Genomic DNA, 57,671 nt, shown 5'->3' with positions numbered 1-57,671 from the left:
TCGCCGTGTATCGGCAGGTCAACTTTCTGCGGGAGCAAAACTTAGGCGTAAACATCGACCATACCCTGGTGGTGAAAGCTCCGGTGGGAAGTGATGCCCGGCAGGATTACGGAGCGTTTCGACAGATGCTGCTCGATCAGGCTCAGGTAAAAGCGGTATCCCTTTCCGGTACCGTACCTGGCTTGGGATCGACCCAAATGGCGTCAACGACGGGCATCAATCTGTCTGATGCCGCGAAGAAAACCTCGTATAATTACTACCTGACCCGGATAGACACGGCGTTTATTGACCTGATGGGCATCAAGCTGCTGGCGGGTAAAAACTTCGATGCTACCACCCGGCCGGGTTTTTCGGACACCACCAACCGGCAACTCATTGTCAATGAAGAAACCATCCGGCTCTGGGGTATTCCAACACCCGAAGAAGCCATTGGCAAGCGGGTAGATTTCTGGGGGCATCAGGCAACGATTCGGGGCGTTGTTAAAAACTACCACTACGAATCACCGAAGGCGGCCTACATTCCCATCGTCCATATGTACTCACCCAACTTCGATTCGTTCGCCAGTGTCAAGTTTGCGGGGGGCAACGCCAGTGACCAACTCGCCACGCTGAAAAAGGTGTATAAAGCTAATTTTCCGTATTCGCCGTTCAGCTATTTCTTCATGGATAGTGAGTACGACAAACAGTACAAAGCAGATGACCGCTTTCAGCAGGTGTTTGGGGCATTGACGGGCTTCGCCATTCTTATCTCCTGCCTGGGACTGTTCGGTTTAGCGACGTTTACCGTTTCCAAACGAACGAAGGAAATTGGGATTCGCAAAGTAATCGGGGCCAGCACCGCCAACCTGATGGTTTTACTCTCGACCGATTTTATCAAAACCGTTCTTATTGCGATAGGCATTGGCCTGCCAATCACCTACTTTTTAGTCAGCAACTGGCTGGCCAATTATGCAGTTCGCATCGAACTAAGCTGGTGGCTTTTCGCAGCACCTGCCCTATCGGTACTGTTTCTGGTACTAGTGTCCATTAGTAGTAAAACGATTACCACGGCGTTGATGAACCCGGTCAAGTCACTTCGTTCCGAATAGCGCAGCTAAGGGAATAGGGATACCCGCATCATGACCCACAATACTCTAAACACGTTACATCTATGTTAGCGAACTTTATCAAAATCGCCTGGCGAAATCTGCGCAAAGACAAGTTCTACAGCGCGATAAATATTCTGGGGCTGACCATCGGCGTTACCTGCGGCCTGCTGTTGCTGCTGTACGTAACGGATGAATTAAGCTACGACCGCTATCAGGCCAATGCTTCGCAGATTTATCGGATCGTTTCGCACATTAACGAGCCGGACAAAGTCAACCGGTGGAGCAGCACACAACCACCTTTGGCCAAAACACTGAAGCAGGATTATCCCTTCGTCAAAAACTACGTACGGTTCTTTCCCTACGGCCGGGTCATGTTCCGGCAGGGCGAGAAACGGTTTTACGAAGAAGATGTGTATTCTGCCGACTCTACCGTGTTCGATGTGTTCAGCTACAAATTCGTAGAAGGCGATTCGCGAACGGCCCTCGACCAGCCCGGCAGCGTGGTTCTGACCCAAAAAACGGCGCAGAAATTCTTCGGATCAGGCAGTGCCCTGGGGCAGTCGCTCCAAACGAACGACACCACGTTTTATGAAGTAACGGGCGTAATGGAGGATGTCCCCAAAAACTCGCACTTTACCTTCAATGCCCTGATTTCTACGGGCCAGAACGAGCGGAGGCAGGACACCAACTGGGGTGGTTTTTACATATACAGCTACCTGGTTCTGCCCGAAAACTTCGATACAAAGGTGCTCGTAAGCAAATTTCCGCAGGTGTACGACAAGTATATCGGGCCTATTTTTAAGAAAATGGGCATCAAGGTTACGTATGAGTTGCAACCACTCACCAGCATTCACCTCCATTCTAACCTGGAAGGAGAAAGTAATGGCAACATTGGCTATGTGTACACGTTCAGTGCCGTGGCGTTTTTGATGCTGCTCATTGCCAGTATCAACTACATGAACCTGGCTACGGCCCGCTCAGCCAAACGGGCCAGAGAAGTAGGCCTGCGTAAAGTGCTGGGGTCGGAACGCGGGCGATTGATGGGGCAGTTTCTGACCGAGTCGGTGCTCATGACGGCCCTGGCCCTGGCCGCCAGCCTGTTGCTGGTTCTGGCCCTGCTGCCATTCTTTAATACCGTTTCGGGCAAGGAGATTCAGTTTGTGGCGTTGTTGACGCCCCGGTTTCTGCTCATTACCTTCGCCATTGTTGTCTTCACAGGCTTTATCAGCGGCAGTTATCCGGCCTTTTATCTGTCGTCGTTTGAACCGGCGGTTGTGCTCAAAGGCTCGTTCAATAGCAAAGGTGGGAGTTTCTTCCGGAAAACGCTGGTGGTGGGTCAGTTTTCCATTTCTCTGATCATGCTCATCTGCACCTGGGTGGTGTACAAACAACTGGCATTTATGCGTAATCATGATCTGGGCTACGACCGGGAGCAGGTCATGACCATCAACTACCAGGATAGTCAGCCCCGTGCCCGGTATGGAGCACTCCGATCATCGCTGCTGGCCAACCCCAACATCCGGCGAGTAGCCACGGCTTCTTCGCCAGCGAGCGACATTGGCGGGCGGGTCATTTTTGCGGTAGAAACCAACGCCGGGCTGAAGGAGATGGGGTTCAAGCCAATGGGTATCGATCAGGATTATCTGAAAACAATGGGTATGAAGGTGACGAGCGGGCGTGATTTTTCTGCCGATATCCCCGCCGATACTAGCAACGGGGTCATTATCAATCAGGCCGCTGTGGAGCGGCTGAACTGGAAAGAACCACTGGGCAAAAAAGTGCTTCTCGGTGGCCTGCCTCAGGCAGGACGCCCCTCTCCGCCTGAGGCCAAAGTAGTGGGCGTGGTAAAAGACTTTCACCAGCAGTCGCTTTACAGCCCCATTGAACCGATGATTATTCTGTACCGGCCCTACAATTCGGTTATTCACATTAAGATACAGCCGAAAGACGTGGAGAAAACGGTCGCGTTCATCGGTCAGAAATGGCGCGAAACCTATCCCGACCGGCTGTTTGAATACCGCTTTCTCGATCAGGATTTTGAGTCGGCTTACCGGGCAGATGAACGGCGGGGACGGATTTTTACGGCGTTCTCCGCCCTGACCATTCTGATTGCCTGCCTGGGGCTTTTCGGCCTGGCTACGTTCACCATCGAGCAACGGGTAAAAGAGATTGGGGTTCGCAAAGTGCTGGGAGCGAGTGTCGGCAGTGTTGTGCTGCTTCTTTCCAAAGACTTCACGAAACTGGTTTTGTTTTCCTTTCCCATCGCTATCCCGATTGCCTGGTTTTCGATGTACAAATGGTTACAGGATTTTCCGTATAAAACCGATATAGGTCCCTGGATTTTCATCGTAACCTGTCTGCTTACGCTGGTTATCTGCCTGGCCACCGTGAGTTTCCAGAGCATCAAAGCTGCCCTGATGAACCCGGTAAAATCACTTCGTTCCGAATAGGGCAGGGGCTGACTCAGCCCCAAACCCCAAACCCCAAACCCCCATGCTCACCAACTACCTCAAAATGGCCTGGCGAACGCTCCGTAAGCAGCAAGGCTTTACGTTTATCAATGTCTTCGGTCTGGCCGTTGGTCTGGCCTGCTGTATGATCATCATGCTCTACATTCTGGATGAACTGAGCTACGACCGATACAATACCAAAGCCGACCGGATTTACCGCGTCCAGTCCGACATCAAGTTCGGGGGTAACGACACGCACCTTGCCGTTTCGCCCGACCCCGTTGGCCCGACGCTCAAAAATGACTACCCACAGGTAGAGCAGTTCGTACGGCTACACGAACGCGGCACGTGGCTGGTAAAACGAACGGGCGAATCAATCAACCTGCGCGAAGATCATATCATCTTTGCCGATTCGACCCTGTTCGATGTGTTCACCCTGCCGCTGATTGCGGGAAATGCCAAACGGGCACTGGCCGAGCCCAATACCGCCGTTATCAGCGAGTCGGCGGCCAGGCGGCATTTTGGGAGCCAGAACCCAATGGGGCAGACGCTGGTGTTCGACAACAAGACGACCTATACCGTATCGGGCGTGATGCGCGATATGCCCACCAATGCCCATTTCCACACTGATTTTTTCCTGACGATGCTCAACGACGACTATGAGTGGGGAAGCTGGCTCAGCAACAACCACTATACGTACCTGTTGATGAAGCCGGGTATTGATGGTAAGGCGTTTGCCAAAAACTTTGATACCGTCATCGAAAAGTACGTTGGTCCGCAGGTGTTGCAGTTTACCGGTTCGTCGATGGGCGATTTCGAAAAAGCGGGCAATACGCTGTCTTACTGGCTCATTCCAATTACGGATATACACCTTCACTCCCGGCAACAGATCGAACTTGAACCCAACGGCGACATCCAGTACGTCTATATTTTTTCGGCGGTGGCCCTGTTTATTCTCCTCATTGCGTGCATCAACTTCATGAATCTGGCCACCGCCCGGTCGTCTAATCGGGCGAAAGAAGTTGGCGTCCGGAAAGTGCTGGGTTCCGAACGGCAGCAACTGATTGGGCAATTCATGACCGAATCCATCCTGACCACCAGTCTGGCTATGATGCTGGGCTTGTTGATCGTAGCCGTAGCGTTGCCCGGCTTCAATATCATTGCAGCCAAATCCCTGAGTCTGCGTCCTTTTTTCTCACCGGCTCTATTGCCAATGCTCCTGATTGTGCCCCTTATTGTGGGCTTACTCGCAGGGAGTTATCCGGCCTTTTTCCTGTCGTCTTTCCAGCCAATTGCCGTACTCAAAGGTGGTACGGCATTCCGGGGGGCAACCTCCCGAAAACTAACCATGAGTTTCCGAAGTGTGGGGTTACGGAGTGGTCTGGTAGTGTTTCAGTTCATGATGTCGATTGTACTTATCGTGGGAACGATCATCATCTACCGGCAAATCACGTACATCCAGACCAAAAACGTAGGCTTCGACCGGAATCAGGTGCTGATTGTCAATGATGTATATGCCATTGGGAAGCAGGCCGAAACCTTCCGGCAGGAGGTGCTGCGGTTGCCGGGCGTAGTGAGTGGCAGTATTTCGGGGTATTTGCCAATACCGTCCAGCCGGAGTGATAACGCATTTTTTCCCGAAGGCAAGGCCGATATCAACAAGGGGATCAACATGCAGAACTGGGGCGTCGATTATGACTACCTCAAAACGCTGGGTATTCAACTGGTACAGGGGCGGAATTTCTCCACGTCTTTCGGTGCCGACTCAACGGGTGTTATCCTGAACCAGGCGGCTGTTCGCGTATTGGGCTATAAAGACCCGATTGGCAGGCAAGTCTGGCGATACGATGATAATCAGGGTAAAATCCGGAAAATGTTCACGATTATCGGTGTCATCAAAGACTTCCATTTTGAGTCACTCCGGCGCAACATCGGTGCCTTATCGCTCACCCTCAGTGCTAATTCGGGCGCGGCTTCGTTCCGGCTCAGTGGGACAAATGTACCCGCATTAGTGAAGCAGATCGAAGCCAAATGGAAACAGATTGCCCCCGGCCAGCCGTTCAGTTACCGGTTTATGGACGATAGTTTCGAGGATATGTACCGGGCCGAGCAGCGTATTGGCACCATTGCGCTGACGTTTGCCGCCCTGGCTATTCTGATTGCCTGCCTGGGGCTGTTTGGCCTGGCCGCCTTCATGGCCGAACAGAGGACCAAAGAAATAGGCGTTCGCAAAGTATTGGGTGCCAGTATAACGAGCATTATCGGCCTGCTTTCCAAAGATTTTCTGCGCTTAGTGTTGATTTCCATCGTTATTGCCAGTCCGCTGGCCTGGTACGCCATGAGTCAATGGCTGAAAGATTTCGCCTACAAGATTGACATCGAGTGGTGGATGTTTGCCGGAGCGGGCTTGCTGGCCATCGTCATTGCTCTATTGACGGTGAGCTTTCAGAGTATCAAAGCCGCCCTGATGAACCCGGTGAAGTCACTACGGAGTGAGTAAGGGATTCATCCCTTTTTTCGGCCAGTTCATCCCATTTTCGCCATGCGTCTGATCATCTTCAATAGCTTTGGTCAAAAATCAGCGAAAGCGATGCGCAACAATTCTTTTATCCGGCGATACGAACCATGGTTCTTTGTTGGAGTGGCAATCCTGTACGTCGTCCAGCGATTAGTTATCGAAGTAGCGAGGCTGGATACTATGACCGAACGGGCTGGCTGGAACAGGGTTCCGTCAGCTGGTATCCAACAAAATCCGGGAGATTACAATTACCTGCTGAACAACAACGCACCACTCATTGCGGGCATGGGAATCTTCCTGACGTCCTGGTATGTTTTTCATAATCAGGCTTATCCGAAGCTTCAGGAACGGCCCGATAACCCAACGGGCTGGCTAGTAACCGGACTGACCGTTTTGCTGCTGCTGGCCGCGATGTTTGTGTATCATTACCTGAAACTATACCCGCGCTACCAGCACGATCAGGCGGGCAATGTTATCGGGCTGACAACCTATTCGCTTTACCGCAAGCGCACCATACTGGCCGATGCTGTTGGACTGGGTATCGTGCTGGGCGTGTATGAAGCAACCTTTCAGTATTATGCCTACCTGTCCCGAAAGATTGCGCAGGATTCGACGCGGCATTTCCGACTGGTCAGCTACCTGCTGTTGGGTGGCCTGGTGATGGGTGCACTTATGGCTGCGCTCAAAGCGGAGCCGCCCTTGTTCTTGTGGAATCAACGAGGCTCCCGCAACGTCCTGATGCTATCGGGACTCGGTCTTCAGATACTGGCGTTACAGGGCTATATCTATTCGTATATTCTGCCGCTGCTGAGAGGATCGCTGACGACGGAAACTATGAGAGCCGCTCGTACGGGTACTTACCTGTTTTTTGTTCTGCCCTTTCTACAGTCGTCGTCAGTGCCGGAAGTACTGCTGGCCAGGCGCGTAGCCACGTACCTGCTGACAATTTTTGTTACCACGCTGATTTTATGGGGAGCCACAACTGCGTTCCATTACGATAACCGCGACCCGCTTCTGCTCATGGCTATTGTCCTGATTGCATCCGTTTCAGTAGCCTACGGCAGGCAGGCGTTCACGCAGGAGAAAACGGTATTGCAAACGCAGGTGTCGACGGGGGCGGCCGAACTGGCGAGTCTGCGGGCGCAGATCAATCCGCACTTTCTGTTCAATGCCCTGAATAGTCTGTACGCTACGGCCCTGAAAGAGAACAGTGAAAAAACCGCCGATGGCATCCAGAAACTCGGCGATATGATGCGGTTCATGCTGCAGGAAAACAACCGCGACCGCATTCCGCTCGACAAGGAGATCGAGTACCTGCGCAACTACATCGGGATTCAGCGGATGCGCATCGACGAATCGCACAATATTGAGATCCGGGTCACCATTCAGGAGCCGAATCGCGTCCTCTACATCGCGCCCATGCTGCTGACACCCTTCGTAGAAAATGCCTTTAAGTATGGAATCAGTCTTCGGCATGCATCATGGATTTACATTACGCTGACGCTGGATGATTCCCGACTGTATTTTAAGGTGCACAACTCCCGGCATACCCGATCACCCGACATGAATGGTCATCACGACCCCGAAGCGGTTCAATCGGGTGTGGGACTGGACAATGTGCGCAAGCGGCTGGCATTGATCTATCCCGGCCGGCATCAGCTTGACATTCAGCAATCGGAGCAGGATTATTTCGTCTCGCTCTCGCTGGTGTACGGGTAAAGGGTCTGGTCACGCCGGTAGTGAGGGAGTACCCGGAAAAAAGCGGGCCGATACGGGTTCTCGTTTCTGTAGTGACGGTAGCTCGCCAGCAGCTGGTTTTCGCCATCGGTAATTTCGTAACCCAGGGTGTACAGAACCTTCCCGTTGATGGTTAACTCATCGATGACATCGATCAGGTTTTTGACCGTCGATTGTGGCGTGGGAGCGATCAGCACTACTGGGTATTGTTCCAGTTCCGTAAAGAGCAGTTGCGTACGCAGTCCATTGATCGAATAGTCGGTTTCAACATAGTCGGCGCTGGATTTATCGCGGATGAAGGATAGATAACCAATCCGGTCATTGCCTAACAGAAAGATGGTAGCAGAGAAATACAGCGGTTCACCACAAAATCGTCTCTCTAAAGGTGTTGAACTTTTTAGTACTACAGGTCGCTGAAGCTGCTTCATCCAGATAAAAAAAGTGATCAGTAACAGGGCAATACTAACGAACGGTGTCAGGTCGACACGCGGGAGCTGACGGCGTTGGCGATGTGCTTTCATGTTGATTCCTACTTTGGATATAGATGCCTAAAAACCCTTAAATCCACACAATAGCTCATACCTTACAATCACCCTTATACCTTTTACATCCATGAAATACACGTTCACTACTCTCCTCCTGCTGTGGCTGATCTCCGCTTCGTTCAGTCAGTCGGTATCACCCGAAGTAGCCAAAAAAATGAAGCAGGTAGAAACCAGTCTGATGCCTGCGGTTCAACTGGCCGACAAACCACCCGTTCGGTACACTATAGCCGAACGGATGCGCCAGTTTAAGGTGCCGGCCGTAAGTATTGCCGTGGTCAACAACGGTAAACTCGAATGGGCAAATGCCTACGGGTATCTGAGTATCGACAGCACCCGGAAAGCCGATACCGAAACGTTGTTTCAGGCCGCATCGATCAGCAAACCCGTTTCGGCACTGGGTGCCCTGAAACTGGTGGAGCAGGGAAAGCTGAGTCTGGATACCGACATTAACCAGTACCTGACAAGCTGGAAGATAAAACCGTCGCGCTTTACGGCGCAGAAACCCGTAACCCTGCGGGGTCTGCTCTCCCATACGGCCGGCCTGACGGTACACGGTTTTCCGGGCTACCCCAAAGGCAGACAACTGCCGACAACGGCGCAGATCCTGAACGGCGAAAAACCCGCGAACTCCCCGGCCGTAGTGTCGGATACCGTACCCGGTGCTCGCAACGAGTATTCGGGCGGTGGCTATGTAGTGATGCAGCAGGCTGTGGAGGACGTAACGGGAAAGCCGTTCGCCACCTTCATGCAGGAAACGGTGCTGTCGTCCCTCGGCATGCGTCACAGCACCTACGCGCAGCCGCTGCCCGAAGCGATGGGTAAAAACGTCAGCGTTGCGCACTGGAGTACCGGCAGAAAACTAGCGGGCGACTGGAATACCTACCCCGAAACGGCACCGGCCGGCCTGTGGACAACCCCGTCCGACCTGGCCCTGTACATACTGGAAGTTCAGCAGTCGATACGGGGGAATGCCAATCACGTGTTATCGGCGTCGATGACGAAAACTATGCTGACCCGGCAGCTCGGCAATCAGGGGCTTGGACCCGGTCTCAACGGCGAAAACAGCACGGCCAGTTTTGGACACGGCGGTGGCAATATGGGGTATCGGTGCTTTCTGTACGCCTTTTCAGAATCGGGACAGGGAGCGGTTATCATGACCAACTCGGATAATGGCATGGATGTGATCAACGATATCCTGCGCAGCATCGCGTATGTTTACAACTGGCCCGACTTCAAGTCCGTTACCAGAAAGGTAGCGACGGTGCAACCCGACCAACTGGATAAGCTGGTGGGTAGGTACGAAGGCTACGGCGACAAAAAACCGGTGCTGGAAATTACCCGCCAGGATGCAGGGCTACAGGTTCGGCAAACCTGGGACAACCACTCGTTCACCCTGCTGCCCGAATCGGATCTGAGCTTTTTCGTTAAAGACGAAGGTGGACCGTTTACGTTTGAAACCGCGGCCGACGGCACAATCAACACCCTGCTCGCTTTTGGCCACGACCGCTGGACCCGCGTAAAATGACCGCTAAACCCCTCACCGCTATTGCTATCGACGACGAACCACAGGCGCTGGAGGTCATAAAGCTTCATGCCGCCAAAGTGCCGTTTCTGGAAATAAAAGCACGTTTTACCGATGCTATCGAGGCTATTGCATGGCTCCAGACCAACCGTGTCGACCTGCTATTTCTAGATATAAAAATGCCGGATATTTTAGGTACGGAGGTTGTTAACTGCTTGCCCAAACCACCGATGGTGATCTTCACCACGGCCTATTCCGACTTCGCCGTACAGGGTTTCGAACTCGATGCCGTCGATTATCTGCTGAAGCCTTTCTCGCTGGCCCGTTTTCTTAAAGCCTGCACCAAAGCCCTCGACCTGCACACGCTCCGTTCCCCCGACGTACCAGATTTTCTCTTCGTAAAGACCGGCTATGAGGAAGAAAAAGTACGGTTCGACGATATCCTATACATTGAAGCCGAAGGGAATTACCTGTCGTTCGTCCTGCCTAACCGAAAACTGCTCAGTCGCCAGACCATGGCCGATCTGATTGAGCAGTTACCCCCCGACCGGTTCATTCGCGTACACCGGTCGTTTTGCGTGGCCATCCATAAAATCGATGTGCTGGGCCGACAGGAGATCACGCTGGGCAGCCACGTTATTCCAATCGGCGCATCGTACGAAGATGCCGTCACTACCATCCGTACCCGGTTGAATACGGCATAAAAATTTACGCCAGCCCTGATCCGGTCGTATGCTGGCGGTAGGCAGTTGGCGTTACGCCTTCCAGCATCTTGAACAGACGGGAGAAGTAGTGCAGGTTATTGAAGCCTGCCTGATAGCACACGTCACTAACCGTAGCCGCCGGATTCATTAATAGCCGTTTCGCCAGGTTAATCCGTTCCCGGATGACAAACTCCATTGGCGACAGCCCGAAGGCTTCTTTGAACGAGCGAAAAAAGCCGGACTTGCTCATGCACGCTTTCCGGCAAAGCGTGTCGATGCCAATCTTTTCGGTCAGGTGTTCTCTGATGTACTCGACCACCGTGGCAAACCGATTATTCGTTGGCAGGCCATCTTCTGCCAACGCCATGTTCTGGGTTTGAATCACCCGAATCAGTAATGATTTGAGCGTCAGATCGGCCAGGGCGTCCTTGGCCAGATCATCTTCCATACTGATGCTGATCAGCTTGTTCATGACGTTGGCCAGTTCCCGATTATTGTAAAAATGGTACTGATTGAAATTCAGCTTCCATTCGGCCGAACCATCCTGCCGAGGATAGGTTTCGTTCAGGAAATCCAGCATACTGGTCACTACGGGCCAGTTGAGGGCAATGGTAGCGCATTGAACCGGATGTCGTTCGTCGGCCTCCGGGAAGTCTACTTTCATGGATATGCCTTCGGGCAGGATGACGGTTTCGCCGGGCAGAAAGTCGAAACCAGGATTTTTGGATAGGTGCATCACCTTCCTTCCCCGCAACATACTGGTAATAACCAGCCCATCGTAGGATAACACCACATCGGAACACTGCCGGTACGTCTCAAAAATGTTTAACTCACAGTGGTTTAGAGTAAATACCCGCCGATGCTCGACCAGCGAGTCCAGTTCCCGCGTGTCGGATAAGTTGATACCCTGTAGAGGATAGCCGTTCGTCATTAATTTATCGCTTATTCTTTATAAAACGTAATCCAGCTACGTTAGTTACTGACCCATTCGGTAAAGTTGGACAATCGTAATATTTCTTAGTATTATTGTGCAAATACGGCCATCCTGCATCCCTTAGTTTTGTTCATAGACTCAACACAAGGGTCTGGTTTGACAAACAACTTACCAAAAAACGCATGAGCATTACATTAAAACAAGCCGAAACGGCTGTACAGGCGGCCAAAGCTAAAGCATCTGACATTGATACCCTGATGAATATTGCCATCGTTGATGCCGGTGCCAATCTGGTAGCTTTTGCCCGCATGGATGGCGCCTGGTTAGGTTCGCTCGATATTGCCCAGAAGAAGGCGCGTACAGCCCGCTACTTCGATATGCCAACGGGCGAAATCGGCAAGTTATCCCAACCCGGCGGTTCATTGTTCAACATCGAGCATTCCAACGGTGGGCTGATTACCTTTCCGGGTGGCATCCCCATCAAAAATGCGTCGGGCGAAATCATCGGCGCCATCGGCGTATCGGGCAGTTCCGTCGAAAATGACCACACCGTAGCCCAGGCGGGTGTGGATGCATTACAGTAGCGTTTATCCTGTGCCCGGCTCGTTTAAGGTCAATCAATGACCAAAAATGACGCCTGGTACAGGACAATCAATAACTTTCGCATTCGTCTAAACCCCTAAAACTATGTGTCATAATCATGGTGTTGCCTACATCAGCCCCGGCGTGGTTGAAGTACAGGAAATTGAGTACCCTAAACTGGCCCTTGGCGATCGTAAATGCGAGCATGGGGTTATTTTGCAAATCGTTTCGACCAACATTTGCGGCAGCGATCAGCACATGGTTCGGGGCCGGACAACAGCCCCCGCCGGGCTGGTGCTGGGCCACGAAATAACCGGATTGGTCATTGAAGCCGGGCGCGATGTGGAGTTTATCAAAGAAGGTGATCTGGTATCGGTACCGTTCAATATTGCCTGCGGACGATGCCGGAATTGTAAGGTTGGCCAGACCGGTATTTGCCTGAATGTTAACCCCGCCCGGCCCGGTGCCGCTTATGGCTACGTGGACATGGGCGGCTGGGTTGGTGGTCAGGCCGAGTACGTCATGGTCCCTTACGCTGATTTTAACCTGCTGAAATTCCCCGATAAAGATCAGGCGATGGCCAAAATCCGGGACCTGACGCTGCTATCCGATATTTTCCCGACGGGTTACCACGGAGCCGTTACGGCGGGTGTTGGTCCGGGTTCCATTGTGTACGTAGCGGGCGCGGGTCCGGTTGGGCTGGCCTGTGCCGTTTCCTGCCATTTGCTGGGTGCCGCCGTCGTTATCGTAGGCGACATGATTCCGGAGCGGCTGGAGCAGGCCAGGAGTTTTGGCTGTGAAACCGTCGACCTGCGTAAGGATACTCCACTAGCCGACCAGATTGCCGAAATTATTGGCGTGCCGGAGGTAGACTCCGCTGTCGATTGTGTTGGTTTCGAGGCTCACGGACACGGTTCCGATTCGGGTAAAGAACAACCGGCCACCGTGCTGAATGCAGCCATGACCGTAACGCGGGCGGGGGGTGCCATTGGCATTCCGGGCCTTTACGTAACTGGCGATCCGGGTGCTTCTACGGAGGACGCCAAGGAAGGGAATCTTTCTATTCGTATTGGTTTGGGCTGGGCCAAATCGCACTCATTCTACACCGGTCAGTGTCCGGTAATGAAATACCACCGGCAGTTGATGAATGCGATCCTGTACGACAAAGTACAGATTGCCAAAGCCGTAAACGTGGAAGTTATCAGCCTGGACAAAGCCCCCAAAGGCTACCAGGATTTCGACAAAGGAGCCGCCAAGAAATTCGTAATCGACCCACACGGCCTGATTCCGAATTGATTCCCTTTTTGGTATGACCTAGTCGGCACGAAACCACCAGTGATTTCGTGCCGATTTTTTGTGCCCTGACAGTGAAGCCAGGAAGTTGCCGAACGCCCGTTTTATTCCACCAGGGCATTGGCTTGTCAACGGGGATGATGTCTGCGTCGCCCGGCGTTACACACCAGACGAGGTTACCGGTAGCCCTTTTTCAGCGTGTGGAAATCGTCTTGCTGAAGCCCGCTAAATTGGTAAGAAAAGGGTAATCTCTTTCAGAAAGGGTGGTGTCAGGTGAATATACAGTGTCCATTTACTCATATACCTGTCCGCAACTGTACGCCTATTGTCCATTAGCGGACACCGTCAAAAATAATTCTTCTGCTTCTTGTTTGATAATGAACAGGTTGCCTTTTTGGTACAGCATTTGGAGAACGTTTTAAATTACGTTTATGAACGTTGTCTTATGCTACGAAACTACCTGCTTATCGCCATTCGGAATCTGCGTAAACACAAGACGTTCAGTTTCATCAATATTACGGGCGTGGCCGTTGGGCTGGCGTGTTTTCTGCTCATTGCACTTTATGTGGCTGATGAGCTGAGCTACGACCGCTACAACACCAACGCCGACCGGATTTACCGGGTGGCCCGAACGTTCCTCTCTACGGACGGGACACCGTCGCTGAAACTGGCGCAGGCGGCACCACCCTTTGGTCCGCTGATCAAGCAGGATTTCCCGGGAGTGGAGCAAATGGTGAGAACCCTCGATAACAATGGCCTGATACGCTATGGCGAGCACTCCTTTAATGAGGAGGATATATATTTTGCCGAAGCTAATTTGTTCAACGTATTTGATATTAAGCTCGTTAACGGGAATCCTGATCTGGCGTTGGTTAACCCGTTTGCTATTCTGTTCTCGCGACCAATGGCCGAAAAGTATTTTGGCACCGAATCACCCATCGGCAAAACCGTTCGGCTGAATAATCAATTTGATATGACCGTTACGGGGGTGTTTGAGCCGTTGCCCGCTCAGGCGCATTTTCACCCCACTTTTCTTATCTCGTTTTCAACCCTGAACGACCCGCGTGTGTATGGAGCCGAAGGCCTGCGAAGTAACTGGGGGAACAATTCCTTCAATACGTACCTGCTCCTGAAGGCGGGGCGGTCCGGCGATCCGCAGCGCCTGGAAGCGGCCTTTCCGGCCTTTCAGGATAGGCACGTTCCGGCCAATGATGGTAGGAAAGCTTCCTCCTTTTCGGTGCTGAACCTACAAAAATTAACGGATATCCACCTGCGTTCGCACACCGATTCGGAGTTGGAACCCGCCGGGGATATAAGCTACATTTATTTATTTTCGGCCATCGGTCTGTTCATTTTGCTGATTGCCTGTATCAACTACATGAACTTAGCCACAGCCCGTTCGGCGGGGCGGGCCAAAGAGGTTGGGATGCGTAAGGTTGTAGGGGCTTTACGCGCCCAGCTCATTGGTCAGTTCCTGAGCGAATCGCTGCTGCTGGTTCTGTTTGCGCTCGGTATTGCCATCCTGCTGGTTATGCTCTGCCTGCCGACACTGAATGAGTTTACGCACAAACAGGTATCGTTCAACCAACTGCTCAATCCGGTTTTCCTGAGTATTCTGGTGGGTGTTACGTTGCTGACCGCCCTGGTAGCGGGTAGCTACCCGGCGTTCTTTCTGACCTCTTTTCGGCCATTGGGCGTGCTGAAAGGGCAGATTGCTTCGGCCATGCGCACGGGTAAACTGCGGCAGGCGCTGGTTGTAACGCAGTTCGCCATTGCTATCGTGCTTATCATCAGTACAGTAGTGGTGTATAGCCAGATGAAGTATATTCAGGATTATCGGTTGGGCTACCAGAAAGAACAAATGCTGCTCCTGCCGGATGTAGGCGATTCGACCACGAATTATGAAACCCTCAGGCAGCAACTGGTACAGACCGGTATTGTCCGGGATATAGGACGGTCGTCGCGCATACCGTCCGGCCGATTGCTCGACTCGTACAATGCCCGTACCATGACGGGCGACAGTATGGCTCCCGTCAATATTAACCTGCGGGCACTGCGAATCGACCACGATTTCATCCCGACCTATCAGATTGCCATGGCGGCCGGCCGTAATTTCTCCCGCGCCTATCCAACCGATACGGCGATGGTGGTGCTGAACGAAACCGCCGTGCGGTTGCTGGGCTGGACACCCGAACAGGCCATTGGTAAACCGTTTCAGTATGGTCCTGCCAGCGGACAGGTTATTGGCGTGACGAAAGATTTTCACTTCGAGTCGCTGCATCAGCAGATGGCGGCACTGGCGATGATCCTGACTCCCCGCCAGCTCAACTGGCTGTCTGTTCCCCTCAAAGGCAATATTCCGGCGGGTGTGCAGCGGGTTGAGTCGGTCTGGAAACAGTTTTTCCCGGAGCAGCCTTTCAACTACCAGTTTCTGGATGAACGGTTCGACCGGCTGTATGCCCGCGAGCAGACGCAGCAAACCCTGTTCAGTATTTTTGCGGGCATTGCCATTCTTATTTCGTGCCTGGGTTTGTTTGGTTTATCCATGTTCATGGCCGAAGTACGCACCAAGGAGATTGGTATCCGCAAAGTACTGGGCGCGTCGGAAATGAGTTTGGTAACCCTGTTTTCCAAAGACTTTGTAAAGCTGGTGTTCGTGGCCCTGGTCATTGCCGCCCCCGTAGCCTGGTACGCCATGCACACCTGGCTGAATGATTTTGCCTACCGCACCGGTATTCACTGGTGGGTGTTCCTGCTGGCCGGTGGCCTGACGATGCTGATAGCCCTGCTAACGGTGAGTTTCCAGAGCGTGAAAGCGGCCCTGATGAATCCAGTTAAATCACTTCGTTCCGAATAAACCCCTGAAACCATGCTGAAAAGCTATTTCACAACGGCCCTACGCACCCTTCGGCGCAATTGGAATTATACGGTTATCAATGTAGTGGGCCTCACTTTTGGGCTGGCCTGCTGCCTGTTGCTGTTTCTGGCTATTCGCTACGAACTGAGCTATGACCGGCACAACACTCAAGCCGACCGCATTTACCGGTTGGTTACGGCTTATAAAAACGCCGAAAGTGACGGGCGGAACGTAGGTATTCCGTTGCCAGCCCTGGCGGCACTGCGCACCGATTTTCCGGCTATTAAACGGCAGGTGACGCTCGTTCATGAAGCCGAGGGCGTGGTGCGTACCGATGCTCAAAAGAAATTTGAGGAAGAAGAGGGCGTAATGGCGTTTGTCGAACCGGCCTATTTTCGCCTGTTCGACTTCAACTGGCAAGCGGGGAGCCCCGAAACGTCGCTCAGCAACCCGAATACGGTGGTACTGTCGGCGTCGATGGCTCGCAAATACTTCGGCAGTGCCAATCCGATGGGCAAACGGATTCGGGTGGAGAACAAAATGGATTTTGTCGTAACGGGCATCGTGCAGGACCCGCCCGTTACGAGCAGTATGCCGTTTGAGGTGCTGCTGTCATTTGCCTCCCTGAAACAGTTCGGGGCCAATACCTCGTGGGACGACTGGCAGTCGAACTCCAGTCAGGCCCAGATTTACCTGATGCTGCCCGAAGCCCAAACGCCACAGGCGATGGAGCGGCAACTCGTTGGGTTTGTGAACAAATACCAAAAGCCGGACGATGCCAAAAATATTCGCTACGAACTGCAACCCCTGACGCAAATTCACTTCGATACGCACTCGGCCAATTTTGCCAATCGTACCGTGAGTAAACAAACGATTTGGGTGATGGCGCTGATTGGCCTGTTTATCCTTGTTACAGCCTGTGTCAACTTCATTAATTTAGCCACTGCCCAGGCCATTCGGCGGGCTAAAGAAGTAGGTATCCGTAAAACGCTGGGTAGTTCGCAGGGGCAGTTGGTGCGGCAGTTTCTGGGCGAAACCGGCCTGCTGACGGGCTTGTCTGTCGTACTAGCCCTGTTTGTTGCGTATTGTGCCTTGCCTTATGTTGTTACGCTGCTCGATATAAAGCTGGAGCAGGTAGCTCTTTTCCATGCACCCATCCTCGGTTTTTTGCTGTTTCTAGCTGTATGTACCACTATACTGGCGGGTTTCTATCCAGCTTTGGTGCTTTCGGGTTATCAGCCCGTGCTGGCTCTGAAAGGGAAAATCAGGTCGGTAGGGAAAGGGCAGTTGACCTTACGCCGGAGTTTGATTGTGGGGCAGTTTGCCATTTCGCAGATGCTCATTATCGGCACCATCGTGGCCTATAGTCAGATGCAGCATTTCCGCTCCGCCGACCTCGGCTACACCAAAGAAGCCGTTGTTACTATTCCGCTGCCCGATGGAAAGAAACCGGGTCAGTTGGAATCGCTCTCGGCCAAACTACTGGGGCAACCCGCTATTCAGTCAATGAGTTATAGTTTGTCTACGCCTTCGGCAAAGGGCAACTGGTGGACCAGTTTCCGGTTTGAGAATGCGGATAAAGAAGCGGATTTTGCGGTGGTGATGCGCCCGGCCGACACGTCGTATTTTCAAACCTACGGGCTGAAACTAATAGCGGGTCGCAAACCCCTGCCCGCCGATACCATCCGCGAACTGGTTGTCAACGAATCGTTTGCTAAAAAAATAGGTATCCCCGACCCACAGAAACTACTGGGCAAAACGCTATCGGGGCTGAACGGGAGTAAAGTTAAAATTCCCATTGTGGGCGTTGTTCGCGACTTCAATACCTTCTCGCTGCATCAGCGCACGCAACCCTGCGTCATCACCACTGTTCGGGATACTTATCGCCTGATGAACATTAAGCTTACCCCACAGGCCACTAACGCTGCGGCTATCAGCGGGTTGTTGAAGACGGTTGAGAAAGTGTGGACCGCTGCTTTCCCCGATTTTGTGTTCAAGTATGAGTTTGTGGATAAAGCCGTCAATAATTTCTACCGAAACGAAGAACGGCTGTTCGCCCTGTTCCGATTGCTGGCGGGCATTGCTATTTTCATCGGCTGTTTAGGACTTTACGGTGTGGTGGCGTTTATGGCCGAAGCCCGCACCAAGGAGGTAGGCATTCGGAAAGTACTGGGCGCGTCGATGGCCAATATTTTCGGATTGTTTTCCTTCGACTTTATCAAGTTAGTCGCCATTGCCCTCGTCATTGCGTCGCCCGTAGCCTGGTATGTGATGAGCAACTGGCTGAAAGACATCGAATACAAAGTCGCTATCGAATGGTGGATGTTTGCGCTGGCCGGTTTACTGGCTGTGGGGATTGCCTTGTTGACGGTGAGTTTCCAGAGTGTAAAAGCCGCCCTGATGAACCCGGTAAAGAGTTTACGATCTGAATAAACGCGTATAATTATGCTCACCAACTATCTCAAAATCGCTTTCCGCAATTTGTGGAAGAACCGACTCTTCAGTTCGCTGAATATTGTGGGCATGGGCATTGGCATGACCGCCGTTGCTCTCATGGGCTTGTACATCGCGCACGAATTAAGCTACGACCGGTTCCACGCCAACGCCGACCGCATTGTACGGGTGGTGCAGTACGCAACGTGGCCCGGTGGCAACCTGCAACTGGCCCCTACCTCGGCCCCGTTTGCGGCTGCTCTCAAAAGCGATTACCCGGAGGTTGAAAAAACGGTCCGTTTCTCGACCGAAGGCGGTGGTATAATCACGTACCGTGATAAGAAGATTGAAGCCGGCGACATTTTCTTTACGGACAACACGGTATTCGATGTATTCACGTTTCCGTTCCTGTACGGCTCCCCAACTACCGCGCTGGCCCGGCCGGAGAGCATTGTGCTGACCGAAACGCTGGCCGAAAAACTGTTTGGTGATGCCCGCAAGGCAGTTGGTCAACCCATCGAGTTCAGCAATCATTTCGTCAATAGGGTAACCGGTGTTATCGCCGATGTGCCCGCCAACTCGCATTTGCAATTCAGTGCCCTGCGGTCGTTGCCCGCTAACTATACCGATGGCTGGCAAAACTTCAACCTCTACACCTATCTGCTACTGTCAAAAGGCAGTACCCCTAAAACGCTGGAGGGTAAACTCACTGGTTTTTACGCGAAATACCTCGAAAAAGAAACGAAAGGTGGTATGGACTACCGAATGGAACTTCAGCCCCTTACCTCCATTCACCTGCACTCGCACCTCGACTACGAGATCGGCCCGAACGGCGATGCTAAAACAGTGGCGGTTTTTGCCATCATTGCTGCGTTGGTGCTGTTTATGGCTGGTATCAACTACGTGAATCTGTACATTGCCCGGTCCGTCACCCGCACCCGTGAGGTAGGCGTTCGAAAAGCTATTGGCTCCCGGCGAGGGCAGCTTATTGGCCAGTTTATGACCGAATCATTGCTGATGGCATTATTCGCCGGGGTACTGGCGACGCTTCTGGCCAATGGTTTACTGCCGTGGTTCAATGAATTGGCGGGTCGGTCGTTGTCGCTCACGCAGTACGGCCCGATTGTGACGGTTGGCTTAGCCGTTTTGTTCGTAGGACTCCTGGGCGTGGGTAGCGGGTTGTATCCGGCCCTGGTCCTGTCCGGCTTTCGGCCAGTTGTGGCCCTCAAGGGGCAATTGGGCAATCAGCTGGGAAAGGTTCGTTTCCGGCAATCGCTGGTGGTGTTTCAGTTTGCAGCTGCCGTTGCCCTGATCGCCTGTTCGGCCATGATTTATCGGCAGATGAATTATGTGCAGCAGGAAAATCTGGGCTTCAACAAAGAGCAGGTGCTAACATTTCACCTCAATAACAACGAGTCGAGGCAACAGGTAAACGCCCTGAAAGATGAACTGAACAAGAGTCCGTTTATCGAAGCTACCTCGGCAGCTACTAACCCCATCGGCAACAACAATATTGGCAGCAATGGGCTGTTCTTCGAGCAGGATGGTGTTATGTCAACGGCTACGCAGGTTGTTCAACAGTTTTCTGTCGATGCCGATTTTCTGAGTACCATGCAGATTAAACTGCTTAGGGGACGTAATTTTTCCGAAGCCTTCCCTACTGATTCTACGAGTGCCGTCCTGGTAAATGAGGCATTGGTAAAGAAAATGGGCTGGCAGGACCCCATCGGTAAGCGCGTTAAGTATTTTGTGGGGAAAGACGAAACCGCCGAAGCGAGGGTGATTGGGGTAGTAGCCGATTTTCATACGTACTCGCTCCAGCACAAGATTGAGCCGCTCGTCATACAGATGCCCGCTCCCTTAGAAAAGGATAACCTCTACGTGCGTATACGCCCCGAAAAAACGACCGAAGCCCTGGCCACCATCAGTCAGGTTTACCATAAATTCGATGCGGCCGATACACCCACGTTCCATTTTCTGGACGAGAACTTTTCGCAACAGTACCAGGCCGAACAGAAACAGGGCTACATACTCCTTTCCTTCACCATTCTGGCCGTGCTGATTGCCTGCCTGGGTCTGTTTGGGCTGGCCGCTTTTGCCGCCGAAGCCCGAACGAAGGAAATCGGAATTCGCAAAGTGCTGGGCGCATCTATCGGCAGCGTAGTTACACTATTGTCCAAAGACTTTCTGAAATTAGTTGGTATAGCCATCATCATTGGCTTACCGCTGGCCTGGTACCTCACCGGGCAGTGGCTGCAAAACTTCGCCTACCATGTCGACATTGCCTGGTGGGTCTTTGCCGGAGCGGGTTTACTGGCCATTGGAATTGCCCTGCTGACGGTGAGTTTTCAGAGTATAAAAGCTGCGCTGATGAATCCGGTAAAGAGTTTACGAAGCGAATGATTCTGAGTCCTCCAAAATGACCGATCACCGTATATCCACTACGTCATTTAACGGTAAACATCTTACGAAAAAATGTTCTTCAAACTCAGTTCGACAGCTAATTTTTGGTCAGTTAGAACGACATCATCATGGAAAAACTTATAATGCGATGGGCTATCATACACCAATATCGCCCGAATATCGGGCAAAACAATCCAGCACGACGAGACACCAAAATCGAAATAAGCGTCTAGTTTATCAACCATCTCTTTGGTGCTTTGTGATGCAGATTGAATCTCAACTACCAGTAACGGAGCATCGGACCGACGGGATGGATCATGTTTAAAATCGAGCTCAGTTAGTGGATATAAAACCACGTCGGGTGTACTACCCACTGGCTTGGTATCAAGCAGTACCTCGCTGGCAATCCGAAACCGGTTAGGATAAGCGATCTTAAGTTCAAACCCAATATTAAATTGAATGGCACCGTGCAGTAGCGTTGGTATAGGTTTGTTTCGCTCTCGTTCGTAGGCCGATACGTCCTGGTCAATCATGGCTTCCATAGCAGATCGAGTTTTTCTTTAAAGATACCAAAATTTCAAAACGATGTTCGGTAACTACCTCAAAATCGCCCTCCGGAACCTGTGGAAAAGTAAGGTTTATTCGCTGGTTAATATCACAGGACTGGCACTGGGAATAACCTGTTGCACGGCCATCGGCCTATACGTGTTGGATGAGCTTCAATACGATAAGTTCCATACCAACTATGACCGGATTTACCGCGTGGTCGAACGGCAGAAACAACCCGGTGGTATCTTCAACGTGGCCGTTACGCCCGGTCCTTTAGCAGCTACGCTGACTAAAGACTTCCCCGAAGTGCAGCAGACAACCCGCGTTGGGCGGTGGTCGGGAACGCTGAGCCAAAAACAGAAAACCGTTGAGGCTCAGGATATGCTCATTGTCGATCCGTCGTTTTTTGACCTGTTCAATTTTCCATTGGTGGCTGGTAACATACAAAAAGCGTTGATTAGCCCTAACGATGTGGTCATTAGCGAAACGATGGCCGAACGGCTGTTTGGTGCTAACTGGGGGCGGCTGGGTATTATTGGCAAACCGCTGTCGTTCAACAACCAGCAACCCTTTACGCTGGTAGGCGTGGCCAAAAAACCACCCGTCCGGTCGCACATCCAGTTCGATGTACTGCTGCCGTATAAGTGGCTGGAGAAAACCGACGAATGGAGCCAGAAATGGAGTAGTAATAGCTACCATACGTACGTACTCCTGAAACCCGACCGGGCCGATTCTCCCATTGATATAGTCGCTTTTACCGCCAAACTGAGCGGGCAGATCAAACGCTACAATACTGAAAACGATGCTGTCCTTTACCTGCAACCCCTGAGCGATATTTACCTCAAGTCGAAATTCGATTTCGCCACCGACTGGGGCACCCGCAACGATATGCTGTATGTCCGCATTTTCCTGACCGTCGGGCTGATTGTGCTGCTCATTGCAGTCGTCAATTTCATCAACCTGGCCACCGCACGCGCGTCGCATCGAGCGCGTGAAGTGGGCGTTCGGAAAACGGTTGGGGCCAGCCGGTCCGGCTTGATTGGGCAGTTTCTGGGCGAATCATTGCTGATGACAAGCCTAGCGGTTTCGGTGTCGTTGTTGTTGCTACAAACCTTGCTGCCGCTTTTCAATGATCTGTCGGGCAAGACATTAGTCGTTCCTACTGGCGAACCTCTGTTCTGGCTGGCACTTACCTTACTGACGGGAGTTGTCGGTTTATTGGCAGGTCTATACCCGGCGTTTTTCCTCTCATCGTTCCGACCGGCGCAGGTACTGAAAGGAACGGTTAACTCGCTGGGGTTAGCGGTAAAATCAGGCCGCACGTTCCGGCAGTCGCTGGTGGTGGGGCAGTTCGCGCTGGCGGTAGTACTGACCATTGGCAGCGTGGTCATTTACCGGCAGTTAGCGTTCATGCAACACCGGAAGCTGGGTTTCGATCAGTCGCAGTTATTGTACATCCGGATGAAAGGCGACCTGCGGAATAATGCTCTTCGACTCAAACGCGATGTTCAGCAACTCCCCGGCGTAGCGGTTGCTTCGGCCACAACCGGTGCGCTGGTCGACATGATTAACTCCTCAACTATTGAGTGGGAAGGGCAACGGCCTGACAACCAGTTTTTGATTACGAACATGAACATCGACGCTGATTTCATGAATACGACCGGGATGCAACTGGCGGCCGGGCGGAATTTCTCATGGAAAATTCGATCCGATACATCCTCGATAATGGGTGCGTTCATGATTAACGAAACAGCGGCCAAACGGATGGGCTGGACCCCGGCGCAGGCCATTGGTAAGCGCGTAAAGTTCTGGGGACCATCGGGCCTTATCGTGGGTGTGTTGAAAGATTTTCACTTCCGCCCGCTGCGTGATGCTATCGAGCCGTTTATTTTCCGGTTTCGCCCCGACAATCCGTATTTCAACTTGCTGGTCAAAACTACCCCCGGTCAGGTGCCGCGTACCATTGCCGATATAGCATCGCTCTACAAAAAGTATGAACCAAACAACCCCATTAGTTATGGCTTCGTCGATCAGGAGCTGGATGCGCAGTACCGCGCCGAACAGCGCACGGGCCGCATCATTCTGTATTTCTCGATTCTGTCAATTTTTGTATCGTGTCTGGGTCTGTTCGGGCTGGTCACCTTCACGGCTGAGCAGCGAACAAAGGAAATCGGCATCCGAAAGGTGCTGGGTGCCAGTGTGAGTAGTATTGTTACCTTACTCTCCAAAGATTTCCTGCGGTTGGTACTCATCGCTATTGTTATCGCCAGTCCGCTGGCCTGGTATGCCATGAATCGCTGGTTGCAGGACTTCGCCTATAAAATTGACATCGAGTGGTGGATGTTTGCCGGTGCGGGTCTGTTGGCGGTGAGTATTGCCCTGCTGACGGTGAGTTTCCAGAGCGTGAGAGCTGCGATGATGAATCCGGTGAAGTCACTGCGGAGTGAGTGATCAAGGGTTTCTAGGCCCCCATCTGCCTGTCGTGGTGATTTTTGTGAGGTGAATCGAACAACGTAAAAAGGTTATGTTCTGGTGGCTTTAGCTTGCGGGTAAAACGATAATACGAAAAATCATGGACGAGATGAGAGCAACACTAAAAGATGCCTGGCCTTACCAGAAGGATAAAATGAAGCTACCCGTCGAGGATCTGGAAACGGCTATTCCTTTTTACGAAACGGTTATGGGCTTCCGGGTCGTGTCCCGAAGCGATGCGCCTTTTAAGTCAGCTACGATTGAGCGCAATGACATGCAGCTTGGACTGGCCGAAAACGGCGGTGATCCCACCCAGGACGGTTGTTTTTTTGAAGTCGATGATGTTGAAAAGGCATTTGCCGAACTGAAGACCAATGGCTTTGATAAAGAGAACCCCGACTTTGATTATCAAAAATACGGTGAGACAAAATGGAAGGTCTTTTTCGTCGTAGCACCCGATGGCCTTTGTTTCTGTTATGGCGAGCGGCAAAACTGATGCAAACATCAACCTCTGTCCATCACCCGTACCGGCTGTTCCTGGCAAAAGATACCTATTGATTTATAGATATAGCGCCATGGCTTCCTGCGTAGTGGTGTCTACGAGCAGAATACCTTCGTGGGTGTCGTTTAGCTGACCGGCCAGGGTGCCCGTATTGGTCCAGATGGCGGATTGACCGGCTCCCACAAAATTGTCGCACGGGCCGATGCAGTTGGTCATCAAAACAAGCATCGACTTCTGGCGGGCAATAGCCATCAGTTGTTCGTTGGCTTTCTTAACGCCTTCGCTGGATTTGGCTACGCTGGCCAGATATATTTCTGCGCCGTTTTTGCAGGCATTCGCCAGATGCTCAGGGACGGATAATTCGTAGCATATCGCCAGGGCAATGTTGGCTTCGGGGCCAATTAATCCCGAAAACCGCTGGGCGTTCACGAAAAATGCTTCTTCGTCCGGGTGCAGGTATTGCTTCGAGTAGGTTTGCCGGGCTTTGACTGGCTGGAAAATGATCAGGCTAATGCAGATACCGGTCTCACTTTTTGTGGGTGCGCCAATGCCTATCGTTAGGGAATGGGCATCGGCAAGCTGCTGGAACGTATCGAACCGACTATCGTTCTGCCCGGTCGCCAGTTGACTGGCCAGGTTCGGTTCGTACCCCGTGAGGGATAATTCCGGGAAAACAACCACATCAGCACCCTGCGTGATGGCCAGTGCCAGTAGCTTTCTATGCTGGTCGATGTTGCGCTGAACGGCACCCGATACGGGCTTTATTTGGGCTACACAAAGTTTCATTCCTTTTTCTGTTCAGACGGGTATCAACAAACCAGTTCATTCGAACGGGTCTGCTCACTCAGGCGGGCAATCTTTTTTTGTAGATAGGCCCGCACCTGATTGATCTCTGCCGCTGCCTCATCCATTTTTTTGAGCTGAGCCGTTAGAATACCTTGCTTTTCGGCTTCGGTCAGTTGATCCCAGTCGCTCAGTTTCTCCTGTATGTCTTTGAGCGTAAAGCCCATCGCTTTGGCAAACTTAATCTGTAGCAGCGCAGCAACGTGCGATTCGTCGTACTGCCGGTGACTTTGCCGCTGTTGTCGTACCCCCTGCACCAGCTTCATTTTTTCGTAAAACCGGATGGTGTCCGGGGTGAATCCGGTTCGGGCAGATAGTTCGCTGATAAACATGGTGTAAAAAGTTGGGGTAAAGGGAATTCTGGAGTCTACTCCAATTTGTTCCCTGTACGAATATCAACTCATTCCGACCAATGACCAAAACAATTTTTATTACCGGAGCATCGAGCGGTTTAGGCAAAGCGGCCGCCATTTTATTTGCCAACAAGGGCTGGAACGTAATCGCTACGATGCGGAAGCCTGAAAAGGAAACCGAATTAACCCATATTCCGAACGTCACGGTCATGCCGCTGGACGTTACCAGTCTGGAACAGATAGAGGCAACGGCCGGTCAGGTACTTGAATCGGGCGGTGTCGATGTGGTATTCAACAACGCAGGCTACGGCCTGGCCGGGCCACTGGAAGGGACAACCGACGAACAACTCATTGCCGAACTCGACACGAATCTGTTGGGCGTTATCCGGGTAACGAAAGCGTTTATTCCCCATTTTCGGGAGAAAAAATCGGGCTTGTTTATCAGCACTACGTCCATCGGAGGGCTGATAGCACTACCGTTCAACTCGGTTTACCACGCGACCAAATGGGCATTGGAAGGCTGGAGCGAAAGTATGGCGTTCGAACTGGCTAAATTTGGCATCGGTATAAAAACCGTTTCGCCGGGTGGGATAGCGACCGATTTTGCCAGTCGTTCGCTGGTGCTGACGCAACATGATGCGTATGATGAACTGGTTGGGAAGGTAATGAGTGTATTTGGGGACCCGGGCCGGGCCATCAATTACTCAACGGCAGAGCAAATTGCCGAAGTAGTATACGAAGCTGCCACCGATGGCAAAACCCAGCTACGGTATGTGGCCGGGGAAGATGCCAAAGCTATGTATGCCCGACGATTGGCGGTTGGCGATGAAACATTCAGGGCGGGGATAGATAATTTGTTTTTTAATTAGCCTGCATACTATCAATCAAATCAACAATCCGGCTGTTTACCGGTTGAACTAATAAACCACAACGAATAAGCACATGAAGTACAACCCACTTGGAAATACCGGCGTTTTAGTCTCTGAAATCTGCCTCGGCACCATGACCTTTGGTGGCAATGGCTACTGGAAAGCGATGGGCGAACTCCAGCAAAACGCGGTAAACGACATCCTGAAAACCGCCGTTGATAATGGGGTTAATTTTATCGATACTGCCAATGTTTATTCATTCGGTGAATCGGAACGATTACTGGGTCAGTCGATGAAATCGCTCGGTCTGACGCGGAGCGAACTGATTATCGCCACCAAAGTCCGTGGCCGTATGGGCGAAGGGAAAAATCAGGTTGGTCTGGGTCGGCTGCAAATTATGCAGCAGCTGGAAGACAGCCTGAAACGCCTGCAAATGGACCACGTTGACCTCTATCAGATTCACGGCTTCGATCCCATTACACCCCTCGAAGAGACTATGCGGGGCCTGGAAGACGTAGTCAGAAGCGGAAAAGTGCGCTACATTGGCTGCTCCAATCTGGCGGCCTGGCAGGTAATGAAAGCCAACGGTATTGCCGAGAAAAATGGCTGGACAAAATTCGTTTCGACCCAGAACTACTACTCCATTGCCGGGCGCGATCTCGAAAACGAGCTGGTGCCGATGGTGCAGGATCAGCAGATGGGTATTCTGCCCTGGAGTCCGCTGGCGGGTGGGTTTCTATCGGGGAAATACACCCGAAATAACCAGCCGGAAGGGGATTCCCGCCGTCTGAACTTCGACTTTCCGCCAGTCAATCAGGAAAGGGCATACGACATCATCGACGTGATGGAAACTATTGCCGAAGCGCATGGTGTATCGGTTGCCCGTATTGCACTGGCCTGGGTGCTGGCTAAACCCGGGGTAACCAGCATGATTATCGGGGCGAAAAACACGGATCAGTTGATGGATAATATTAAGGCCGTAGACCTTAGCCTGACAATGGAGCAACTGGAGCAACTGGACGAAGTGAGTGCTACTACGAAACCATATCCGCAGTGGATGATTCAGCGGCAAAGCAGCGACCGGCTGGGGACGTATAATTTTTCGCCGAATCAACCGGCAGCGGCCACAACATCCAAATAGGGCGGGGGCTCGGTTGAGCGACGTATTAAAGACAGCTCAACCGAGCGTACTGTTTGCAAATACGGTATCGTCTACCGTATTTTGTGCATATTCTAGTTAATCTCCTGCAATGAATTTCCCAACAGAACTAAGCTATACAGAAGACCACGAGTGGATTCGGGTAGAAGAAGATGGTACTGCGGTAGTGGGCATCACCGAATTTGCTCAGCATGAACTGGGTGATATTATTTTTATCGATGTCAACACCGTTGGGCAATCGCTGGGTAAAGGCGACGTGTTTGGCGCTGTTGAGGCCGTTAAAACCGTGTCGGATCTCTTTCTGCCGATAGAAGGTGAAGTGCTTGAACTGAATCCGGCTATTGAAAAAAAACCGGAACTGCTAAACAGTGACCCCTATGGTGAAGGCTGGATTGTTCGCCTGAAACCTGCCAGTAGCGGGCAACAGGATGGATTGCTGTCGGCCGATGCCTACCGCGAGCTGGTAGGTGCCTGATACAGTAACTCGATTAGTAAAAGGCTCCGAAAGGGGCCTTTTTTCAGATAACTACACTATCTGCAACCCTTCCAGTAAAAGAAGGGAGTTTTTTTATGCAATTTCTAATCCGTTCAGCCCATATTATTGATGCTGCCTCATCGTTTGATGGGCAGGTAGTGGACATCCTCGTCGAAAACGGGGTGATTCAGCAGATTGGTCAGGACCTGTCTGCTCCTGCCGATAGCCGGGTCATTGAATCAGCCAATCTGCATGTATCACCGGGTTGGGTCGACATGCGCGTACTGGCGCAGGACCCAGGGTATGAGCATAAGGAAGACATAAGCAGTGTTTGCCGGGCCGCTGCCGCCGGTGGATTTACGGATATTGCCCTATTACCCAATACGCTGCCCGTTGTAGACGATAAAGGAATACTTGGCTATGTACGGCGTATGGCCGAAGGGCAACCGGTAAGTGTTCATATTATTGCCGCTGTCACCAGGAAAGCGGTTGGTGAGGATTTTACGGAAATGCTCGACCTGCATCATGCCGGGGCCGTTGCTTTCTCCGACGGAACGCATCCGCTCCAGAATCCCGATTTACTGCTTAAAACCCTGCAGTACCTTCAGCCAATTAACGGGTTGCTTATGAACCGGCCCGAAGAGCAGTTACTGACCCGTTTCGGGCAGATGCACGAGGGAAGGCAAAGCACGTTACTCGGCCTGAAAGGAATACCGGCTCTGGCCGAAGAACTATTCATCGAGCGAGACATACGGCTACTGGATTATGTGCTGGGGGAGAGAACCGGGGCGGAGGGCCTTGAGTCTGGGGGGACTATTGATGCCCCAGGGTCATTGCTCCACTTCTCTACCATTTCTACCGCCCGTTCGGTTGAACTTATTCGGCAGGCGAAAGCCGCCGGTTTGCCGGTGAGTTGCGACGTGGCCGTTCATCAGCTTATTTTTGATGACTCGGCTCTGGCCGGTTTTGACACGAATCTGAAAGTCAATCCGCCGTTCCGGTCGCCTGATGATTTGGCTGCACTCTGGGCGGGCCTTGCCGACGATACGATTGATGCCATCGTATCGGATCATTCGCCCCAGGATGCGGAAAGTAAAAATCTGGAATTCGATCAGGCTGAGTTTGGCATGATAGGGCTGGAAACGGTCTTTGCAGCCAGCATTACCCATAACCGGATGTTGTCCTTATCGAAACTTATCGGGAAATTCACTGCCCGGCCCCGGCAAATTTTACGCCTTCCGGCTATTCGTATTGCCGAGGGACAGGCTGCTACCGTAACACTTTTTGATCCGACGGACGAGTGGACGTACGAACGAACCGTCTCGAAATCGAAAAACTCACCATTTTTGGGCCAAACATTCACAGGGCGCGTAGTGGGAATAATCCATCGCGGCTTATTTAACCCGACTACATGAAAAGTATCATTAATTATTTCAGTCATCCGTTGTTAAAAATCCCCCTGCTGGCTGGATTGGCAACGGGCGTCTTGTGCTTTCTTTACTTTCTGGCACTTTATGCCATTGGCGTACCGGCGCTGGGGAATATTCGGGTACTGGATTTTGGGATTCACATTATTGTTATGGTTGCTGCGGTATGGTATTATCGAAAATACATTGGACACGGTCATCTGCATTTGTGGGAGGGGTTAACCATTGGTTACGTTCTGAATACGATAGCGGCATTGGTAACGAGCTGGCTCGTATACCTGTTTGTGACGCAGGTTGATCCGGGCGTTTTTGCTGAGTATGTTGTTAACTCGAAGAAACTACTGCTGGAGGGCAAAGCACAGATTACGGATCAATTTGGGCCAGAAACCTTTGCCGAGCAGTGGAATAAAGTAAGTACTATGCAGCCCGGCGTGTTGCTTCCCGATGAGCTGACCAAAAAAACAGCGCTGGCAGTTTTGCCCGTGCTCGTTATTTCGCTTATCTTCCGCAAACAGGATTATAGTGTTTTGCGGTAATATTACGTGTTCAAACCACTTACTAGTATGGATAATCAGACGACTACCGCTCGTACGGCTCTGAAATGGGGACTCATAACCGGTATAGCCCTGGTTGTGTATTCAATCATTCTCTACACACTTGACCAGACAACGAACGGGGCATTGAGCCTGGTCATTTACGGCATCCTGATTGGAGGTCTGATAGTGGGCATGCGTGAGTACCGCACCAATAACGGTGGGTACATGACCTATGGTGAAGGAATGGGTTTAGGAGCATTGCTATCCGCCATTGCCGGATTATTATCATCAGCGTTCACTGTTTTCTATACCCAGATTATCGATCCCGGTTTTCAGGAACGTATCGTCGGGCAGGTTCGTGATCAAATGGAGCAACAGGGGAAGATGTCTGACGAACAGATTGACCAGGCAATTGAGTGGATGCAGAAATTCCAGTCGCCTGGCTTACAGTTTATGTTTGGCCTGCTCGGTACTATTCTGATTGGTGTAGTTCTCTCCCTGATTATTGCCGCTTTTATACGCCGGAACAAAACCAATCCGTTTGAATAGGCACCTGGTTTATAGTTTTTGGTCCAGGGTTTTTGGTTCTTACCATACAGGGGGACTAGGAAGCCTAAACCCAAAACTAAAAAAACCACCCCGATTACTATAAACTGCCTCCATGCTGGCCATTTTTCGCAAAGAAATCAATCAGTTCTTCTCGTCTCCCATTGCCTACATTATTATGGGGGTGTTTCTTACGGCCATGGGGCTGATGTTGTGGATATTCCCGGATACCAGCCTGCTCGAAAATGGGTACGCCGATATGGGGACTTTCTTTAACCTAACTCCTTATTTACTCCTGTTTCTGGTACCAGCCATCACGATGCGCTCTATTGCCGATGAAGTTCGCTCGGGAACGCTGGAGTGGCTGTTGAGCAAGCCCGTTAGTCGGTGGGGCATAGTAGGGGGGAAGTTTTTGGCAAGCTGGTTGCTGGTTATCATTACGCTACTGCCAACGCTCCTGTATTACGTTACGTTGTATCAGCTTGGCGCTCCCGTTGGCAACATCGACTCGGCGGGTGTGTTTGGCGCTTATATCGGCTTATTCCTGCTGGCGGGTGTATTTGTGGCCGTTGGCCTGTGGGCCTCTTCGTTTAACGACAATCAGGTAGTGGCCTTCGTACTGGGGGTATTTTGCTGTTTCCTATTGTATAATGGACTCAGCGCACTGGCGGGTCTAGCCGCGCTGGGCGGAATAGACTATTACCTGTCGTTGCTGGCATTGGATGAACAATACCGGGCATTGGGCCGGGGCGTAATCGACAGTCGGAATGTTATTTATTTACTTAGTTTAGCCGTTTTGTTTCTGATTTTAACCACCAACCGGTTGAAAGCAACTTTATGAGAATTTCCCATACCGTATGGCGCTTGCTGGCTATTGCCTGGACGATCATTATGCTGATTGGCTGCCTGACTCCTCACGACCAGATACCGAGTGAATTAAATACCTGGAACGACAAATCCCTGCATGTTCTCATATTCGCTCCGTTCACCCTACTGTGGATGCTGACGGGTTTACGGGCGGGTTATGCGCTGGTAGCCGGATTGCTTTTTGGGCTACTGATTGAAGTGTTACAGTATGCGTTACCCATTAACCGCAGTGCCGACTGGAAAGATGTAGTAGCCGACTGTGTTGGAGCGGCACTGGGTGTTGGGCTAGCCATTTTCTGGCAACGGCTGTTCCCGGAAAGCATCTCTTAGTTTCGTGCGAATAACCGCCCCAATCGGCTTTATCTAGTGCTCATAATTGCAACTGGCTACCCGTGTGGAAGTAAAGGTTGCAAACAGAGAAGGAAAGTTAAACAGTCACCGCCTTTAGAAAAATATATTTAGCTATATAGGGTAGTTGGTCAATCCAATTCATTTTTTTTCGTTAGTATTACACGAAGGTTCAGACAGTTTCGATTGTCAATAGTAAAATCGAAACTGTTTGAGCCTTTTTCTTTTTTTCTCAACCACCGTACACCTACATGAAGGTACTGAGCACAATCCAGGATCCCACGTTTACGGGGCGCGATTATAGCCGCCTTGACAAGTTTTTTCTCCAGTATATCAAAGACGAGCGTGATCTGCCCTTTATTTACCTTACCATCCAAATCAGTCTGACCGTTATACCACTCAGCGTCCTACTGTTTATGCCCTTCGTTGCGGGCTGGATTTGGTGGGCGGTGGCGGCTGTCCATCTCTTTATTACGAACTTCCGATTCAAAGGCCCTTTTGGGCTCATGCTTCATTGTACCAGTCACCGGCAGTTTTTTAAGTCGGAATATGATTGGATGAATAAGTACATACCCTGGATAGTAGCCCCATTTTTTGGCCACACGCCCGAAACCTACTACAGCCACCATATTGGGATGCACCACCCCGAAAACAATCTCGAAGATGACGATAGCAGTACTATGGCGTTCCAGCGTGATAGCTTTCGGAGTTTCCTGGCGTATTTCGGACGCTTTTTCGTCTTGGGTGTTCGGAATCTGCTGGATTATCTGCGGCTGAAAAATCGCCCTAAACTGGCGACTCGTGCGCTGGCCGGAGAAATCGTATTCGGGGTTGTTTGCGTCGGGTTATGGTTTATAAGCTGGCCTGCCACGGTAATGGTTTTTCTGTTACCACTCGTTATCTACCGCCTTATTGCCATGCTGGGCAACTGGACGCAGCACGCCTTTGTGGATGCCAATGATCCGGGCAATGCCTACAAAAACAGCATTACCTGTATTAATGTAAAGTACAACAAAAAGTGCTGGAATGATGGCTATCACATCAGTCACCACGTGCGGCCAGCGATGCACTGGACCGAACATCCCACTTTTTTTCTTAAAACTATCGATAAATACGCTCAGAATCGGGCGGTTATCTTCGACGGTCTGGACTTTCTGCAAATTTTCTTCCTGCTGATGCGCGGAAAATACGATGTACTGGCCCGACACATGGTCAATGTAAACGGCGCATTCGCCAACGATGCCGATGCAATAGAACTTCTGCGATATCGGACAAGACGTATTACTGCACCCAGCGAAGTAGTGCCGATGCCGGAACGCCGTGCTATGGCTGCGTAACGCTACGGATCAGCTATTCCCTCCGTCAATACGCATCTCAATAATGCGTTGTACGTCTACGGATAAATTAGACATAAAGTCATAGCCGGTTAGATTTTCTAATGCATCGACACTGGTTAGATACGCCCGCCAGGGTTTATCCGCGGCTAACTGGTCGTTGGGTATATTGATGGCAATAACCCGCGTGTTCTCATTGATCTGAAAGGTATTGTCACTACCGGCTGGCACGAGAATCATTATTTTCCAGAGCGTAGCTGGAACGGTTAATTTACCGTTGGCCAGTGAAGTAGCGTAGCCGTTTTGCCCGGTACCCCCTGAGCCACTTGCCCCCGCAATAATATAGACATCATTGCCGTTGGTCATCAGTTGCCGTTCGTACTCTTCCACAGATTTCCAGACTTCCCGGTTATGGCGCGGAGCTTGTGGCACGATGTTGGTTAGAAGAAACGTAGCAGCATTATCTTCCGGCGTTGCATCCCGGTCGTCGGAGGGGCAAAGGTGCCCCCGGTCAAAGCCTGTGTTGGTGTAGTCGGAAGTACGGGCCGCATACCAGCCGGAAGGGATTTCGGGATCGGGTCGGAAATTATCACTTCGTTTGGCATCGCCTTTCCAGGACGGACTGAGCCGCCAGCTAACCCAGTTGGCAATACCCCGGCTTCGATTGTAGGAAAGTACATACTGAGATCGACTGATGAGGTAATTATTTGGGTCGCTCGTTGAGGCTCCGCTTGGGTTGCCCAAGGCCAGGTTGTCGACCCGATTCAAATCAGGATAACGAACTGTTGTTGCCGCTGGACGAACGGTAACGCAACTATTGATAAGCAGTCCGAGTCCGGTTGCTAGAACAATTGTTTTCAGTTGAAAACGCATCTTAATTGATTTTACTGACATTCTTGTTGAACTTTACAATCAAACCATAAATGTAGTGATTCTCTGCATTGTCCATGTACTTGTGGAATCGAGAGTCAGCACATCTAAATCCAGTTGAGAACCTGCTGTTATGGCTAAAAAAAAGCAATCTCAGGGCTACGAGAACCCGCGCACGACACCGGCGAAGGTAGTAACATCCAAGCCTGCTCCTAGTACGTCTGGTGGCAGCCAGGCCCGTTCTGGTGCCAGTCGGACAGCCGACACGGCGCAGCGCCCGGTCACTCGCCCGGCGGCCGAAAAAACAACGCTTCCTGCCGCCCAATCCGACTTACCCATCGACAAACGGCCGGTTGAGTGGTGGCCACCGGCGGTGCTGGCCTTACTGGGCTTCGCGCTATATATCAACACATTCGGTCATCAATATGCGCTGGATGATATTGCCGCTGTTGGGCAGAATCTGTTCGTAAAAAAAGGCATTGCGGGCATTCCCGACCTGCTCCGGACAGAGTTCTGGCACTTTAGTAATATATCGCTGGGATACTACCGGCCCCTGTCGCTTATTACGTTTGCCATGGAGCAGGAGTACTTTAAGGACAATCCGAATATCAGCCACATGATAAACGCTGGTTTGTATGGGCTGACGGGGCTGGTCATTGGGGTACTACTTCAAAAATGGCTCACCGGTAATGCCATTCTGGCCTTCCTGATCGGGCTGGTCTTTATTGCACATCCCCTTCATACCGAAATTGTTGCCAACATTAAAGGGCGCGACGAAATACTGAGTTTCCTGTTTATTGCGCTGATGCTCCTTTCGTACTGGAAGCATCTGGAATCGGACGCCACCTACTGGTTTAAAGGTCCGCCTTCCGACTGGCCACTCGGTGGGATGCTGGGCCTATTTTCCCTGGTGGGGGGATGGGTAATCGGTAGCAGTCTGATGGGGAGTACGGTTGGTGGCGTAATAGGCGTACTCATCATGGGGGCGCTGTCGGGTAGCTGGCTTGGCCTCGCCTGTGCATCGCTCTACTTTGCTTTCCTGTCCAAGGAATCCTCCATCGTTAGTCTGGCGTTGATTCCGGCTATGCAGTACTGGTTTGCCCGTCGGAATGTCTGGCAATCACTGATTAGTTTATGGCCTTTCCTGATTGTTACGGCCCTGTTTTTCTACCAGAAACAAAAAATGATTGGTACGCTGAGCGGTACGCCACCAGTTGACTGGGCTAACTACCCCTATGCCATTGAAAAAACCCAGAAGTCGACGATGTTTAAATTTCTGGAGTACTACCTGCGGCTACTTATTTTACCCCACCCCCTTGTTTATGATTATTCATACAATGTTATTCCGTCGGGGGGCAAGGGAGATGTATTGACCTGGGCGGGCTTTTTTACGTTCATTGGACTAATCTGGCTGGCCTGGAAAGGATTTGTCAAGCGCACACTCTGGGGCTTCGGTATCTTCTGGTTCTTCGTAACGATGGCACCGGGTCTTGGCTTCATCTGGATTCGGGGCGGTATTTTTGCCGAACGTTTTACGTACGCTGCCGTGATGGGTTTTAGCTTTGTGCTGGTATGGGCATTGCAGAAATTGCTCGTTCGTGAGCCGGAAAGTTCGACAAAACCGTTGTTAGTCCGGTATGCTCCTTTGCTGGGCCTGATGGTGGTGGTCGCTGGTTTTTACTCGTTCAAAACCGTAGAACGTAACCAGGATTGGGAGAACAACTTTGTCCTTTTTAACTCGGCCCTGCCCTACGCACCCAATAGCTGCCAGGTACAACGGCACGTAGCGAATGAGTGGATCGAGAAAGGGTTGAAAGACCGCGCCAAAGCGGATTCAATAGCCAACGCTACAAACGCGATCAAGCCAAAACCATCGCTGGAGCAGGTAAAGAAGGCGCAGGTAGTGATTGATACCAATATTGCCCATGCCAACAAGCACGGCCGCTGGGCACTCGATCATTTACAGGAATCGACCCGGATTTATCCAAACTTTGGAGAGGCCTACTTCTCTATGGCTTACGTATTTCAGAAAATTACCCCTAACGTCGATTCGGCCAAGTACTACTATAAGCAAACAATCCGGGCCGCCAATGCGTATGCGCCAGCTTATAATAACCTTGGCGTTATTTATCAGGGAGAAGGACAGGCAGAGAATAACCGGCAAAAACTGGAACTGGCTTCGTACTATTACAACCGGTCTATGGTGGTGAACCCGGCCTATGTGGATGGCCAGAATAACCGCGCCAGTTTGCTCAAGGCGTATGGTATTGATGTGAAAATATTGCCCGATTCGATTGTCAATAAATATTAGATACGATACCAGGCTGGTCTTATAAGAAAAACCCGCCCCCAACTGGGGCGGGTTTTTTATTTGTACAAGTTACCATATATCAACAAGATTAACATGCCGCCTGTATTAAGTAAGCTTAAAACAGAATGGCATACTTATTGACATGTTTCCATTGTTCTGTTTTTATTACTTATTATCTGCTCTTTATTTACATATAGTATGGTATTTGACTACTCACTACCGAATTTTCCAGATAAACTATCTACTAGTAAACAAACGGGTATTAATAAATTGAGTAAACCGGTCCATCGCTCATTTTCGTCGATAGGTAATCCGTTTTACGTTGCTGTCGTTAGTCTGGTTACCCTGCTACAAACGATAACTTTCCAGGCAAAAAGCCAGACTCCATACCTAAGTTCGCTGACCCCCACCCCCCGAGCCAACTTCACCCCCACTCCTCCAGAACAGAAGGGATACTGGAATGCAGATGTAGTGGGTGATTTTTCTTTGCCTGCCAGCAAAACGATGACTTTTTGCGGAGCGGGCCGAAACCTGCATGCTAATCAGGACCGGGAGAAGTTATTCCGGCGTGGTTTCACTGCTATAGAAGCTAGCCGGATGACGATTGATGAGAAAATATCGGGACCCGAAAGTGCCAAACCACCGGGCTGGACGAGTCCGCTCAAGCAGAGTCAGCGGGCGTTGATTGTTTATCAGAACTACCTTTATTACCCACCCGACAATCCCTTCAACTTACTGTGGGCACGGCGGGATTCGTACGCACCCTATACGTATTTCAGGCGCCCGCCCGGCGACCCATACATTCTGAACAGCGTGGGGGCAGCCATGGATCATATGGCTTACGAATGTGCCGCTTTTGGGGATTGTCAAGGCGCACCGCTGAATACGTTTGGCCACATATTCATGGATATAGAAAACGACTATACCTATTTCGAGAACAGACAGCAGAACGTGAACCTGTATGCCTACATGATGTACACCTTACGCAAGGCTTGTAGTCCCGCAACTCAAATTGGATCAATTGGACCCGTTCCGCACAACAACTTCGGTTTTACCCGCTATGCTGATTATGACGCAGGCGTTGACTGGGGTTGGAGTATGCCGGCCCAGCATACAGATGCTGTACCCGATTTGGGAGTACTATCATCCAGGCAGCGGGGTATGCCCGACGCTATTGTGGGAAAATCCTTTTCCGATTATGTCGATTTTCAGATGCCCGGCGTTTATTACACCTCGATGGCATTCGATTATAGTTATCCGCACAATGGGGAGATGGATACGCACTGGCTGGCCAGCGTACTGGGCGAGCAGGAGATAAACAGCGCACTCTCGCCCAAGAAACGTATTGCGTGGCAGTGGATGTTCAATACCCAAAGCCCGGATTACCCTAACAGTCCAAATGCCGATTATCCCGTTCCGCCGGTTATGGCCGAAGGACATGCTATTTTCTACTGGCTCACAGGAGCGGACGGCGTATTATTCTGGGATGATGAGGTTAATTTGACGCCTAATCGCAATTCACTTCCTCCCGGTGATCCAAACAAAGGACTGGGCAGTGACCGGAATTATGCCTGCTATGAACACTATATCCATGGGACCTGGCGCTTGTTCAACCACCATAAAGATATGTTCAACGGTCGGGAGCGGTACCTGAATCAGGAAACTGAATGCTCATTCGATAAAGGGCTTACCTGGCATAAATACAACGCTGGTGATCTGAAACGGAAAAACCTGCCTTTTGCCCGGGCCATGGTAAACGGCAACCAGATTCTGATTGCGGCAACGGCTCCCTATGTGGCCGCCGATAAAAAGACGTCGTTGATGGTTCGGTACATCGACAATAACTACCAGTTTACGACGGAAATTAACCTGACGGGTGACGAGATTTATCTGGGTCGGGCCACTATGTCACTCCCGCCAAAGGTCAAAAATGTTAGCCTGTTGCTATGCCAGGACTGCGTCAAGTAGAACTAGGCAGCCAGTAATGTCTGTAAAATTTTCTGCGCGGCTATCGAGATCACGGTTCCGGGACCAAAAATGCCTTTCACCCCGGCATCGTACAGGAACTGATAGTCCTGCGCGGGAATGACGCCCCCGGCAATAACCAGAATATCGCTACGCCCTATGTTGGTTAGCTCCTCAATCAGTTGCGGTACCAGGGTTTTGTGGCCAGCTGCCAGACTCGATACGCCTACGATATGTACATCGTTTTCGGCTGCTTGCCGGGCTACTTCGGCCGGGGTTTGAAACAGTGGTCCCATATCGACATCGAAGCCTAAATCTGCAAAGCTTGTGGCAATCACTTTGGCACCCCGGTCGTGGCCATCCTGGCCCATCTTGGCAACTAGAATACGCGGCCTTCGTCCATCGAGTTCGGCAAAGCGATCGCTCATTTCGCGGGCCAGGCGGAAGTTTTCATCGTCCGATACTTCGGCCGAATAGATACCGGATACGGCCCGAATGGTGGCTTTGTGCCGACCGAATGCGTTCTCCATAGCGTCAGAAATTTCGCCCAGTGTGGCGCGGTGGCGGGCCGCTTCTATGGCCAGGGCAAGGAGGTTAGTAGCAGGGCGGTCCGATGTTTCGGTGGGGTTGATGGCCGCTTCCGTAATGGCTTTCAATGCCTGTTTTACTTTTTTCTCGTCGCGTTTTTCCCGTACCTGTTTCAAGCGGGCGAGCTGACTTTCCCGAACGGCCTGATTATCGATATCGAGTAGTTCTATGTCTGTCTCAGCATCAGGCTTGTACCGGTTCACGCCGACAATGACATCTTTCCCTGCGTCGATTCGGGCCTGTTTGCGTGCTGCTGCTTCTTCGATACGTAGTTTGGGCAATCCTGTTTCAATGGCTTTGGTCATGCCGCCCAACTGCTCTACTTCCTCAATGAGTAGCCAGGCTTTTTCAGCCAGTTCTTCCGTTAAAAACTCGACGTAGTAGGAGCCTCCCCAGGGGTCGACGGCGAGGGTTATGTCCGTTTCGTGTTGCAGATACAGTTGCGTATTCCGGGCAATCCGGGCCGAAAAATCGGTGGGGAGGGCAATAGCTTCGTCCAGTGAGTTGGTGTGCAGGCTCTGCGTTCCGCCCAGTACGGCGGCTAAGGCTTCTATTGTCGTACGGGCTACGTTGTTGAATGGGTCCTGTTCCGTGAGGCTGTAGCCGGAGGTTTGACAATGGGTCCGCAGCATCAGCGACTTAGTATTTTTCGGGGCAAACTGCTGCACGATTTTCGCCCATAGTAACCGCCCGGCCCGCAGTTTGGCAATTTCCATGAAGTGATTCATGCCGATACCCCAGAAAAACGATAAGCGCGGGGCAAAATCATCAATACCCATGCCCGCCCGCATACCCGTTCGGATGTACTCAAGCCCATCGGCCAGCGTATAAGCCAACTCCAGATGGGCCGGTGCGCCCGCTTCGTGCATGTGATAGCCGCTGATGCTGATAGAGTTGAACTTCGGCATGTGCTGGCTGGTGTAGGCGAAAATATCCCCTACAATCCGCATACTCGGCTCCGGCGGGTAGATATAGGTGTTCCGCACCATGAACTCCTTCAAAATATCGTTCTGAATCGTGCCCGACAGCTTTTCGGGGGATACGCCCTGTTCTTCGGCGGCTACAATATAAAAGGCCATAATGGGCAGGACGGCCCCGTTCATGGTCATGCTCACAGACATTTCGTCCAGCGGAATCTGGTCGAATAGAATCTTCATATCCTCTACCGTGTCGATGGCGACGCCTGCCTTGCCCACATCGCCCACTACGCGGGGATGGTCGGAATCGTACCCTCGGTGCGTAGCCAAATCAAACGCGACAGACAGCCCTTTCTGGCCGGCGGCCAGGTTACGCCGGTAAAACGCGTTGGATTCCTCCGCCGTTGAGAAACCCGCGTATTGCCGGATGGTCCAGGGCCGTTGCGTGTACATACTGGCATACGGCCCGCGCAGGTAAGGCGGAATGCCGGCCGCATAATCCAGGTGTTCGGCCCCTGCCACCTCGGCGATTGTAAAACGAGGTTTGAGTTTAATACCTTCCGACGTAGTAAACGACTTGCCGGCCGCAGGTAACCCCTGGTCGGATGTTTGTTGATTCTGTATGTTGGTGAAGTCAGGGCGCATGGTTAGGGAAGTCGTTGATGAAGTAGTTGAGTGGTTCGCGGAATTTCGTCTTTAAATCGGATGCACAATCATCTAGTCAAATTCTTCGGCCAATCGGCGATTGGGAAGTATGCCAGCATCGTTCTGTGTAGTTTCCTCCGGTTTGTTGATTCCATCATCCGACCGGTACTTCGTGACGCCAACCAGCACCTTCCCTTTTTTTACCGCTTCTACTTTGGCCTGATAGGACCGATCAATTTCGCGCTGAATGAATCCGTCGTTCAGTGCGGCTTTGTAACCTCCCTGTTTTTCGACAGCCAGAAACAATGCCCAGGTAGATTCTACTAGTTCATGCGTCAGGGTTTCAACGTAATAAGACCCGGCCGAAGGGTCGGCAACTTTGTCTAAATGACTTTCTTCCCGCAGCAGCACAGATATATTTCTGGCAATACGCTCACCGAAAGCCCGGTCCGGCATCCGGCCCGAAACGGCGTTGTATGGGTGGATAGTCAGCGCATCACAGCCACCCATCACAGACGTCATAGCTTCGGTTGTTGACCGCAACAGATTGGTGTACGGAGAGGCAACCGCATCGTAAAAGGTTGAGGTTTGGGCGTGGATCTGGAATAAAGGGGAAACAGGGGAAGAGTGAAAGGCGCTAACAAACCGCCGGGATAATACGCGCAGGGCGCGGAGTTTAGCAATTTCCATAAAGTAGCTCGTCCCGATGGAAACAGACAGCATCGTTTTGGCAACGAGTTGGTCTATCAATAAGCCATCATCCGTGAGACTGTCGTAAGCATCCGCCAGCATGGCCAGCGTAAAAGCCAGTTCCTGCGTAGCCGTAGCACCGGCATTGTGGAACGCGTGACTGCTGATACAAATAGTCCTGAATAGGGGAGAGTCTGCCGTTTGACGGGTAACGTCGGCAGTGTAGTCGTTGGCATCCGTTAGTAAGCCACCTTTGAGCTGATAGGGCGCAATAGTCTTTAGTGCCTGCACGAAGTCAACGATATTGATAGATTGCTGTCTGGTGTTGAAACGAAAAAAAACGGGCGTTTCGCTCAGTTTGATTCCATTCAACAAGAGGGATAAGTCAGGCTTAGTCGCCAGCGTAAGTACCAGTGCATCGGCTCCGCGGGTGAGTGCATCCCGAAGGGCTACGTTATCGGCTTTTTCGCTGGAGATCAGATACTCCGGTGCGTTGAGCCATCCTGGAACCTGTTTTTGGGCATCCTGTATGCTGGCAAGGGGCAGTTGGTTCAGGTCATCAACCGTATAATAAGGTTCCAGCGTAAAGGCTTTATCCGTTTGCCAGCGCATTCGTTCATGGGCATCTGCGTTCTTTGCTTCTTTCTGAACCTGGGTTATCCAGTCCAGCTTAGTGGAAGGGGGGAAGGTAGATGAGAAAAGTGGTTCCATCGGATACGGTTGAGATGATAGGGTGGTAAATGTACTCTTTTTCTCTTTTCGGGGGAAAAGTACGCTCATTACAACGCAGCTGCCGTCCCGATTGCATTATTCAAAGGGATTTAATTTGAGCCTTGACGTTCCGATGGAATGGCGTAATTTTAGCTTAACATTGGAAAGCAACATACGGGTTTTTACAAAAAACGTGATAATCCCGGTGTGGACGGGTCAAATATTATCCTCATATTTGTCTCCCTTTTTTGCGACCCCAACCGTGACAAAAATGTCTTCCCGTGAATATAACCTCTCAGATCGGCATGCAGCGTGAAATAACGACGGTGTGGAATCGCTGTCTGAACGTTATCCGGGAGATTGTACCCGAACAGAGTTTTAATACTTGGTTTGAGCCGATTGTGCCCCTCAAACTCAACGGCCATGTACTGACGATTCAGGTACCAAGTGAGTTTTTCTACGAGTGGCTGGAAGAAAACTTTGTTCATGCCCTCCGTAAAGCTCTCGATACGGCTATTGGTCCCAATGGGCAGTTAGAGTACTCGATTATTGTTGATAAAGGCAACGAAAAAAATCGTCCGCTCACGGTAAACATCCCGACTACCAAATCCACGCAAACATCCAAACCGGACAATGTTAGCCCCGATTTGGTTAAAAGCCCGTTTATTTTCAAAGACCTCGATTCGCTCACGCTCGATTCATACCTGAACCCGAGTTATACGTTCGACAATTACGTGGAGGGCGACTGTAACCGGCTGGCCCGGTCGGCGGGGTACGCCGTAGCGGAGCGGCCGGGTATTACCTCGTTCAACCCGCTTATGGTGTATGGGGGCGTTGGTCTGGGTAAAACGCACCTGGTGCAGGCCATTGGCAACTACATCAAAAATAATAATCAGAATAAATTCGTCCTCTACGTTACGTCTGAAAAGTTTACAAACCAGTTTCTCAACGCCGTTCGGTCAGACGGTATCCGCGACTTCACATCGTTTTATATGCAGGTAGATGTGCTGGTGATTGACGATGTACAGTTTTTGCAGAAGAAGGAAAAAACGCAGGAAATCTTCTTCCACATTTTCAACCACCTTCACCAGTCCGGGAAGCAGATTATCATGACGTCCGACCGCGCTCCCCGCGCGCTGGACGGGCTGGAAGACCGGCTCCTGTCGCGCTTTAAATGGGGGCTCTCGGCTGATTTGCAAACACCTGACCTCGAAACGCGGATTGCCATCATCCAGAAAAAATTACAGGCTGAAGGTATTTACATCGAGAACAACGTTATTGAATACCTCGCCCACAGTGTGAATACCAACGTTCGGGAACTGGAGGGGGTCATTGTATCATTGATGGCGCAGGCATCACTGAACCGGCGGGATATTGACCTCGAATTAGCCAAGCACACACTACGGAATATTGTGGTCGATTCGGAACGGGAAGTTACTATCGATACGGTGCAGGAAGCCGTAGCCGATTTCTTCAATGTAACGATTGCCGACCTGAAAGCGAAAAGCCGCAAACGGGAACTGGTGCATCCCCGGCAGATTGCTATGTACCTGGCCAAGGAAAAAACGGATTTATCCCTCAAATCAATTGGCTATCATTTTGGCGGACGCGACCACAGCACCGTTATTCATGCGGTGCAGACTGTCAGTGATTTAGTGGCTAAAAGTGCCGAAACCCGCGCGGCTGTCGATAAACTGAAAGCATTGTTCAAGTAGGCTTTATACCCAAAGTCCGGTGCCTGTTCCCCATCTTCCGGCCCTCCAATTTATTCCCCGTGCTCAACTGGACCTCAGGTTGTGGGATGCTTGCATAGCGGCTTCTGTCGAGCCAGTGCTATACGCCTATTCCTGGTATCTGGATGCGGTATTGCCCGCACCCATGTGGAAGTGGGTGGGTATTGTGTTGCTGGATGAAACCGGGCGGTATAGGGCAGTAATGCCCGTTCCGTTACGCCGGAAAACGGTGGTGGGGATACCCTACGCATGGGTTGTACACCAGCCGTTCTTCTGCCAGTTTCTGGGCGTTTTCAGCCGCGACAACCTGATCGACTCAGGTCCTTTTTTTCAGCAGGTACTGGAACAATTTCGGTACGGCTCCCAGCTTTGCGTATGGCAGAAACCTGATGAATGCCTCCCTTTCGATGTAGTTTATTCCAGTTCGACTCACACGCTCAACCTTTCTATTGGTTACCCAACCATCTATCAAGGCTATACCGGTGACCGCAAGGCCAATCTGCGCCGGGCCACCAGGGCGAACTGGACAATAGTAGAATCTGCCGATATAGAACCATTAGTGGCTTTATTCAGGAACAACCATGCCCAAACGATTGATGGGGGAGTGGCCGACTGGGCGTATGCTATTTTCAGGAATCTAACGGGCGAACTGGCAGAGCGGGGGCTGATAACGCTACGGTATGCGCTTCATAACGGCCAAATTGAAGCCGGGGCCTTATTTGTGCAACAGGGAAACCGAATCATCTACCTGTTCAACGCGGCATCGGAATCGGGCCGGCGCGGGAATGCCCGAACATTACTTATCGACCGGTTATTACAGGAAAAGGCCGGACAGCAACTCGTTCTTGATTTCGAAAGCCCGGCAAAACAATCTATCCGTGGTTTCTACCAGAGTTTTGGCGCTGTTGAAACCCCTCTCTGGACCATGCGCTGGAACCGGCTCAGCCTGGTAGAAAAAACACTCGTCAAGGTCAGAAACTGGCTGACTGGCTACAATCAGTAAAACTTCAGCGGCTGCTTTAATCCACCATTCTGTCTCAAATCCATCACCATAGCCCCAACCCAGAAATCAACTTCTACTTTAACGGGGACTTTATTGACATCGTCGGAAACGAAAATACGGATGGATTCTTCCTCTTTAAAGAGTGCATTGCCCGGTGGCAAAACCGGGTTCAGCTTAATGACGTTAATCTTACCAAATTTAGTCTTGATAACGTCTTTACCCCGATACCGAACTTTCATGTTATAAATGGTATCGTCGTAAAAAGCGGGTACTTCAATGACCTGCCCATTACTTACGTGGCTAAAATCAATGGTTCTCAGAAAATAGTAGCCACTAATCAGGTCATGGACGTTATCAGGTACTTTAAAAACGTCTTTCTCCGTACGTTCTTCAGCCTTTACAGTATTCGTTGCGTGGTTGAACGTAACGTTCTCTTCTTTCCGGTACTTGTTTTCCTGAAGGCTGGTGTAAAATTTCTGCGGTAAAATAGCCGATGTATCGATGTAGGACCGCCAGGTGTCCCGAATCCGGGTAACGAGATCAAAAGCACCCAGCGTTCGGGCATCTACATTGACCCGGTAGCAGGGGCGTTCATTCACTTTATACAGCGAAGGGCTAACCTCCACAATGGCTTCGGCAGCATTGATAAAACCGTAGTGAACCCGGAATTCAAGGTGTTCTCCCGGCCCAAAACTATTATTGACCACACGCCGGTAACTGTTCAGAGCAACAAAGCCCGTACATAGAAAAAAAACAATACTGATGCCTGTTATAACCTTTTTCATAAGAACAACCGCCCGTCTGTCGGGCTTCGTTTATAGGGATGGATACGTTTCTTTCAGGTACGTCAGATACCGTCTAAAATTGCTTCCAAACCGGGTTTCAAATTCCTGCCGAAACCGATTCTGTTGCTTTCGGTAGGTAAGGTACCCAATAAAATACGCATTATTGGGTAGGTTTAGTTTGCTAAGCCGTCGTTTTTTTACTAGACGTACGGCTGATGTAATCCGCTGATCGGTTAGTGTATCCGACGAATCGACGATTTGCTGAATGGTTTTCCACTTCAACGAATCTTTGACAACCAGGGGCGTTTCAGGTTTAAACGAGTGATATAAACTATCCAGTAACCGGGTCCCGTGCAGGATATGTTCGTCGTATCGTTCGTAAAACGCTTTTGTGGCCAGATAGTTTTTGTACTGACCAGCGTTTGTACCGTACTTCCAGGCCAGAAACCGGAGTGCTCCATACTCACCTACGAAATCGGCCAGGTTTTCGTTGTACTCCAGATTATTTTTTATAAACAGCGTGCCATGCGTCAGTTCATGAATGATCAACTCGGCCAGACTCCCTTCTGACCGGTCAAGAAAACTGGACAGAATTGGATCATTCAAAAATCCTAATGTCGACCAGGCCGACACCTCCCCAATTCGGGTATCCAGTCCTTCCTTTTTCAACTCAGCTACCAGCGTATCGGCTCGGTCTTTCTCAAAAAAACCTTTGTATGAGAACGTACCGATTATAGGAAAATGCCATTTTCTGGCAATCAGTTGGTAAGGTTCGCAAGCCGTAATTACCCATAAAATTGGCTTCCCATGCTGGTCATAGAAGGATTCGTAACTTCCCGACGGTTCTAATCCAAGTGAATCTACAGAAAAACGCTTTATTTCACGGATTAGTTCTATTTTTTTCTTCAATGAATCTGGATAAGCCGGGTCAGCCAGTATTTCGTCAACAGGTTGGGTATTCCACAGAATGTGCAGTTGTCCCCGGGCCTGCATCCAGCCATAACTTACCAACTCCCGCTGCCAGATGGCTAGTGTCACCAGCATCACGACGATAATAAGACCTGTTTTTTTGAGCATGGGTTGGAATGACTTATCGAAAATTACCGCTGCGTTAGAACAGGGCGGATAAAGACAGAGATGAAAACGTGTGTTTTCAGAAGTGAACTTGCCGGTTATTTCAACGCCTGATACACCCCAATGCGGAACTTCCTGACAAAATCGCCGTAATATGCGTAGGGATGAACATTGGTGAAAATAAGCAGAATGAGTTCTTCTTTTGGGTCGATGGTAAATTCGGAGCAATACATGCCGCCCCAGGTGTAAGAACCGGGCGTTGCCAGATCGCCATAATGCGAATTCTCCGTAATCAACTGGAAACCAAGTCCGAATTTGTCTTTCCGGTCCCAGACTTCAGCCGTTCCAATCTGGTTACGAAGCATCATATCCACCGTTTTTCGACCAATAATCCGGTGGTTATTGAAGGTGCCGCCATTCAGCATCATCTGGCAAAACCGGGCGTAGTTTTCCGCCGAGCTAACCAACCCGGCCCCGCCCGAAAAGTACGTTCTGGCACCCGACGTGGCAAAGTTCCGATAGTCGTTGTTGGCATGCAGCGTCAGCGGTTTGTCCATGCTCTCCTTGCTGTATAGCTCAACCAGACGGCTGGCTTTCGTATCGGGCAGATAAAAATAGGTATCCGTCATACCCAGCGGTTCCAGCACCCGCTCCCGCATGGCCACATCGAAGGGTTTGCCGGACAAAATTTCAATCAATCGCCCAATAACGTCGATATTAAGTCCATAGGTGAAGCCTGTACCGGTTGAGTCCGTACCAGGATCGAGGAGGAGGGGGCGGGTGGCGAGTTTGTTTATGACATCTTCGAGTTTATCGGGCGCGGTGGAATTGAAGAAGGGGACTTTAAATTCGGGTCGCTGGTCGAGTGGATGTTCGTACGGGATGCCCGCGTTGTGGCTCAGGAGTTGGCGGATGGTGATTTCACTTCTGGCCGGGCGGGTTTCGTAACTACCACCGACAGGGTCTTTTTTGTTGTAGCGAACCAGCACTTTTGGGTTCCTAAATGCCGGTATATACTTCGAAATAGGCTCATCGAGCAGGAATTTCTCTTCTTCAAACAGCGTCATCAATGTAACCGTCGTGATCGCTTTCGACTGCGATGCAATCCGGTACAAATCATCCCGTTTTACCGGCGTTTTTTTTGCCATGTTGCTGTACCCAAACGCTTTGTAATGCACTATTTTGCCCCGGTGCGCCACAAACGTAACCGCATTGGGAGCAATATCTTTATCGATTAACCCCTGTAGCCAATTATCCAGGCGTTTCAACCGCTCGCCCGAAAAACCAGCCTCTTCGGGTGATTTAGTGGTCGTAAATGTTTGCGGAAGTGACTGAGCATGAATCGTGTATGTAACGAGCAGGAGAAGGAGTAAGCGCATTGGAATAAAATTTAGTGCATGAACGGAAATGTCGGAAACTTACACCATCAACTCCCGAATGGCTAGCCAGCTCATCAGGCCCGCGCCAGTTTCCAGGGCGGCTTCATCAATGTCGAAGGTAGGTGTGTGAACACCGGAAACGATGCCCCGTTCTTCATTGCGGGTACCTAATCTATAGAAACAGGAATCGACTACCTGCGAATAAAACGCAAAATCTTCGCCCGCCATCCACAGGTCCAGGTCAACCACATTATCGGCACCCATGTATTCAACGGCCTGCGCCCGTACGCGTCGGGTTAGTTCGGGGTGGTTTTTCAGGAATGGGTAACCATGTACAATGGTGAATTCGCAGGAGCCGCCCATGGCTTCGGCTATACCCTCGGCTAGTTTTACCATGCGCCGTTTGCCTTCGGCTCGCCACTCTTCATTCATGCACCGAAATGTGCCCTGAATGGTTACTTCATTCGGGATAACATTCGTTACACCATCCGCAATGAACCGCCCGAACGACAGCACCGATGGGCTGGCTGGGGGACGGTTGCGGCTAATAACCTGTTGCAAAGCCACGATGATGTGCGAGGCAATCAGGACTGGGTCAACCAGGTTATCGGGCATGGCGGCATGGCCCCCTTTGCCCCGAACGGTGAGGTATAATTCGTCTGTACTGGCCATGTACATGCCCTCGCGGAAGCCGATTTTGCCCACCGGAATATTAGGGGCTACATGCTGCCCAATCATGCTGGCGGGTGTCGGATTTTCCAGTACACCTTCCTTAATCATCAGGGAAGCACCACCGGGCGCTTTCTCCTCCCCTGGCTGAAAAACCAGCTTCACGGTGCCGTCGAATTGGTCGCGCAGTACGTGCAGAATACGCGCAACGCCGAGCAGACTGGCCGTGTGTGCGTCGTGCCCGCAGGCGTGCATAACGCCCTCAACGGTCGATTTGTACGGTACCTCATTCGCTTCGTGGATAGGCAGCGCGTCCATATCGGCCCGCAGTGCTATAACACGGCTAGCCGGATTTTTACCTTCAATAATCGCAGTCAGGCCCGTATCTGCTACACCTTCCCGGGGCGTTATGCCGATGGCTTTCAACTGGTCGGCCACGAAACGGGCGGTATTTCGTTCCTGAAATGACAATTCCGGGTGCGCGTGAAGGTGACGGCGGGTATTGACAATGTCGGCCGCGTATTGATGGGCGAGTGATTTAATGGAGTCGAGCATATAAATCGGGGGGCAACTTGGGCTGACCCGTTTAAACAGTGATATAGGATAGCAATGCCAGCGTTCTGCCGTTATTGCGACGTGATAAACTGATAGTCATTGATAACCGTTTGCAGAAACATTCGGTCATCAAGTGTACTGGTAACGCCCGTTACCGCCTTTATTTTGTCGGCAGTGCGTTGTAATGTATCGACACTATTTTGCTGAATAACCGCCCGGATAACCACCATATCGCGGTCGGAGAGCAACCGGACATCGGGGAATTGAACGGTATAATTTTCAACCTGCGGCTGGATGAGTACATCGTCCAGCGAAACAGCGGGTTTCAGCCGGACCACCGATGTGCCAGCCGCAAGGTCGCCCAGCCGCTGCCCTTTTCCGTTGGCGGCTACGGTAATGATTGGTACGATGCCACCCAGAAAAGCGACCGATTCGACAATACGAAACACCCACCGGAGCAAATAAGCTCCTAACTGTGGCGAGGAACCGTCGAGCATAACAACCCGTGTTTTCATGGCAATCTTACCCGCACTCTGCCCATTCAATAGCCACTCGCTGGCCAGGTCGTAAAAAAGCACCGGCAGCATGACCAGAATGGTGTAGAAGGTGTTAGGGCGGAATCCCAGCGAACTGGGAAGGGCCAGTACCAGAATAAACCAGCCAAACAGAACCAGATAGTCGAGCATAGCGCCCAGAATCCGTTCGCCCAGACTGGCGGGTTCGTATTCCAGCAGAACATTTTGGGAGGTGCGGATGGCAACGGACATGCAGTGTTGGTTACAGGCTATTCGCCGTAATTACTGAATTGAGATATTCGTCAAAAATAACACCCTTTCTTTGGTTCTTTATGCAGAAATGACCAATTTTCAGCATCCGGCTATCCGCCACTGATGCTAAATCGTTCCCGATGCGCGAAGCCCTTTTTGTAAAACGAAACGCCGACAAGTGGCGTGATATTGAACAGAATCCCAGCCGTGACCCCGACGAGTTGACAAATCGCTTCGTGGAACTGACGGATGATTTATCGTATGCCCGCACCTTTTACCCGGATTCCAGCGTAACGCGCTACCTGAACGGGCTGGCCGGCCAGATGCACCGGGGCCTGATGCAAAACCGGCGCGACGACCGGGGACGGGTGCGTACGTTCTGGCTCTACGAACTGCCCCTGCTGTTTAAACAGTCGCACCGGTTGCTGGCTCTTTCGGCCGGCATTTTTCTGGCTGCCTGCATTCTGGGATGGGTGTCGGCGGCTCACGATAACACCTTTGTTCAGTTGATTCTGGGCGATGGCTACGTGAACATGACGCTCGAAAACATCAAAAAAGGTGACCCGCTAGGCGTTTACAACAGCCGCGACCAGGCCACTATGTTCGTGCAGATTACCCTGAACAACATTTACGTTGCGTTCCGGACGTTCGTATTCGGGCTGTTTGCATCGTTCGGTACGATGGCGATGCTGTTTTACAACGGGGTGATGCTGGGCGCGTTTCAGTATTTCTTCCATGAGCGCGGCCTGTTGCTCGAATCGGTGCTGAAAATCTGGATTCACGGTACGCTCGAAATATCGGCTATCGTCATTGCCGGTTGCGCAGGCCTGACGGTGGGGAATAGTCTGCTGTTTCCCGGTACTTTCTCCCGGCTGGAGTCCTTCAAACGGGGTATGAAACAGGGCCTCAAAATTGCCATTGGGCTGGTGCCCATTTTTATTATGGCTGGTTTTCTGGAAAGCTTCATTACCCGCCTTACCCTGCCCCCCCTCATTAGCGGGTTGATTATCCTGCTATCAGCTACGTTCATCGGCTGGTATTTCGTTGTTTACCCTATTCAACTAAACCGAAAACTGCAACATGATTCAGCTTTTTCAACAACGTGATTTTGGCGACAAGATTAACGCTACCTTCCAGTACATCACCCAGAATTTTCGAAGTCTAAGTTTGTCGTTGCTGTACATTGTAGGGCCGGTAGCACTGGTGGCGGGTATCGCTTCGGGTATTATGCAGTCCAACTTATTCGATCTGGCCAAATTATCTGGCGATGCCGACTCCGGTTCAGACCCGACGGCTGTGTTTCGGATGATGCAGAATATAGTTTCACCTGCTTTTGGGCTTGCTGCCCTTTTTAGTTTGCTGGCTATACTGGTGGTTAGTCTGGCCACGTACGCTCACATGAAAGTGTACGGTCGAAAAACCGCGCAACGTATGGAAACTAGTCAGGAGCCGGTTCCAATCAGCGTTGCCGAAGTGTGGGAAGAGATGCAGGCCCATATTGGTCGGGCACTGGTTGTTAGTGTGCTCAGTTCCATTGTTACGGTGGTTGCCACCTTCTTTTTCGTTCTTCCGGGTATTTACGTCGGTATCGTCTTTTCGCTGGCAATAGCCGTTGTCGTTTTTGAAAGCACCGATTTTAGCCAGACCTGGAATCGCTGTTTTACACTTATCCGGGATAAATGGTGGTCTACCTTTGGCCTGCTCATCGTAATGGGTATCATATCAGGGTTGGTAGGCCTCGTTTTTACCCTGCCTGCCGGTGTTATCAGTTTTTTGATTGGCTCAAAACTATTGCCCGATGTGGGTGGATTCTGGGTGGTGGTGGGAAATGTGCTGGCTACGGTTGGGGGCACCCTGTTACGTTCCATCATTTATATTGCCCTGGGCTTCCAGTACACCAATCTGGTAGAGCGGCAGGAAGGGCGGGGACTCCTTTCCGCCATCGACTCTATCGGTACCAACCCAACCCAATCCCGGTCATCGAATGAAGAAACGTATTGATACCGGTTTTGCCTTTCATCGGGTGTGCTTCGTGCTGGGCCTGCTGTGGCTGGTAGCGACGTGGGTACCCGTTTCACGGGCGCAATCACCCCCGGCAAAAGCAGCTCCAGCCGTTAGCGACGACCGGACACCCATCCGCGTACGCTATCCGGAAACCGAACACCTGCACGATTTACAAACCGACCACGATTATCAGTATGGGCGCGATGCACCACCACCTGAGAATCCGGTGGCTCGTTTCTTTTCGTGGCTTTTCGGAAAATTAGGCCAGTTTCTGCGGAGTAAAGCATACGAAAATGTCTGGCAGTACGTGATTTTGGCCGCGGTTGCCGGATTTGCTATCTATCTGCTCGCCAGAGCGGAAGTGCTTGGATTTCTTTTCCCCAAAAAAGCGCAGGCAACCGGTATGGATTATGAAAACCTGGCCGAAGATATTCAGGAAATCGACTTTAATGCGGCCATCGACGAAGCTATTGCTGTACGAAACTTCCGGCTGACGGTTCGCCTTCTTTACCTGCAAACACTCAAGCAATTGACCAACGCGGGCCACATTGGGTACAAACCCGACAAAACCAATCGGCAGTATGTACAGGAATTAGCAAACACGGCGTTACAAGCCGATTTTGAGAAGCTGACGCGTTGGTTTGAGTTTGTCTGGTACGGCGATTTCCCGGTAGATGATTCCCAGTTTACCACCATACGAAACGAGTTCCGACAGTTCGGCGTCAGCGCAGAATCAATGGGTAAACCACATTCGTACAGCAATTAACACTAATATCCCGGCAAAAACCTTCGTCAGCACGACCGTGGGCAGTATCGTCGCTAATCGGGCACCAAAAAAGCCACCAATCAGAAAGCCAGCCGCAATCCAGATGGCAGCCCGGACATCAATATCGCCTTGGCGATAATAGGAGTAGGCCGCCAACAGGCCAACTGGCGGAATGAGCGTGGCAAGCGTAGTGCCCTGCGCCATTTGTTGGGAGAAGCCGAATAATAAGACTAATGCCGGTACGATGATAATGCCCCCACCAATACCAATTAGTCCGCTCAGAACACCGGCCAGCAGGCCGAGGAGAAGTAACAACAGAATCTGGTTCATATAACTCGCTATTTATTAACGTAACTCAAAAAATACCGTTTCGTTAGTTAACGGTTCATTAAAAATAGGTGGGGCCAATTCCAGTGGATAACTTGCCCAAATTCCCGGGAAGCAGGCTTTTTTTCGTTTGACCGAAACCCGTTTTTCGATAACTTGCCACTTACTATTCCACGAAGTCGATTTTGCCGAAGCCCAACAAATACCTTCTTGTTCTGCTGACAACGGTGGTGGCGTATATGCTCTTTGAGTACTACCGCCCGAAGCCCATCGACTGGCAGGCTACGTATAAGAACAGCGAAAAAATTCCATTTGGTACGCAGGCATTATTTGAGCTGCTTCCCGACGTAATGCCCAAATCGGCGATTGAGTCGGTGCGTTTACCAGCATATAATTTCCTGACCGAAACAAAATTGCCCAGTCGCAGCAACTACGTATTTATCAATCAGAGTTTTACCGCCGATGAAAACGATTTAAAACCACTGCTGACCTACGTCCGGCGGGGGAATAACGTTTTTATTTCGGCCTATTCCCTGCCCGATACGCTGGGAAAGGTGCTGGGTTTCAAGGCTGATGAAAAAGCATCTGATAAGGCAGACACCACCCTGCGTCAGAATTTCACCAATCCGCAGCTACGTTCTCCAAAAGGCTACAACTTTTTCCATGATGATGGACGGAATTATCTTAAAATAAAAGACGCGCGACACGTAACCGTGTTGGGACGTAATGCCCGGAAAGAGCCTGTTTTTATCCGGATTCAGTACGGGAAAGGGCAGTTTTTTGTGCATAATCTTCCCCTGGCGTTCACCAATTATTACGTGCTCGACACCAAGTCGTCGGACTATGCTTTTAAAGCCCTTTCGTACCTGCCCGCGTTGCCCACGTACTGGGATGAGTACCAGAAACAGGGGCGGTTTGATGAGGGCCAGCAATCTATTTTCCGCTATATACGCTCACAGCCGCCGTTGAACTGGGCGTATTATCTGGTTGTGTTCGGCTTAATTTTATACGCCATCTTTGCCGGAAAACGTACCCAGCGTATTATCCCCGTTTTGGAGCCTCCTAAAAACACTTCACTGGATTTCGTAAAGAACGTAGGTCGACTGTATTTTCAGCGGGGCGACCACGACAACATGGCCCGTAAGAAAATCCAGTACTTCCTGGCCGATATTCGCGAACGATACGGACTGGACACAACAGTGCTGGATAAAACGTTTGTCGAAACACTGGCCCGGAAAAGTGGGTCTTCTCCCGACGAAACAACCCAGTTGGTGCGACTCCTGCGCGATGCCCAGAAAAGCATTTCGCTCTCAGAATTTGATTTGCTCACCCTAAACCGGGCCATTGAAAATTTTAAACACGAAACGGTCTGAGTATCCCTATCCAGACGCCTTATATGGAAAATTTTGATACCCGATTAGACCTGACGTCGCTTACTGCTTCCGTCGATGCCATCCGGGCGGAGGTCGGTAAAGTTATTGTTGGCCAACAGCAAACCGTCGATTTATTGCTGACGGCACTTTTGGCCGATGGCCACGTGCTTATCGAGGGCGTGCCGGGAGTGGCCAAAACCCTCACGGCTAAACTGCTGGCTAAAACAATGTCGGTGGGCTTTAGTCGTATTCAGTTCACCCCCGACCTGATGCCTTCTGATGTGCTGGGAACATCAGTGTTTCAGCCCAAAACCGGCGATTTTGCCTTTCGGCAGGGACCGATTTTTTCCAACCTTGTCCTGATCGATGAGATTAACCGGGCACCGGCCAAAACGCAGGCTGCCTTGTTCGAGGTGATGGAAGAACGGCAGGTTACGAATGATGGCACAACCTATATGCTCGATGACCCCTTCATGGTGCTGGCTACCCAGAACCCCATCGAGCAGGAAGGCACGTACCGATTGCCCGAAGCTCAACTAGACCGTTTCCTGTTTAAAATAGTCATTGGTTACCCGGTTGGTGATGAAGAGATCGCTATTCTGCGCGGGCACCACCAGCGTCGAAACCTTGCCGATGCACTCGATGCGGTAACTGCTGTTTTAACTGCCGACCAGTTAATTGCCCTGCGCGGGCAGGTGCATCAGGTGCATGTAGAAGAAAATCTGTTTACCTACATAGCACAGATTGTGCAGGCTACCCGGGCTAATAAATCACTGTATCTGGGTGCATCGCCCCGGGCTTCGGTAGCGCTGCTGAACAGTGCCAAAGCGCTGGCCACGCTACGTGGCCGCGACTTCATCACCCCCGAAGATGTGCGGGAACTAGCCCCATCCGTACTGCGCCACCGTATCCTGTTAACACCCGAACGCGAAATGGAAGGCGGCACCGCTGATGAAGTTATCGCTCAACTGGTGCAGAAAGTTGAAGTGCCCCGATAGTAACATCCCGTTTAATGGTCCTGTAGTCAACAGGGAATTTTATCTGCTTAAAAACTAAAATCGTTGAAATTCCTACGTCCTCTTTTCGTAGCTACACGCCTGTGGTTGACCCTGGTAGGTATGGTGCTGCTCTTTGTGGCGGCATATGCCTTTCCTGTGTTGTTTCCGCTGGTGAGGATACTCTTTGTTGGGTTCGCTATCCTGATTGGGCTTGACGGCTGGTTGCTGTTTGGTATGGCCAGGCAGCAGCCCGGTCGGGCCTTTTTTGCCCGCCGGGAAGTACCCGACCGTTTATCTAACGGGGACGAAAATTCAATTACTATTTATCTGGAAAACCGGTATTCATTCCGGTCTGATGTTGAGGTCATCGACGAAATTCCTTTTCAGTTCCAGCGTCGGGACGTGCTGTTTCGCGCCCGGCTGAAACCCCGAGAAACGCAGGCTATACGGTACGACCTCCGCCCTACCAAACGGGGTGAGTACAACTTTGGTGCCGTTAACGTGTTTGTGCTTTCGCCATTGGGATTACTGAAACGCCGTTTTCAGTTTGAGCAGGGAAAAATGGTAGCTGTTTATCCATCATTTTTGCAGATGCGTCAGTACGAACTCCTGGCCGCTACCAATCGTCTGAACGAGGTGGGCGTGAAACGTATCCGGCGCCTTGGCCATAGCATGGAATTTGAGCAGGTGCGTCCCTATAACACGGGCGATGATGTGCGGACGATTAACTGGAAAGCTACCTCGCGCCGGGCTGATGCGCAGGGAGCATCCCTGATGATTAATGCGTATCAGGACGAACGCTCCCAGCCGGTTTATTGCCTGATTGATAAAGGTCGCGTAATGCAGTCGCCGTTTGATGGGTTAACGCTGCTCGATTATGCCATCAATGCCAGTTTAGTGCTTAGCAATATAGCCCTGTTAAAACAGGACCGGGCCGGTATCCTGACTTTCTCCGACCGCATTGGTCAATTGCTGCCCGCCGACCGTAGGGCTGGACATATGCTAAAGATTCTGGAGTTGCTATATCGACAGAAAACCCGCTTTCTGGAAACGGATTACGAAAGCCTGTATGTCAGTGTGAAAGCCCATATCCGTCAGCGGAGTTTACTGCTCCTGTTCACGAATTTTGAAACGGTTGGCGCTATGCAACGACAGTTGCCGTACCTGCGCCGTTTGGCGAAAGACCATCTGTTGCTGGTTATTTTCTTCGAGAACACCGAACTACGGAGCTTACTCGATAAACCCGCTACGGACACCGAGCAGATTTACCTGAAAACGATTGGCGAGAAATTTACTTTCGAGAAAAGGCAGATTGTGAAGGAGTTGGGCCTGTACGGTATTCAAACCATCCTGACTGCTCCGCAGAACCTGACCGCCGATACGGTAAACAAGTACCTTGAACTGAAAGCACGGGGTATGATTTAGTTGTCGCCCAGGTTGCCTTTTACAGATTCGTAATTGGATTTCAACTTTCCCATCTCTTTGGTTAGAAACGTCTGCAATTGACGATTGAATTCGGGCTTTTCCTCGTCTGGGAGAGCGGCATACAAATCTTTCAGTTCCTGATTGATGGCGGCCCGTTCGGCATCAGTAGCTGCGTTGATGGAACGGTAGTGGTAACTTCGGAAATCGTACTGGTTCATTAGTAATTACTCTTCTTCGGGTAGATTGGCAAAAATTTCGGTTAAGGCAATTGTGAAACCGTCTATGTTTACTGACTCATCCGGTTGGCTATACAGCGTCTCCGTCCAAATGTTGGGTCGTTCGGTACGACGGCAGGCGATAACTGCCCGGTCAAGCGGGTCAACAAAAATAATTTCCTGTACGGTACTCATCTCTTCGTATTTCCAGCGTTTAGCCCCCAAATCATAGTTGAATGTCGATTCAGAAAGTACTTCTACAACCAGATAGGGGTTGGTAATAATCGAGCGTGATTTACCCTGATATTCTGGTTTTCCTTTAATAACTGATGTTACGCAGCCTTGGCCAATAGAGTAGATTGACTTTTGAGGCTGTTGAGTTCCTGCAAAGCCAACTTAGTTGCATTTAGCGTCAGCAATTTCTTTAAAGCAAAATGATTTTTTGATGTGGACAGCCGTAAGGCTTCCCACTTAACAAAGGCCAGCATCACCAAAAACAAATGGTTGCTTTGACTACGAACCGTGTGCGCCGGGGATGCCCCGTAGCCCGTGTTC

General features: G+C 51.0%; 48 protein-coding genes and 1 pseudogene (1 of these 49 running past the window's edge). 32 read left to right on the top strand and 17 right to left on the bottom strand.

The annotated features are described in order from the left end of the window. The 4 genes from B157_RS0126420 to B157_RS0126405 form a co-directional block, all read left to right on the top strand. Nucleotides 1–1,088, top strand: the 3' end of a protein-coding gene (locus B157_RS0126420; RefSeq protein WP_020606325.1) for an ABC transporter permease. The gene continues 1,339 nt to the left of window position 1, outside the view; the window shows 1,088 of its 2,427 coding nt (coding positions 1,340–2,427); the start codon falls outside the window, past its left edge; its stop codon occupies nucleotides 1,086–1,088. A 62-nt stretch (nucleotides 1,089–1,150) separates the two neighbouring features. Beyond that, nucleotides 1,151–3,538: an ABC transporter permease gene (locus B157_RS0126415; RefSeq protein ID WP_020606324.1), complete on the top strand. Its 2,388-nt coding sequence runs from the start codon at nucleotides 1,151–1,153 to the stop codon at nucleotides 3,536–3,538. A gap of 43 nt (nucleotides 3,539–3,581) precedes the next feature. Beyond that, nucleotides 3,582–6,038 carry an ABC transporter permease gene (locus B157_RS0126410; RefSeq protein ID WP_020606323.1) on the top strand — a complete coding sequence of 819 codons (2,457 nt, stop codon included), beginning with the start codon at nucleotides 3,582–3,584 and terminating at the stop codon, nucleotides 6,036–6,038. A 42-nt stretch (nucleotides 6,039–6,080) separates the two neighbouring features. Next, nucleotides 6,081–7,775: a sensor histidine kinase gene (locus tag B157_RS0126405; protein ID WP_245565275.1), complete on the top strand. Its 1,695-nt coding sequence runs from the start codon at nucleotides 6,081–6,083 to the stop codon at nucleotides 7,773–7,775. Here the strand turns inward: B157_RS0126405 and B157_RS36045 are convergent. Then, on the bottom strand, nucleotides 7,742–8,314 hold the full coding sequence (locus B157_RS36045) for an ExbD/TolR family protein (protein ID WP_020606321.1): 573 nt from the start codon (nucleotides 8,312–8,314) through the stop codon (nucleotides 7,742–7,744). The genes B157_RS0126405 and B157_RS36045 overlap by 34 nt on opposite strands. Nucleotides 8,315–8,405: 91 nt before the next feature. On the opposite strand from B157_RS36045, the gene B157_RS0126395 reads away from it, so the two are divergent. Both B157_RS0126395 and B157_RS0126390 read left to right on the top strand, forming a co-directional pair. Continuing rightward, complete coding sequence (locus tag B157_RS0126395; RefSeq protein WP_020606320.1) at nucleotides 8,406–9,863, top strand: serine hydrolase; 1,458 nt, start codon at nucleotides 8,406–8,408, stop codon at nucleotides 9,861–9,863. Then, nucleotides 9,860–10,564, top strand: a complete 705-nt coding sequence (locus B157_RS0126390) for a LytR/AlgR family response regulator transcription factor (RefSeq protein ID WP_020606319.1) — start codon at nucleotides 9,860–9,862, stop codon at nucleotides 10,562–10,564. The genes B157_RS0126395 and B157_RS0126390 overlap by 4 nt, the downstream gene beginning before the upstream one ends. A 4-nt stretch (nucleotides 10,565–10,568) precedes the next feature. Here B157_RS0126390 and B157_RS0126385 read toward each other — a convergent pair whose 3' ends face one another. Continuing rightward, a complete protein-coding gene (locus B157_RS0126385) occupies nucleotides 10,569–11,495 on the bottom strand; it encodes a helix-turn-helix domain-containing protein (RefSeq protein ID WP_020606318.1) in 927 nt (308 codons plus the stop codon). Nucleotides 11,496–11,680: 185 nt separating this feature from the next. Between B157_RS0126385 and B157_RS0126380 the strand changes: the two genes are divergently transcribed. The 5 genes from B157_RS0126380 (at nucleotide 11,681) to B157_RS0126355 (ending at nucleotide 21,066) form a co-directional block, all read left to right on the top strand. Beyond that, nucleotides 11,681–12,082 (top strand): GlcG/HbpS family heme-binding protein, encoded by a 402-nt coding sequence (locus tag B157_RS0126380; RefSeq protein WP_020606317.1) that lies wholly within the window; start codon nucleotides 11,681–11,683, stop codon nucleotides 12,080–12,082. A gap of 103 nt (nucleotides 12,083–12,185) precedes the next feature. Beyond that, nucleotides 12,186–13,376, top strand: a complete 1,191-nt coding sequence (gene fdhA, locus B157_RS0126375) for a formaldehyde dehydrogenase, glutathione-independent (RefSeq protein ID WP_020606316.1) — start codon at nucleotides 12,186–12,188, stop codon at nucleotides 13,374–13,376. A 442-nt stretch (nucleotides 13,377–13,818) separates the two neighbouring features. After that, nucleotides 13,819–16,230: an ABC transporter permease gene (locus B157_RS0126365; RefSeq protein ID WP_026308981.1), complete on the top strand. Its 2,412-nt coding sequence runs from the start codon at nucleotides 13,819–13,821 to the stop codon at nucleotides 16,228–16,230. A 12-nt stretch (nucleotides 16,231–16,242) separates the two neighbouring features. Next, the gene (locus B157_RS0126360; protein WP_020606314.1) at nucleotides 16,243–18,663 is read left to right on the top strand and encodes an ABC transporter permease; all 2,421 of its coding nucleotides are present in this window, start codon (nucleotides 16,243–16,245) and stop codon (nucleotides 18,661–18,663) included. 12 nt (nucleotides 18,664–18,675) lie between these two features. Then, nucleotides 18,676–21,066 (top strand): ABC transporter permease, encoded by a 2,391-nt coding sequence (locus B157_RS0126355; RefSeq protein ID WP_020606313.1) that lies wholly within the window; start codon nucleotides 18,676–18,678, stop codon nucleotides 21,064–21,066. Between the two features lie 62 nt (nucleotides 21,067–21,128). Here B157_RS0126355 and B157_RS0126350 read toward each other — a convergent pair whose 3' ends face one another. Beyond that, nucleotides 21,129–21,608, bottom strand: coding sequence for a Uma2 family endonuclease (locus B157_RS0126350; protein ID WP_020606312.1), 480 nt, complete (start codon nucleotides 21,606–21,608; stop codon nucleotides 21,129–21,131). 43 nt (nucleotides 21,609–21,651) lie between these two features. Between B157_RS0126350 and B157_RS0126345 the strand changes: the two genes are divergently transcribed. After that, nucleotides 21,652–24,066, top strand: a complete 2,415-nt coding sequence (locus B157_RS0126345; protein WP_020606311.1) for an ABC transporter permease — start codon at nucleotides 21,652–21,654, stop codon at nucleotides 24,064–24,066. A 130-nt stretch (nucleotides 24,067–24,196) separates the two neighbouring features. Beyond that, on the top strand, nucleotides 24,197–24,583 hold the full coding sequence (locus B157_RS0126340; protein ID WP_020606310.1) for a VOC family protein: 387 nt from the start codon (nucleotides 24,197–24,199) through the stop codon (nucleotides 24,581–24,583). Nucleotides 24,584–24,646: 63 nt separating this feature from the next. On the opposite strand, the gene B157_RS0126335 is transcribed toward B157_RS0126340, so the two are convergent. Further along, the gene (locus tag B157_RS0126335; protein ID WP_020606309.1) at nucleotides 24,647–25,375 is read right to left on the bottom strand and encodes a carbon-nitrogen hydrolase family protein; all 729 of its coding nucleotides are present in this window, start codon (nucleotides 25,373–25,375) and stop codon (nucleotides 24,647–24,649) included. A gap of 23 nt (nucleotides 25,376–25,398) precedes the next feature. Next, a complete protein-coding gene (locus B157_RS0126330; RefSeq protein ID WP_020606308.1) occupies nucleotides 25,399–25,764 on the bottom strand; it encodes a helix-turn-helix domain-containing protein in 366 nt (121 codons plus the stop codon). A gap of 80 nt (nucleotides 25,765–25,844) precedes the next feature. Between B157_RS0126330 and B157_RS0126325 the strand changes: the two genes are divergently transcribed. From B157_RS0126325 to B157_RS0126285, 9 genes are all read left to right on the top strand, one after another. Continuing rightward, entirely contained in the window at nucleotides 25,845–26,654 is an 810-nt protein-coding gene (locus tag B157_RS0126325) for an SDR family oxidoreductase (RefSeq protein WP_020606307.1), read from the top strand. A gap of 73 nt (nucleotides 26,655–26,727) precedes the next feature. Beyond that, nucleotides 26,728–27,795, top strand: a complete 1,068-nt coding sequence (locus B157_RS0126320; protein ID WP_020606306.1) for an aldo/keto reductase — start codon at nucleotides 26,728–26,730, stop codon at nucleotides 27,793–27,795. Between the two features lie 109 nt (nucleotides 27,796–27,904). Beyond that, on the top strand, nucleotides 27,905–28,288 hold the full coding sequence (gcvH, locus tag B157_RS0126315; RefSeq protein ID WP_020606305.1) for a glycine cleavage system protein GcvH: 384 nt from the start codon (nucleotides 27,905–27,907) through the stop codon (nucleotides 28,286–28,288). Nucleotides 28,289–28,383: 95 nt separating this feature from the next. Further along, nucleotides 28,384–29,703: a dihydroorotase gene (locus B157_RS0126310; RefSeq protein ID WP_020606304.1), complete on the top strand. Its 1,320-nt coding sequence runs from the start codon at nucleotides 28,384–28,386 to the stop codon at nucleotides 29,701–29,703. Then, nucleotides 29,700–30,251 carry a DUF4199 domain-containing protein gene (locus B157_RS0126305; RefSeq protein ID WP_020606303.1) on the top strand — a complete coding sequence of 184 codons (552 nt, stop codon included), beginning with the start codon at nucleotides 29,700–29,702 and terminating at the stop codon, nucleotides 30,249–30,251. The genes B157_RS0126310 and B157_RS0126305 overlap by 4 nt, the downstream gene beginning before the upstream one ends. A gap of 27 nt (nucleotides 30,252–30,278) precedes the next feature. After that, a complete protein-coding gene (locus tag B157_RS0126300) occupies nucleotides 30,279–30,800 on the top strand; it encodes a DUF4199 domain-containing protein (RefSeq protein WP_020606302.1) in 522 nt (173 codons plus the stop codon). A 112-nt stretch (nucleotides 30,801–30,912) separates the two neighbouring features. Next, complete coding sequence (gene gldF / locus B157_RS0126295; protein WP_020606301.1) at nucleotides 30,913–31,638, top strand: gliding motility-associated ABC transporter permease subunit GldF; 726 nt, start codon at nucleotides 30,913–30,915, stop codon at nucleotides 31,636–31,638. Further along, complete coding sequence (locus tag B157_RS0126290; protein WP_020606300.1) at nucleotides 31,635–31,994, top strand: VanZ family protein; 360 nt, start codon at nucleotides 31,635–31,637, stop codon at nucleotides 31,992–31,994. The genes gldF and B157_RS0126290 overlap by 4 nt, the downstream gene beginning before the upstream one ends. Before the next feature lie 269 nt (nucleotides 31,995–32,263). Next, nucleotides 32,264–33,349 carry a fatty acid desaturase family protein gene (locus tag B157_RS0126285; protein WP_020606299.1) on the top strand — a complete coding sequence of 362 codons (1,086 nt, stop codon included), beginning with the start codon at nucleotides 32,264–32,266 and terminating at the stop codon, nucleotides 33,347–33,349. Between the two features lie 9 nt (nucleotides 33,350–33,358). On the opposite strand, the gene B157_RS0126280 is transcribed toward B157_RS0126285, so the two are convergent. Beyond that, nucleotides 33,359–34,219 (bottom strand): DNA/RNA non-specific endonuclease, encoded by an 861-nt coding sequence (locus B157_RS0126280; RefSeq protein WP_020606298.1) that lies wholly within the window; start codon nucleotides 34,217–34,219, stop codon nucleotides 33,359–33,361. A 130-nt stretch (nucleotides 34,220–34,349) separates the two neighbouring features. Between B157_RS0126280 and B157_RS0126275 the strand changes: the two genes are divergently transcribed. Together B157_RS0126275 and B157_RS0126270 are read left to right on the top strand one after the other, a co-directional pair. Beyond that, nucleotides 34,350–36,527 carry a hypothetical protein gene (locus B157_RS0126275; RefSeq protein WP_020606297.1) on the top strand — a complete coding sequence of 726 codons (2,178 nt, stop codon included), beginning with the start codon at nucleotides 34,350–34,352 and terminating at the stop codon, nucleotides 36,525–36,527. A 198-nt stretch (nucleotides 36,528–36,725) separates the two neighbouring features. Beyond that, entirely contained in the window at nucleotides 36,726–38,495 is a 1,770-nt protein-coding gene (locus B157_RS0126270) for a vWA domain-containing protein (protein WP_020606296.1), read from the top strand. Nucleotides 38,496–38,497: 2 nt separating this feature from the next. On the opposite strand, the gene scpA is transcribed toward B157_RS0126270, so the two are convergent. Then, complete coding sequence (gene scpA / locus B157_RS0126265; RefSeq protein ID WP_020606295.1) at nucleotides 38,498–40,642, bottom strand: methylmalonyl-CoA mutase; 2,145 nt, start codon at nucleotides 40,640–40,642, stop codon at nucleotides 38,498–38,500. Between the two features lie 72 nt (nucleotides 40,643–40,714). Further along, nucleotides 40,715–42,043, bottom strand: coding sequence for a methylmalonyl-CoA mutase family protein (locus tag B157_RS0126260; protein ID WP_020606294.1), 1,329 nt, complete (start codon nucleotides 42,041–42,043; stop codon nucleotides 40,715–40,717). A gap of 305 nt (nucleotides 42,044–42,348) precedes the next feature. On the opposite strand from B157_RS0126260, the gene dnaA reads away from it, so the two are divergent. After that, nucleotides 42,349–43,758 (top strand): chromosomal replication initiator protein DnaA, encoded by a 1,410-nt coding sequence (gene dnaA / locus B157_RS0126255; RefSeq protein WP_020606293.1) that lies wholly within the window; start codon nucleotides 42,349–42,351, stop codon nucleotides 43,756–43,758. A gap of 19 nt (nucleotides 43,759–43,777) precedes the next feature. After that, nucleotides 43,778–44,779, top strand: a complete 1,002-nt coding sequence (locus B157_RS0126250) for a GNAT family N-acetyltransferase (RefSeq protein ID WP_245565273.1) — start codon at nucleotides 43,778–43,780, stop codon at nucleotides 44,777–44,779. Here the strand turns inward: B157_RS0126250 and B157_RS0126245 are convergent. From B157_RS0126245 to B157_RS0126225, 5 genes are all read right to left on the bottom strand, one after another. Then, nucleotides 44,773–45,564, bottom strand: coding sequence for a DUF3108 domain-containing protein (locus B157_RS0126245; protein ID WP_020606291.1), 792 nt, complete (start codon nucleotides 45,562–45,564; stop codon nucleotides 44,773–44,775). The two genes, B157_RS0126250 and B157_RS0126245, sit on opposite strands and share 7 nt — an antisense overlap. 30 nt (nucleotides 45,565–45,594) lie before the next feature. Further along, the gene (locus tag B157_RS0126240; protein ID WP_020606290.1) at nucleotides 45,595–46,641 is read right to left on the bottom strand and encodes an aminopeptidase; all 1,047 of its coding nucleotides are present in this window, start codon (nucleotides 46,639–46,641) and stop codon (nucleotides 45,595–45,597) included. Nucleotides 46,642–46,736: 95 nt separating this feature from the next. Next, nucleotides 46,737–48,017 carry a serine hydrolase domain-containing protein gene (locus tag B157_RS0126235; RefSeq protein WP_020606289.1) on the bottom strand — a complete coding sequence of 427 codons (1,281 nt, stop codon included), beginning with the start codon at nucleotides 48,015–48,017 and terminating at the stop codon, nucleotides 46,737–46,739. A gap of 39 nt (nucleotides 48,018–48,056) precedes the next feature. Continuing rightward, nucleotides 48,057–49,241 (bottom strand): M20 metallopeptidase family protein, encoded by a 1,185-nt coding sequence (locus B157_RS0126230; protein WP_020606288.1) that lies wholly within the window; start codon nucleotides 49,239–49,241, stop codon nucleotides 48,057–48,059. A gap of 71 nt (nucleotides 49,242–49,312) precedes the next feature. Beyond that, nucleotides 49,313–50,008: an RDD family protein gene (locus B157_RS0126225; protein ID WP_020606287.1), complete on the bottom strand. Its 696-nt coding sequence runs from the start codon at nucleotides 50,006–50,008 to the stop codon at nucleotides 49,313–49,315. A gap of 140 nt (nucleotides 50,009–50,148) precedes the next feature. Between B157_RS0126225 and B157_RS0126220 the strand changes: the two genes are divergently transcribed. From B157_RS0126220 to B157_RS0126210, 3 genes are read left to right on the top strand one after another with little or no spacing between them, the layout of a single operon-like run. Further along, the gene (locus tag B157_RS0126220) at nucleotides 50,149–51,114 is read left to right on the top strand and encodes a stage II sporulation protein M (RefSeq protein WP_020606286.1); all 966 of its coding nucleotides are present in this window, start codon (nucleotides 50,149–50,151) and stop codon (nucleotides 51,112–51,114) included. Further along, the gene (locus tag B157_RS0126215) at nucleotides 51,089–52,009 is read left to right on the top strand and encodes a hypothetical protein (protein ID WP_020606285.1); all 921 of its coding nucleotides are present in this window, start codon (nucleotides 51,089–51,091) and stop codon (nucleotides 52,007–52,009) included. The genes B157_RS0126220 and B157_RS0126215 overlap by 26 nt, the downstream gene beginning before the upstream one ends. After that, nucleotides 51,993–52,778 (top strand): DUF4129 domain-containing protein, encoded by a 786-nt coding sequence (locus B157_RS0126210; RefSeq protein ID WP_020606284.1) that lies wholly within the window; start codon nucleotides 51,993–51,995, stop codon nucleotides 52,776–52,778. Before B157_RS0126215 ends, B157_RS0126210 begins: the two co-directional genes overlap by 17 nt. Here B157_RS0126210 and B157_RS0126205 read toward each other — a convergent pair. Continuing rightward, nucleotides 52,746–53,108 carry a sulfite exporter TauE/SafE family protein gene (locus B157_RS0126205; RefSeq protein ID WP_020606283.1) on the bottom strand — a complete coding sequence of 121 codons (363 nt, stop codon included), beginning with the start codon at nucleotides 53,106–53,108 and terminating at the stop codon, nucleotides 52,746–52,748. The two genes, B157_RS0126210 and B157_RS0126205, sit on opposite strands and share 33 nt — an antisense overlap. 182 nt (nucleotides 53,109–53,290) lie before the next feature. On the opposite strand from B157_RS0126205, the gene B157_RS0126200 reads away from it, so the two are divergent. From B157_RS0126200 to B157_RS0126190, 3 genes are all read left to right on the top strand, one after another. Next, nucleotides 53,291–54,478: a DUF4350 domain-containing protein gene (locus B157_RS0126200; protein ID WP_020606282.1), complete on the top strand. Its 1,188-nt coding sequence runs from the start codon at nucleotides 53,291–53,293 to the stop codon at nucleotides 54,476–54,478. Nucleotides 54,479–54,501: 23 nt separating this feature from the next. Continuing rightward, nucleotides 54,502–55,476 carry an AAA family ATPase gene (locus B157_RS0126195; protein WP_020606281.1) on the top strand — a complete coding sequence of 325 codons (975 nt, stop codon included), beginning with the start codon at nucleotides 54,502–54,504 and terminating at the stop codon, nucleotides 55,474–55,476. Nucleotides 55,477–55,539: 63 nt separating this feature from the next. Continuing rightward, on the top strand, nucleotides 55,540–56,901 hold the full coding sequence (locus tag B157_RS0126190) for a DUF58 domain-containing protein (protein WP_026308977.1): 1,362 nt from the start codon (nucleotides 55,540–55,542) through the stop codon (nucleotides 56,899–56,901). On the opposite strand, the gene B157_RS0126185 is transcribed toward B157_RS0126190, so the two are convergent. The 3 genes and pseudogenes from B157_RS0126185 to B157_RS39135 form a co-directional block, all read right to left on the bottom strand. Beyond that, a complete protein-coding gene (locus B157_RS0126185; RefSeq protein ID WP_020606279.1) occupies nucleotides 56,898–57,119 on the bottom strand; it encodes a hypothetical protein in 222 nt (73 codons plus the stop codon). The genes B157_RS0126190 and B157_RS0126185 overlap by 4 nt on opposite strands. Nucleotides 57,120–57,125: 6 nt before the next feature. Next, nucleotides 57,126–57,440 (bottom strand): Uma2 family endonuclease, encoded by a 315-nt coding sequence (locus B157_RS37720; RefSeq protein ID WP_281168510.1) that lies wholly within the window; start codon nucleotides 57,438–57,440, stop codon nucleotides 57,126–57,128. 8 nt (nucleotides 57,441–57,448) lie between these two features. Then, nucleotides 57,449–57,671: pseudogene (locus tag B157_RS39135) on the bottom strand (IS701 family transposase); the annotation flags it as partial.

The sequence above is a fragment of the Spirosoma spitsbergense DSM 19989 genome (assembly GCF_000374085.1).
Classification (GTDB): domain Bacteria; phylum Bacteroidota; class Bacteroidia; order Cytophagales; family Spirosomataceae; genus Spirosoma; species Spirosoma spitsbergense.
This window is presented reverse-complemented; position numbering and strand designations above follow the sequence as displayed.

Bases quoted from the DNA above. Each gene is read 5' to 3' on its own strand.
- B157_RS0126185 (WP_020606279.1), bottom strand. From the start codon at position 57,119: ATGAACCAGTACGATTTCCGAAGTTACCACTACCGTTCCATCAACGCA.
- B157_RS0126305 (WP_020606303.1), top strand. From the start codon at position 29,700: ATGAAAAGTATCATTAATTATTTCAGTCATCCGTTGTTAAAAATCCCC.
- scpA (WP_020606295.1), bottom strand. From the start codon at position 40,642: ATGCGCCCTGACTTCACCAACATACAGAATCAACAAACATCCGACCAG.
- B157_RS0126330 (WP_020606308.1), bottom strand. From the start codon at position 25,764: ATGTTTATCAGCGAACTATCTGCCCGAACCGGATTCACCCCGGACACC.
- B157_RS0126205 (WP_020606283.1), bottom strand. From the start codon at position 53,108: ATGAACCAGATTCTGTTGTTACTTCTCCTCGGCCTGCTGGCCGGTGTT.
- fdhA (WP_020606316.1), top strand. From the start codon at position 12,186: ATGTGTCATAATCATGGTGTTGCCTACATCAGCCCCGGCGTGGTTGAA.
- B157_RS36045 (WP_020606321.1), bottom strand. From the start codon at position 8,314: ATGAAAGCACATCGCCAACGCCGTCAGCTCCCGCGTGTCGACCTGACA.
- B157_RS0126285 (WP_020606299.1), top strand. From the start codon at position 32,264: ATGAAGGTACTGAGCACAATCCAGGATCCCACGTTTACGGGGCGCGAT.
- B157_RS0126240 (WP_020606290.1), bottom strand. From the start codon at position 46,641: ATGCTCAAAAAAACAGGTCTTATTATCGTCGTGATGCTGGTGACACTA.
- dnaA (WP_020606293.1), top strand. From the start codon at position 42,349: ATGCAGCGTGAAATAACGACGGTGTGGAATCGCTGTCTGAACGTTATC.
- B157_RS0126355 (WP_020606313.1), top strand. From the start codon at position 18,676: ATGCTCACCAACTATCTCAAAATCGCTTTCCGCAATTTGTGGAAGAAC.
- gcvH (WP_020606305.1), top strand. From the start codon at position 27,905: ATGAATTTCCCAACAGAACTAAGCTATACAGAAGACCACGAGTGGATT.
- B157_RS0126395 (WP_020606320.1), top strand. From the start codon at position 8,406: ATGAAATACACGTTCACTACTCTCCTCCTGCTGTGGCTGATCTCCGCT.
- B157_RS0126225 (WP_020606287.1), bottom strand. From the start codon at position 50,008: ATGTCCGTTGCCATCCGCACCTCCCAAAATGTTCTGCTGGAATACGAA.
- B157_RS0126260 (WP_020606294.1), bottom strand. From the start codon at position 42,043: ATGGAACCACTTTTCTCATCTACCTTCCCCCCTTCCACTAAGCTGGAC.
- B157_RS0126410 (WP_020606323.1), top strand. From the start codon at position 3,582: ATGCTCACCAACTACCTCAAAATGGCCTGGCGAACGCTCCGTAAGCAG.
- B157_RS0126270 (WP_020606296.1), top strand. From the start codon at position 36,726: ATGGTATTTGACTACTCACTACCGAATTTTCCAGATAAACTATCTACT.
- B157_RS0126365 (WP_026308981.1), top strand. From the start codon at position 13,819: ATGCTACGAAACTACCTGCTTATCGCCATTCGGAATCTGCGTAAACAC.
- B157_RS0126300 (WP_020606302.1), top strand. From the start codon at position 30,279: ATGGATAATCAGACGACTACCGCTCGTACGGCTCTGAAATGGGGACTC.
- B157_RS0126280 (WP_020606298.1), bottom strand. From the start codon at position 34,219: ATGCGTTTTCAACTGAAAACAATTGTTCTAGCAACCGGACTCGGACTG.
- B157_RS0126345 (WP_020606311.1), top strand. From the start codon at position 21,652: ATGTTCGGTAACTACCTCAAAATCGCCCTCCGGAACCTGTGGAAAAGT.
- B157_RS0126235 (WP_020606289.1), bottom strand. From the start codon at position 48,017: ATGCGCTTACTCCTTCTCCTGCTCGTTACATACACGATTCATGCTCAG.
- B157_RS0126390 (WP_020606319.1), top strand. From the start codon at position 9,860: ATGACCGCTAAACCCCTCACCGCTATTGCTATCGACGACGAACCACAG.
- B157_RS0126320 (WP_020606306.1), top strand. From the start codon at position 26,728: ATGAAGTACAACCCACTTGGAAATACCGGCGTTTTAGTCTCTGAAATC.
- B157_RS0126230 (WP_020606288.1), bottom strand. From the start codon at position 49,241: ATGCTCGACTCCATTAAATCACTCGCCCATCAATACGCGGCCGACATT.
- B157_RS0126220 (WP_020606286.1), top strand. From the start codon at position 50,149: ATGCGCGAAGCCCTTTTTGTAAAACGAAACGCCGACAAGTGGCGTGAT.
- B157_RS0126415 (WP_020606324.1), top strand. From the start codon at position 1,151: ATGTTAGCGAACTTTATCAAAATCGCCTGGCGAAATCTGCGCAAAGAC.
- B157_RS0126340 (WP_020606310.1), top strand. From the start codon at position 24,197: ATGAGAGCAACACTAAAAGATGCCTGGCCTTACCAGAAGGATAAAATG.
- B157_RS0126350 (WP_020606312.1), bottom strand. From the start codon at position 21,608: ATGGAAGCCATGATTGACCAGGACGTATCGGCCTACGAACGAGAGCGA.
- B157_RS0126380 (WP_020606317.1), top strand. From the start codon at position 11,681: ATGAGCATTACATTAAAACAAGCCGAAACGGCTGTACAGGCGGCCAAA.
- B157_RS0126215 (WP_020606285.1), top strand. From the start codon at position 51,089: ATGATTCAGCTTTTTCAACAACGTGATTTTGGCGACAAGATTAACGCT.
- B157_RS0126335 (WP_020606309.1), bottom strand. From the start codon at position 25,375: ATGAAACTTTGTGTAGCCCAAATAAAGCCCGTATCGGGTGCCGTTCAG.
- B157_RS0126245 (WP_020606291.1), bottom strand. From the start codon at position 45,564: ATGAAAAAGGTTATAACAGGCATCAGTATTGTTTTTTTTCTATGTACG.
- B157_RS0126385 (WP_020606318.1), bottom strand. From the start codon at position 11,495: ATGACGAACGGCTATCCTCTACAGGGTATCAACTTATCCGACACGCGG.
- B157_RS0126325 (WP_020606307.1), top strand. From the start codon at position 25,845: ATGACCAAAACAATTTTTATTACCGGAGCATCGAGCGGTTTAGGCAAA.
- B157_RS0126360 (WP_020606314.1), top strand. From the start codon at position 16,243: ATGCTGAAAAGCTATTTCACAACGGCCCTACGCACCCTTCGGCGCAAT.
- B157_RS0126275 (WP_020606297.1), top strand. From the start codon at position 34,350: ATGGCTAAAAAAAAGCAATCTCAGGGCTACGAGAACCCGCGCACGACA.
- B157_RS0126405 (WP_245565275.1), top strand. From the start codon at position 6,081: ATGCGTCTGATCATCTTCAATAGCTTTGGTCAAAAATCAGCGAAAGCG.
- B157_RS0126290 (WP_020606300.1), top strand. From the start codon at position 31,635: ATGAGAATTTCCCATACCGTATGGCGCTTGCTGGCTATTGCCTGGACG.
- B157_RS0126195 (WP_020606281.1), top strand. From the start codon at position 54,502: ATGGAAAATTTTGATACCCGATTAGACCTGACGTCGCTTACTGCTTCC.
- B157_RS0126210 (WP_020606284.1), top strand. From the start codon at position 51,993: ATGAAGAAACGTATTGATACCGGTTTTGCCTTTCATCGGGTGTGCTTC.
- B157_RS0126310 (WP_020606304.1), top strand. From the start codon at position 28,384: ATGCAATTTCTAATCCGTTCAGCCCATATTATTGATGCTGCCTCATCG.
- gldF (WP_020606301.1), top strand. From the start codon at position 30,913: ATGCTGGCCATTTTTCGCAAAGAAATCAATCAGTTCTTCTCGTCTCCC.